Annotated in this window: 55 protein-coding genes and 1 tRNA gene (1 of these 56 running past the window's edge); 34 read left to right on the top strand and 22 right to left on the bottom strand. The window is 72.4% G+C overall.

What is annotated here, in order from left to right; translation table 11 throughout:
- A protein-coding gene (locus DEJ35_RS06870; protein ID WP_111123001.1) for a hypothetical protein crosses the window boundary here: on the top strand, window positions 1-895 show its 3' portion. 488 nt of this gene lie to the left of the window's left edge; the window shows 895 of its 1,383 coding nt (coding positions 489-1,383); its start codon lies beyond the left edge, outside the window; it ends in the stop codon at window positions 893-895.
- A 54-nt stretch (window positions 896-949) separates the two neighbouring features.
- Here DEJ35_RS06870 and DEJ35_RS06865 read toward each other — a convergent pair whose 3' ends face one another.
- Window positions 950-1,156 (bottom strand): hypothetical protein, encoded by a 207-nt coding sequence (locus tag DEJ35_RS06865; RefSeq protein WP_110859934.1) that lies wholly within the window; start codon window positions 1,154-1,156, stop codon window positions 950-952.
- Between the two features lie 133 nt (window positions 1,157-1,289).
- Between DEJ35_RS06865 and DEJ35_RS06860 the strand changes: the two genes are divergently transcribed.
- Window positions 1,290-1,361, top strand: a tRNA-Gly gene (locus DEJ35_RS06860).
- Between the two features lie 319 nt (window positions 1,362-1,680).
- Here DEJ35_RS06860 and DEJ35_RS06855 read toward each other — a convergent pair.
- The 3 genes from DEJ35_RS06855 to DEJ35_RS06845 are packed head-to-tail and all read right to left on the bottom strand — an operon-like array spanning window position 1,681 to window position 3,331.
- Window positions 1,681-1,950 (bottom strand): DUF6510 family protein, encoded by a 270-nt coding sequence (locus DEJ35_RS06855; protein WP_110859936.1) that lies wholly within the window; start codon window positions 1,948-1,950, stop codon window positions 1,681-1,683.
- Window positions 1,950-2,741: a ferredoxin reductase gene (locus DEJ35_RS06850; protein WP_111123000.1), complete on the bottom strand. Its 792-nt coding sequence runs from the start codon at window positions 2,739-2,741 to the stop codon at window positions 1,950-1,952. Before DEJ35_RS06850 ends, DEJ35_RS06855 begins: the two co-directional genes overlap by 1 nt.
- Window positions 2,738-3,331: a molybdopterin-dependent oxidoreductase gene (locus tag DEJ35_RS06845; protein WP_111192383.1), complete on the bottom strand. Its 594-nt coding sequence runs from the start codon at window positions 3,329-3,331 to the stop codon at window positions 2,738-2,740. Before DEJ35_RS06845 ends, DEJ35_RS06850 begins: the two co-directional genes overlap by 4 nt.
- Window positions 3,332-3,566: 235 nt before the next feature.
- Between DEJ35_RS06845 and DEJ35_RS06840 the strand changes: the two genes are divergently transcribed.
- From DEJ35_RS06840 to DEJ35_RS06805, 8 genes are all read left to right on the top strand, one after another.
- The gene (locus DEJ35_RS06840; RefSeq protein ID WP_111192381.1) at window positions 3,567-5,168 is read left to right on the top strand and encodes an ABC transporter substrate-binding protein; all 1,602 of its coding nucleotides are present in this window, start codon (window positions 3,567-3,569) and stop codon (window positions 5,166-5,168) included.
- Entirely contained in the window at window positions 5,165-6,193 is a 1,029-nt protein-coding gene (locus tag DEJ35_RS06835; RefSeq protein WP_110859944.1) for an ABC transporter permease, read from the top strand. The genes DEJ35_RS06840 and DEJ35_RS06835 overlap by 4 nt, the downstream gene beginning before the upstream one ends.
- Complete coding sequence (locus DEJ35_RS06830) at window positions 6,190-7,077, top strand: ABC transporter permease (RefSeq protein WP_110859946.1); 888 nt, start codon at window positions 6,190-6,192, stop codon at window positions 7,075-7,077. The genes DEJ35_RS06835 and DEJ35_RS06830 overlap by 4 nt, the downstream gene beginning before the upstream one ends.
- Entirely contained in the window at window positions 7,074-8,861 is a 1,788-nt protein-coding gene (locus DEJ35_RS06825) for an ABC transporter ATP-binding protein (protein WP_111090843.1), read from the top strand. Before DEJ35_RS06830 ends, DEJ35_RS06825 begins: the two co-directional genes overlap by 4 nt.
- The gene (locus tag DEJ35_RS06820; protein WP_111192379.1) at window positions 8,858-10,954 is read left to right on the top strand and encodes a CocE/NonD family hydrolase; all 2,097 of its coding nucleotides are present in this window, start codon (window positions 8,858-8,860) and stop codon (window positions 10,952-10,954) included. Before DEJ35_RS06825 ends, DEJ35_RS06820 begins: the two co-directional genes overlap by 4 nt.
- Entirely contained in the window at window positions 10,951-11,637 is a 687-nt protein-coding gene (locus DEJ35_RS06815; protein ID WP_111192377.1) for a TetR/AcrR family transcriptional regulator, read from the top strand. The genes DEJ35_RS06820 and DEJ35_RS06815 overlap by 4 nt, the downstream gene beginning before the upstream one ends.
- A 29-nt stretch (window positions 11,638-11,666) precedes the next feature.
- Window positions 11,667-12,089: an SIP domain-containing protein gene (locus DEJ35_RS06810; protein WP_111192375.1), complete on the top strand. Its 423-nt coding sequence runs from the start codon at window positions 11,667-11,669 to the stop codon at window positions 12,087-12,089.
- 123 nt (window positions 12,090-12,212) lie between these two features.
- Window positions 12,213-12,716, top strand: a complete 504-nt coding sequence (locus DEJ35_RS06805) for a Dps family protein (RefSeq protein WP_071244661.1) — start codon at window positions 12,213-12,215, stop codon at window positions 12,714-12,716.
- An 86-nt stretch (window positions 12,717-12,802) separates the two neighbouring features.
- Here the strand turns inward: DEJ35_RS06805 and DEJ35_RS06800 are convergent, their stop codons facing one another.
- From DEJ35_RS06800 to DEJ35_RS06775, 6 genes are all read right to left on the bottom strand, one after another.
- A complete protein-coding gene (locus tag DEJ35_RS06800) occupies window positions 12,803-13,465 on the bottom strand; it encodes a response regulator transcription factor (RefSeq protein WP_111192373.1) in 663 nt (220 codons plus the stop codon).
- Entirely contained in the window at window positions 13,462-14,700 is a 1,239-nt protein-coding gene (locus tag DEJ35_RS06795; RefSeq protein WP_111192371.1) for a sensor histidine kinase, read from the bottom strand. The genes DEJ35_RS06800 and DEJ35_RS06795 overlap by 4 nt, the downstream gene beginning before the upstream one ends.
- Window positions 14,697-15,425, bottom strand: coding sequence for a DedA family protein (locus DEJ35_RS06790; RefSeq protein WP_111192458.1), 729 nt, complete (start codon window positions 15,423-15,425; stop codon window positions 14,697-14,699). The genes DEJ35_RS06795 and DEJ35_RS06790 overlap by 4 nt, the downstream gene beginning before the upstream one ends.
- A 93-nt stretch (window positions 15,426-15,518) precedes the next feature.
- Window positions 15,519-16,403 carry a glycosyltransferase family 2 protein gene (locus DEJ35_RS06785; RefSeq protein WP_111192369.1) on the bottom strand — a complete coding sequence of 295 codons (885 nt, stop codon included), beginning with the start codon at window positions 16,401-16,403 and terminating at the stop codon, window positions 15,519-15,521.
- Complete coding sequence (rfaE2, locus tag DEJ35_RS06780) at window positions 16,400-17,893, bottom strand: D-glycero-beta-D-manno-heptose 1-phosphate adenylyltransferase (protein ID WP_110859961.1); 1,494 nt, start codon at window positions 17,891-17,893, stop codon at window positions 16,400-16,402. Before rfaE2 ends, DEJ35_RS06785 begins: the two co-directional genes overlap by 4 nt.
- Window positions 17,890-19,368: an aldehyde dehydrogenase gene (locus DEJ35_RS06775; RefSeq protein WP_110859963.1), complete on the bottom strand. Its 1,479-nt coding sequence runs from the start codon at window positions 19,366-19,368 to the stop codon at window positions 17,890-17,892. The genes rfaE2 and DEJ35_RS06775 overlap by 4 nt, the downstream gene beginning before the upstream one ends.
- Window positions 19,369-19,502: 134 nt before the next feature.
- Between DEJ35_RS06775 and DEJ35_RS06770 the strand changes: the two genes are divergently transcribed.
- Window positions 19,503-20,627 (top strand): glycosyltransferase family 9 protein, encoded by a 1,125-nt coding sequence (locus DEJ35_RS06770; protein WP_110859965.1) that lies wholly within the window; start codon window positions 19,503-19,505, stop codon window positions 20,625-20,627.
- 223 nt (window positions 20,628-20,850) lie between these two features.
- Here the strand turns inward: DEJ35_RS06770 and DEJ35_RS06765 are convergent, their stop codons facing one another.
- The 7 genes from DEJ35_RS06765 to DEJ35_RS06735 form a co-directional block, all read right to left on the bottom strand.
- Window positions 20,851-21,555, bottom strand: coding sequence for an SDR family oxidoreductase (locus DEJ35_RS06765; protein ID WP_110859967.1), 705 nt, complete (start codon window positions 21,553-21,555; stop codon window positions 20,851-20,853).
- A gap of 62 nt (window positions 21,556-21,617) precedes the next feature.
- Window positions 21,618-23,051, bottom strand: coding sequence for a PfkB family carbohydrate kinase (locus tag DEJ35_RS06760; protein ID WP_258378442.1), 1,434 nt, complete (start codon window positions 23,049-23,051; stop codon window positions 21,618-21,620).
- On the bottom strand, window positions 23,048-23,671 hold the full coding sequence (locus tag DEJ35_RS06755) for an SIS domain-containing protein (RefSeq protein WP_110859969.1): 624 nt from the start codon (window positions 23,669-23,671) through the stop codon (window positions 23,048-23,050). The genes DEJ35_RS06760 and DEJ35_RS06755 overlap by 4 nt, the downstream gene beginning before the upstream one ends.
- Complete coding sequence (locus tag DEJ35_RS06750; RefSeq protein WP_111192367.1) at window positions 23,668-24,996, bottom strand: glycosyltransferase; 1,329 nt, start codon at window positions 24,994-24,996, stop codon at window positions 23,668-23,670. Before DEJ35_RS06750 ends, DEJ35_RS06755 begins: the two co-directional genes overlap by 4 nt.
- Window positions 24,993-25,994: a glycosyltransferase gene (locus DEJ35_RS06745; RefSeq protein ID WP_110859974.1), complete on the bottom strand. Its 1,002-nt coding sequence runs from the start codon at window positions 25,992-25,994 to the stop codon at window positions 24,993-24,995. The genes DEJ35_RS06750 and DEJ35_RS06745 overlap by 4 nt, the downstream gene beginning before the upstream one ends.
- Window positions 25,995-26,081: 87 nt before the next feature.
- Window positions 26,082-27,161, bottom strand: a complete 1,080-nt coding sequence (locus DEJ35_RS06740; RefSeq protein WP_111192365.1) for a glycosyltransferase family 9 protein — start codon at window positions 27,159-27,161, stop codon at window positions 26,082-26,084.
- Window positions 27,158-27,715, bottom strand: a complete 558-nt coding sequence (locus DEJ35_RS06735) for an HAD-IIIA family hydrolase (RefSeq protein ID WP_111192363.1) — start codon at window positions 27,713-27,715, stop codon at window positions 27,158-27,160. The genes DEJ35_RS06740 and DEJ35_RS06735 overlap by 4 nt, the downstream gene beginning before the upstream one ends.
- A 100-nt stretch (window positions 27,716-27,815) precedes the next feature.
- Between DEJ35_RS06735 and DEJ35_RS06730 the strand changes: the two genes are divergently transcribed.
- The 3 genes from DEJ35_RS06730 to DEJ35_RS06720 all read left to right on the top strand — a co-directional run bounded on the left by DEJ35_RS06730 (window position 27,816) and on the right by DEJ35_RS06720 (window position 30,348).
- Entirely contained in the window at window positions 27,816-28,799 is a 984-nt protein-coding gene (locus DEJ35_RS06730) for a glycosyltransferase family 9 protein (protein ID WP_111192361.1), read from the top strand.
- A gap of 50 nt (window positions 28,800-28,849) precedes the next feature.
- The gene (locus DEJ35_RS06725) at window positions 28,850-29,206 is read left to right on the top strand and encodes a PRC-barrel domain-containing protein (RefSeq protein ID WP_110859982.1); all 357 of its coding nucleotides are present in this window, start codon (window positions 28,850-28,852) and stop codon (window positions 29,204-29,206) included.
- Window positions 29,207-29,367: 161 nt separating this feature from the next.
- Window positions 29,368-30,348, top strand: a complete 981-nt coding sequence (locus DEJ35_RS06720) for an SGNH/GDSL hydrolase family protein (RefSeq protein ID WP_146244763.1) — start codon at window positions 29,368-29,370, stop codon at window positions 30,346-30,348.
- Here DEJ35_RS06720 and DEJ35_RS06715 read toward each other — a convergent pair.
- Entirely contained in the window at window positions 30,305-31,174 is an 870-nt protein-coding gene (locus DEJ35_RS06715; RefSeq protein WP_111192357.1) for a universal stress protein, read from the bottom strand. The genes DEJ35_RS06720 and DEJ35_RS06715 overlap by 44 nt on opposite strands.
- Before the next feature lie 176 nt (window positions 31,175-31,350).
- Here DEJ35_RS06715 and DEJ35_RS06710 point away from each other — a divergent pair, with 176 nt between their 5' ends.
- Together DEJ35_RS06710 and DEJ35_RS06705 are read left to right on the top strand one after the other, a co-directional pair.
- Window positions 31,351-31,830, top strand: a complete 480-nt coding sequence (locus DEJ35_RS06710) for an NUDIX domain-containing protein (protein WP_110859988.1) — start codon at window positions 31,351-31,353, stop codon at window positions 31,828-31,830.
- Between the two features lie 208 nt (window positions 31,831-32,038).
- Window positions 32,039-34,120, top strand: coding sequence for a collagen binding domain-containing protein (locus tag DEJ35_RS06705; RefSeq protein WP_111192355.1), 2,082 nt, complete (start codon window positions 32,039-32,041; stop codon window positions 34,118-34,120).
- 518 nt (window positions 34,121-34,638) lie between these two features.
- On the opposite strand, the gene DEJ35_RS06700 is transcribed toward DEJ35_RS06705, so the two are convergent.
- Together DEJ35_RS06700 and DEJ35_RS06695 are read right to left on the bottom strand one after the other, a co-directional pair.
- Window positions 34,639-36,000 carry an MFS transporter gene (locus DEJ35_RS06700; protein ID WP_146238519.1) on the bottom strand — a complete coding sequence of 454 codons (1,362 nt, stop codon included), beginning with the start codon at window positions 35,998-36,000 and terminating at the stop codon, window positions 34,639-34,641.
- A 242-nt stretch (window positions 36,001-36,242) separates the two neighbouring features.
- Window positions 36,243-36,893 (bottom strand): hypothetical protein, encoded by a 651-nt coding sequence (locus tag DEJ35_RS06695; RefSeq protein ID WP_146244762.1) that lies wholly within the window; start codon window positions 36,891-36,893, stop codon window positions 36,243-36,245.
- Between the two features lie 357 nt (window positions 36,894-37,250).
- Here DEJ35_RS06695 and DEJ35_RS06690 point away from each other — a divergent pair, with 357 nt between their 5' ends.
- Window positions 37,251-37,466 (top strand): hypothetical protein, encoded by a 216-nt coding sequence (locus DEJ35_RS06690; protein WP_027465592.1) that lies wholly within the window; start codon window positions 37,251-37,253, stop codon window positions 37,464-37,466.
- On the opposite strand, the gene DEJ35_RS06685 is transcribed toward DEJ35_RS06690, so the two are convergent.
- Both DEJ35_RS06685 and DEJ35_RS06680 read right to left on the bottom strand, forming a co-directional pair.
- A complete protein-coding gene (locus DEJ35_RS06685; RefSeq protein WP_111192348.1) occupies window positions 37,463-38,200 on the bottom strand; it encodes a membrane protein insertase YidC in 738 nt (245 codons plus the stop codon). The two genes, DEJ35_RS06690 and DEJ35_RS06685, sit on opposite strands and share 4 nt — an antisense overlap.
- A gap of 61 nt (window positions 38,201-38,261) precedes the next feature.
- Complete coding sequence (locus DEJ35_RS06680) at window positions 38,262-38,555, bottom strand: hypothetical protein (protein WP_111192345.1); 294 nt, start codon at window positions 38,553-38,555, stop codon at window positions 38,262-38,264.
- 66 nt (window positions 38,556-38,621) lie between these two features.
- Between DEJ35_RS06680 and ybaK the strand changes: the two genes are divergently transcribed.
- From ybaK to DEJ35_RS06595, 17 genes are all read left to right on the top strand, one after another.
- Window positions 38,622-39,107 carry a Cys-tRNA(Pro) deacylase gene (gene ybaK, locus DEJ35_RS06675; RefSeq protein WP_110860000.1) on the top strand — a complete coding sequence of 162 codons (486 nt, stop codon included), beginning with the start codon at window positions 38,622-38,624 and terminating at the stop codon, window positions 39,105-39,107.
- Between the two features lie 96 nt (window positions 39,108-39,203).
- Window positions 39,204-41,810, top strand: a complete 2,607-nt coding sequence (locus DEJ35_RS06670; protein WP_111192342.1) for an ATP-dependent Clp protease ATP-binding subunit — start codon at window positions 39,204-39,206, stop codon at window positions 41,808-41,810.
- Between the two features lie 615 nt (window positions 41,811-42,425).
- Window positions 42,426-42,659, top strand: coding sequence for a hypothetical protein (locus tag DEJ35_RS06665; RefSeq protein ID WP_146238520.1), 234 nt, complete (start codon window positions 42,426-42,428; stop codon window positions 42,657-42,659).
- 176 nt (window positions 42,660-42,835) lie between these two features.
- Window positions 42,836-43,378, top strand: coding sequence for an adenine phosphoribosyltransferase (locus DEJ35_RS06660; protein ID WP_110860004.1), 543 nt, complete (start codon window positions 42,836-42,838; stop codon window positions 43,376-43,378).
- A 94-nt stretch (window positions 43,379-43,472) separates the two neighbouring features.
- Entirely contained in the window at window positions 43,473-45,494 is a 2,022-nt protein-coding gene (thrS, locus tag DEJ35_RS06655) for a threonine--tRNA ligase (RefSeq protein WP_111192339.1), read from the top strand.
- Window positions 45,494-46,147, top strand: coding sequence for an HIT domain-containing protein (locus tag DEJ35_RS06650; protein WP_258370335.1), 654 nt, complete (start codon window positions 45,494-45,496; stop codon window positions 46,145-46,147). Before thrS ends, DEJ35_RS06650 begins: the two co-directional genes overlap by 1 nt.
- Before the next feature lie 13 nt (window positions 46,148-46,160).
- Window positions 46,161-47,081, top strand: coding sequence for a pyridoxal 5'-phosphate synthase lyase subunit PdxS (pdxS, locus tag DEJ35_RS06645; protein WP_027465600.1), 921 nt, complete (start codon window positions 46,161-46,163; stop codon window positions 47,079-47,081).
- Window positions 47,071-47,682, top strand: coding sequence for a pyridoxal 5'-phosphate synthase glutaminase subunit PdxT (pdxT, locus tag DEJ35_RS06640; protein WP_110860008.1), 612 nt, complete (start codon window positions 47,071-47,073; stop codon window positions 47,680-47,682). The genes pdxS and pdxT overlap by 11 nt, the downstream gene beginning before the upstream one ends.
- A 119-nt stretch (window positions 47,683-47,801) precedes the next feature.
- Window positions 47,802-48,569 (top strand): YebC/PmpR family DNA-binding transcriptional regulator, encoded by a 768-nt coding sequence (locus DEJ35_RS06635; RefSeq protein ID WP_017887357.1) that lies wholly within the window; start codon window positions 47,802-47,804, stop codon window positions 48,567-48,569.
- Between the two features lie 2 nt (window positions 48,570-48,571).
- A complete protein-coding gene (gene ruvC / locus DEJ35_RS06630) occupies window positions 48,572-49,219 on the top strand; it encodes a crossover junction endodeoxyribonuclease RuvC (RefSeq protein ID WP_035808297.1) in 648 nt (215 codons plus the stop codon).
- Complete coding sequence (gene ruvA / locus DEJ35_RS06625) at window positions 49,216-49,836, top strand: Holliday junction branch migration protein RuvA (RefSeq protein WP_027465602.1); 621 nt, start codon at window positions 49,216-49,218, stop codon at window positions 49,834-49,836. Before ruvC ends, ruvA begins: the two co-directional genes overlap by 4 nt.
- The gene (gene ruvB / locus DEJ35_RS06620) at window positions 49,833-50,876 is read left to right on the top strand and encodes a Holliday junction branch migration DNA helicase RuvB (RefSeq protein WP_111090832.1); all 1,044 of its coding nucleotides are present in this window, start codon (window positions 49,833-49,835) and stop codon (window positions 50,874-50,876) included. The genes ruvA and ruvB overlap by 4 nt, the downstream gene beginning before the upstream one ends.
- A gap of 90 nt (window positions 50,877-50,966) precedes the next feature.
- Window positions 50,967-51,368 carry a preprotein translocase subunit YajC gene (yajC, locus tag DEJ35_RS06615; protein WP_111192337.1) on the top strand — a complete coding sequence of 134 codons (402 nt, stop codon included), beginning with the start codon at window positions 50,967-50,969 and terminating at the stop codon, window positions 51,366-51,368.
- A 91-nt stretch (window positions 51,369-51,459) separates the two neighbouring features.
- Window positions 51,460-53,211, top strand: coding sequence for a protein translocase subunit SecD (gene secD / locus DEJ35_RS06610; protein WP_110860016.1), 1,752 nt, complete (start codon window positions 51,460-51,462; stop codon window positions 53,209-53,211).
- A complete protein-coding gene (secF, locus tag DEJ35_RS06605; RefSeq protein WP_111192334.1) occupies window positions 53,211-54,215 on the top strand; it encodes a protein translocase subunit SecF in 1,005 nt (334 codons plus the stop codon). The genes secD and secF overlap by 1 nt, the downstream gene beginning before the upstream one ends.
- Complete coding sequence (locus tag DEJ35_RS06600; protein ID WP_071403840.1) at window positions 54,215-54,562, top strand: rhodanese-like domain-containing protein; 348 nt, start codon at window positions 54,215-54,217, stop codon at window positions 54,560-54,562. The genes secF and DEJ35_RS06600 overlap by 1 nt, the downstream gene beginning before the upstream one ends.
- A 69-nt stretch (window positions 54,563-54,631) precedes the next feature.
- Entirely contained in the window at window positions 54,632-56,956 is a 2,325-nt protein-coding gene (locus DEJ35_RS06595) for a bifunctional (p)ppGpp synthetase/guanosine-3',5'-bis(diphosphate) 3'-pyrophosphohydrolase (RefSeq protein WP_231495664.1), read from the top strand.
- The last annotated feature ends 205 nt before the right edge of the window (window positions 56,957-57,161 follow it).

The raw sequence follows: 57,161 nt of genomic DNA, 5'->3' as shown, positions 1-57,161 counted from the left end.
GGACCCGACGGTGTGGGACGTGCCGTTCGGCGAGGACGACCGGTCAGTCGGCGCGTTCGTGCAGTGGGCCGACACCGCGGTGCTCACGTCGATGAACGCTGCGCCGGACGACCTGGAACGCCTGTCGCTCGTGCCGCCGGCCGGTGGCATCGTGATGGGGTCCCGGTCGGACGAGGTGCACCTCGGCGATGCGATCGACCACGCGATGACGCAGCCGGCGATCGCGGTGCCGTTCGACCTGCCGCCGAAGCTCCCCGCCAGCATCTGGGCCGCCGCGCCCGAGGACGTCCACGGCGTGCACCCGGACGAGACCACCGGGTCGATCACGGTCGAGACGCACGACGAACAGCTCGAGGTCGTCGGGTCACCGGGGACCGCACCGCAGCTCGTGGGGATCTCGGCCTCGGCCGACGCCGCGACCCAGGAGTGGCTCCGCACCGTGCACCAGCGCTGGTGGCAGTACGAGCCGGACCTGCACGCCCGCATCCACGACGTCGTCGACGAGTACCTGTCCACCGGGCACATCGAGTCGGCGTCGGACGAGCTCGCCGGTCACCTGCACGCACCCGACCTGCCGCCGTACCGGACGGAGTGGCCGGGCACCGGCACCGTCCTGCTCGAGGAGCTCGGTGAGGACACCGAGCCCATCGTCTTCGACGCCGTGCTCGAGGACGGCACCCGGCACGAGCACATCGGCGTGGTCGTCGTGCACGAGTCCGGACACGTCCGCGCGTTCCTGCACGACGAGTGGGAGCCCGGGTTCCCGGCCGCGCAGGCCGCGGTCGCGCACCTCATCAGCCTGGGTGCCGGCGAGTTCTTCGCGGACGCCCTGCACGACGAGCTGTCAGCGGGTGTCGAGCACGCGATCCTGACGGGTGACGTCCGCGGCCACTGACGGCCCGGCGCACCCGGCACACCCGGATCGGTCAGCCCAGCCGGACCCGCCGGTTCAGACCGGGCGGTAGATCGCGATCGGCGGGGTGTCGTCGTCGCCCGCGTCGTGGGCGTCGCCCGTCGCGAGCCAGGTGCGGCCCTCGTGCTCGATCGTGGTCGGCAGGTCGCCGTGCACCAGGATCCGGATCGCGGGGGCGTCGCCGTCGACCAGGTCGACGCCGTGGGCCTCGGCCCCGCCGGGATTGTCGTGCACGTAGCTCATGGTCCGATCGAACTCCGTCGACCTGACGGACGGCCCGCGCCGCGCCGGACACGCCCGGAACCGGACCGGAACCGGTGATGCCGCCCGTCATCGGGTAGAGTCGTCTCCGCACGGCCGGCACGGCGTGTGGAATGCGGATGTGGCGCAGTGGTAGCGCATCACCTTGCCAAGGTGAGGGTCGCGAGTTCGAATCTCGTCATCCGCTCGGGTCTCACACGACCAAGAACACGAGAACGAAGCAACGAAGCACCACCGGAACCCCCGATCGCTCGCCAGAGCGGCGGGGGTTCCGTCGTTCCCGGGCGGCCTGACGACGAAGGGGTGGGGCCCCGGCGGGCGCAGGCTTCGGGTACCCGCGCCCACCGGGCGCGGAGGCGACCCTGCCCCCACTGGTACGCGCCGGGTGGGTGGCCCGGTGCAGTTCCGAGGATGTATCCGGAGCCGTCCCCCGTTCGGGTGGGAACCGGATCCAGGGTTGCGGGAACCCGCAAGGAACCCGCACGACCCGCCGCTCGAGCCTTGTGTTACTCGATGCCGTCCGGTACTGCCGCCGACATCGTGCGTGCGCCGGGCAACCCCACCCACCGCCGGGCTCCGGACTCGACGACCGTGACGAGCACCGTGTCGCACCCGCGGCAGCGTGCCACCGACCCCATCGCGGTGCGGTAGACGGTGGTCTGCCCGAGCACCCCGAGCGAACCGCACCCGGCGCAGCGCAGAGTGACGCCGGTCGGCTCCGGACCGAGGCTGTCGGCCAGCGTCCCGGCCAGCGCGTTGCCGTCCACGACGACCATCAGTTGCCCCCGAACCGTTCTGCGCGGACGTCACTCGTGTCGTGCCCGAGCTCGGTGAGCCAGCGCAGCACCTGCTCGACGAACGGCGTCGACCCGCACACGTAGACCAGGGCACCCGCGTCCGGCGGGAACACCGCGGCAGCCAGCGCGTCCCGCGTCAGCCGGCCGGCCGGCACGGACGAGCCTGGAGGCGCGGTGCGGCTGTACACGTGGGTCACCTCGAGCGGTGCCCGGCTCGCGAGCGCCTGGTCGAGTTCCGCACGGAAGAACACGTCGTCCGGTGTGCGGACGGCCGCGAGGAGCCGGAAGGGTGCTGGGTCGTCCGCCTCGGCGTGGGCGGTCACCATCGCGACGAGCGGCACGATGCCGGAGCCGCCGGCGATGAGCTGGACCGGACGGCTGGACTCGCCCGGCCGCCAGACGAACCAGCCGCCCAGGGGGCCGTGGACCTCGAGCGCGTCGCCGACCTCGACGGCGTCGACGAGGAACGGCGAGACCTCGCCGCCGTCCACCCGGTCGACCGCGAGCACGACGTCGGTCGCGGGGCCGGCCGATGCGATGGAGTACGAGCGCTGTGCCTGGTAGCCGTCCTCGGCGGTCAGCCGCAGGTCCAGGTGCTGCCCGGGGTCGTTGCCCGGCCAGGTGGGGACGTCGAGGACGATCCGGCGCGCGTTCGTCGTCTCGCGGCCGACGGACGCGACGGTGGCGGCGTGCCAGGCCGGTCGCCTGCGCGTGGCGGGACGAGCGACGGGGGTGATCCGTGCCTCCAGGCCGGTGTCGGGGAGCGTCACCAGTACCGCTCTTCCTTCCACGGGTCGCCGTGCAGGTTGTAGCCCGCGTTCTCCCAGAAGCCGGGCTCGTCGTCGGACTGCATGACGATGCCGCGCACCCACTTGGCGCTCTTCCAGAAGTACAGGTGGGGCACCAGCAGGCGGGCGGGCCCGCCGTGCTCGGGCGTCAGGGGCTCGCCGTCGGCCTCGAACGCGATCCAGGACTTGCCGTCGAGCAGCTCGTCGAGCGGGACGTTGGTCGTGTAGCCGCCGTAGCTGTGCACCATGCAGTAGTCGAGTTCGGTCTCGACGTCCTCGAACAGGCGGTCGAGCGGGACACCCCGCCAGGGCATGCCGAGCTTGGTCCAGTGCGTGACGCAGTGGATGTCGACGGTGACGTCCTCGACGCCGAGCGCGCGCACCTCGTCCCAGGTCCACTGGTGCAGGCCGGACTCGGTGCGGATCGAGAAGGCCCAGTCGGTCGGCTCGATGTCGGGCGTCGCTCCGGCGGACAGGACGGGCCAGTCGCGGACCAGGGTCTGACCGGGCGGGATGCGGGTGTCGTCGCGGTCGTCGCGTCGACCGCCGAACCCGCGGGTGAACGTGGCCATGGTCCTCCTCGGGGACGTCGGTGCGTTCCCGATCATGCCGCGAACCGGGCGCGCCCGTGTAACGGGTTGGTAAACGTTCGACGCGTGGACGGAACGGTCGTGCGCGGCGGCGGATCCGCGCGGGCTCGCCGATCCGATTGAACGCGGTGGTGACCCGCGCGCCGGGAGCGGGCTTGGGGGATCGGCCGGGGACCTCTATCGTTCACCGGAACGATTACAGGAGGGGTCACCCCGAATGCAGCCCATCGTCCCCGAACACCGAGGCGCCCACGGTCCGAGCCGTCGAGCGCTCATCACCGGCGCCGCCGGCCTGGCCGGCCTCGGCCTGCTCACGCTCGCCGGATGCAGCTCCGGCGCGTCCGCCGGCACCCCCACGATCCCCGAGGCCGCGGCCACCGGCGTCGCCCGTCGCGGTGGTCGCCTACGCATCGCACGGCCCGCGGCGTCCGCCGCCGAGACCCTCGACTCCGCGAGCTCGCTGTCGGCCTACGAGTACCTCGGCGCGCTGTACAACCGGCTCGTCAAGCTCGACCAGCAGGGCACCCCGGTGCCGGACCTGGCCGAGGAGTGGTCCGCGAACACCGACGGCACCGAGTGGACCTTCGCGCTCCGCCGGGGGGTGACCTTCCACGACGGGTCCCGGTTCACCGCCGACGACGCCGTCGCGAGCATCCGACACATCCTCGACGAGAGGACCGGCAGCCCGCAGGCCGGCGTGCTCGGCGAGGTCATGGACGCCGACTCGATGCGCGCCGTCGACCCGTACACGCTGCGCTTCTCGCTGACGAAGCCGAACGCCGAGTTCCCGTCGCTGCTCACCGCCTACCAGTGCTACATCGTGCCGGCCGACGCCATCGCCGACATCGGCCGCACCGGGATCGGGACGGGGCCGTTCCGGTTGTCGTCGTTCACCCCCGCCGGTGCCGGCAGCGTCGAGGCGTTCCCGGACCACTTCGCCGGCCGCCCGGCGCTCGACGGCATCGACTTCTACTCGATCCAGGACACCACCGCGCGGGTGAACGCCCTGCTCGCCGGGCAGATCGACCTGATCTCGCAGACGAACCTGGACTTCGCGACGGCCCGGGTGGTCTCGGCGTCCGACCGCGCCACCGTCGCCCGGTCGAAGAACGCCCAGTGGTACACGATCCCGATGCTCGCCACGAGCGACGAGTTCAGCGACCCGCGGGTGCGCCAGGCGATGAAGCTCGCCTACGACCCCCGGAAGATCGTCGACACCGCGCTGCAGGGCACCGGTTCGGCAGGCTGGGACAACCCCGTGCCGCCGCAGCTCGCCGCGTTCGTCGACGACCACCGCGAGTACGACCCGGACAAGGCCCGGGCGCTGCTCAAGCAGGCCGGGCGTGAGGACTTCCGCGCCGCGATCTACACGTCGAGCTACGAGTCGGTGTTCACCCCGATGGCCGTCGCCTACCGCGACGCCGTCGCCGACGCGGGGATCCGTCTGACTGTCCGCAACGCGAGCTCGGACTCGTACTACACGCAGATCTGGATGCAGAAGCCGCTCATGGTGAGCTACTGGTTCACGGGGCGGCCGATCGACCAGCTGCTCAACCAGATCTTCCGCTCGGGGTCGTCGTACAACGAGAGCGCCTGGTCGAACGAGACCTTCGACGGGCTGCTCGACGACGCCCGCGCCGAGATGGACGACGCCAAGCGGCTCACCCTGTACCAGGACGCCCAGCGGCTCGTCGTCGAGGACGGCGCCGACATGACGCCGATGTTCGGCGACCGGCTCGTGGGGTTGTCCCGCGACGTCGTGAACTACTCGGAGTACGGCTTCGAGTTCGACTACCTGCGGATCGGACTGCGCCGATGACGACCACGAACACGCCGTCGGACGTCCTCGTCCCCGTCCTCCGCCGGGTCGGCATCGCCGTGCTGACCGTGGTGCTCGCCTCGCTCTTCGTGTTCCTCGCGGTGCAGGCGCTCCCCGGCGACGTCGCCCAGCAGCTGCTCGGGCAGAACGCCACCCCCGACGCCGTCAAGCAGCTGCGCGAGACCCTCGGCCTCGACCAGAACGTCTGGCTCCGCTACCTGCAGTGGCTCGGCGGCGCGGTGCACGGCGACTTCGGCACCTCGCTCGTCAGCGGCGAACCGGTCGCCCCGACGCTGTTCACGGCCTTCCGGAACAGCATGCTCGTCGCCGTGCCCGCGATGCTCGTCGGCGTCACGGTGTCCCTGACGCTCGGGGTCGTCGCCGGTGTCCGCCGCGGCCGTCCGAGCGACAGGGTCATCTCGATCGTCAGCCTGGTCGTGATGAGCGTGCCGGAGTTCATGGTCGCCACCGTCCTGGTGCTGCTGTTCGCGATCGGCCTGCCGGTCTTCCCCGCCGTCGTGCTGCGGGGGAGCGACGCCCCCGTCGCCGAGCTGCTGCCCACCATCTGGTTGCCGATCATCGTGCTGACCCTCGCGATGGCCGCCTACATCGTGCGGACGGCCCGCTCGTCGACCATCGACGTGATGGCGTCGGAGTTCGTCACGACGGCCGAGCTCAAGGGCCTGACGATGCGCCGGGTGGTCTGGAAGCACGCGGTCCCGAGCGCCCTGCTCCCGACGCTGAACGTCGTCGCGCTCAACGTCGCGTGGCTGCTCGGCGGTGTCGTGGTGGTCGAGAACGTCTTCAACTACCCGGGGATGGGCAAGCTCATGCTCGAGTCGGTGTTCAACCGCGACCTGCCCACCATCGAGGCGATCGCCCTGCTGAGCGCCCTGATCTACGTCGTGTGCAACCTGGCCGCCGACCTCGTCGCGCTCGCACTCGACCCGAAGCTGCGGACCCGCCAGCGACGACCGCGCACGCGCACCCGCGGCGCCCGCAGCACCAGGAAGGCCGCCGCATGACCGCCACCGCACCCCGCCGCAGCGCCCGACGCGACGTGCTCGCCGGCGCGCTCGCACCCCTGCGCGGGTCGACGGCGCTGAGCATCGGCCTCGGCCTCATCGCCCTGCACGTCGTCCTCGCCCTGCTCGCGCCGGTCATCGCCGGTCACGACCCGGTCGCCACGAACGCCGGCGACGTGCTCGCCGGTCCGACGTGGACGCACTGGCTCGGCACCGACCAGTACGGCCGTGACGTGCTCTCCCGCACCCTGAACGGCGGTCGCTACGCGCTGTCCGTGACCTTCCTCGCCACCACGATCGCCGTCGCGGTCGGCACCGTGCTCGGCTGCGTCACGGCCTACGCCGACAACTGGTTCGACGAGGTCGTCATGCGCGTCGTCGACGCCCTGCTCAGCGTGCCGTCGATCCTGGCGCTCCTGGTCGTCGTGACGGTCTTCGACGCCGGCCTCTGGGTCATCGTCCTCGCCGTCACGGTCGTCTACGCCCCCGCGGTGACCCGGGTCGTCCGCGGCGCCGCCCGCACCGTGATCACCCAGGACTACGTCACCGCGGCCCGCGCCCGGGGGGAGCGGCCGCTGTCGATCGTGTTCCGCGAGATCCTGCCGAACGTGCTGGACGTCGTGCTCGTCGAGTACGCGATGCGGGCCTCGTGGATCGTGCTGCTCGTCGCGTCGCTGTCCTTCCTGGGCTTCGGCGCGAATCCACCGACCCCGGACTGGGGCCTGATGGTGCAGGAGAACCGCACCGCGCTCACCGTGGTGCCGCTCGGCACGCTCGCCCCGATCGTGGCACTCGCCACGCTGGTGATCGGACTGAACCTCGCGGCCGACGGGCTGAGCAAGTCGCTCGGCGTCGACCGTGCGAAGCAGGGAGTCAGCGCATGACCCGCACCGACACCGGCACGACGTCCGCCGCGACGACGACCGTGCCCGACGCGACCGTCCGCGTCGACGACCTGTCCATCTCGTACGCCGCCGGCAAGCGACGCGTCCCCGTCGTCCGGGGTGTCTCGTTCACGATCGAGGCCGGTCGCACCCTCGGCCTGGTCGGCGAGTCCGGCAGCGGCAAGTCCACCATCGCGCGGACGCTCCTGGCACACCTGCGCGCCGGGTCGGCGATCGACGCCGGGACGGTCCGTGTCGACGGGGCCGACGTCTTCGCCCTGTCGCCGGCCGGCCGCCGGGCGCTCCGCGGCGGCACCGCCTCGGTCGTCGCCCAGAACGCCGGGCAGGCACTCACCCCGTCGATGCGCGTCGGTGAGCAGATCCGCGAGGCCCTCCGCGCCCACGGCGAGCCCGACGGCCCCGAACGGGTCGCCGAGCTGGTCCGGCTGGTCCGGCTGCCGGACCCCGACGCGATCGTCCGCCGGTACCCGCACCAGTTGTCCGGCGGGCAGCAGCAGCGCATCGCCATCGCGATGGCCGTCGCCGCCCGGCCGCGCGTGCTCGTCCTCGACGAACCGACCACCGCCCTGGACGTCGTCACGCAGGCCGCGGTCCTCGACCTGGTCGCCGACCTCGGTCGGCAGCTCGGCATGGCCGTCCTGCTCGTCAGCCACGACCTCGGGGTGGTGTCCGCCATGGCGGACGAGATCGCCGTGATGCGCGACGGCGAGGTCGTCGAGCACGCCGCCACGGCGGCGCTCTTCGCCGCTCCGCAGCACGAGTACACGCGTGCCCTGCTGGCCGCGGTGCCGGACGGACGACGGCCTGGAGGGAGGGATCGCGACGCCCTGGACCCGTCCGTCCCCGGGACGGTCGGCTCCACGGCCACCCGCACCGCACCTCCCGAGCGCGCCGCCCGCCCCGTGGTGACCGCGGACGACCTGGTGATCCGTTACGGCCGCGGTCTGCCGGCCGCCGTCGACGGCGTCTCGTTCACGATCGCCGCGCACGAGACGCTCGCCGTCGTGGGCGAGTCCGGCAGCGGCAAGTCGACGCTCGCGACGGCGCTGGCCGGACTGGTGCCGGCCGAGTCGGGGACGTTCACGTACGACGACGGCACGACCCGCGGCGACCTGCGCGAGCCGATCGCCGGACGGGCGCCCGACCTGCGGCGCGCCGTGCAGCTCGTCTTCCAGAACGCGGACACGTCGCTCAACCCGCGGCGCACCGTGGGCGCGGCCGTCGCGCGGCCGCTGCGGTTGTTCAGCGGCTCGTCCTCGCGGGAGCGCGTGGGTGCCCTGCTCAGCCAGGTCGGGCTCGGGCCGGAGTTCGCCGACCGACTGCCCGCGCAGCTGTCCGGTGGGCAGCGCCAGCGCGTCGGGATCGCCCGCGCACTGGCCGCGGAGCCGTCGCTCGTGATCGCCGACGAGATCACCACCGCGCTCGACGTGCAGGTGCAGGCGGGGATCCTCGCGCTGCTCGCCGACCTGCAGCGCGAGCGGGGCCTCGCCTGCCTGTTCATCAGCCACGACCTCGCCGTGGTCCGGGGCGTGGCCGACCGGGTCGCGGTGATGACCGGTGGCCGCATCGTCGAGATCGGACCGACCGAGCGGGTGTTCACCGGCCCGAACCACCCGTACACGTCGACGCTGCTCGCGGCGACGCTCGAACCCGGCAGCACGACCCTGCCCGACGTCGGTGACGGGGTGCCGCGCTGGCGGCACACCGACGGCTGGACCGACCACGGCGACGGACACCGCACCCGCAACTGGGAGGACGCATGACGACCGACGACGGCACCGACCACGGCACCGCCGCCGCCACCTTCACCGCCATCGGCGACCCCGGCTCGCTGCCCGCGGGCGTGACGGTCCGCGACGAGTGGATCCCGATGCCCGACGGCGTGCGGCTGCACGCCCGGATCTGGGCACCGTCGCAGTCGCCGACGCAGCCGGGTGGGCCGGGCGGTCCGACGCCGGTGCTGCTCGAGTACCTGCCGTACCGGCTCGACGACTGGACCGCACCGCGCGACTCGGAGCGGCACCCCTGGTACGCCCAGCACGGGTACGCCTCGGTGCGGGTCGACATCCGCGGCACCGGGTCGTCCGACGGGTTCTTCGACGACGAGTACAGCGAGCAGGAGCTGCTCGACGGCGAGGCCGTGATCGCCTGGCTCGCCGAGCAACCGTGGTCGACGGGCGCCGTCGGCATGTTCGGCATCTCGTGGGGCGGCTTCAACGCGCTGCAGCTCGCGGCCCGGGCACCCGTCGCGCTCAAGGCCATCGTGACGGTGTGCTCGACGGACGACCGGTACGACAACGACGTGCACTACGTCGGCGGCGCCGTGCTCGGCATCGACATGGCGGCCTGGGGCGCGACCATGTTCGCCTTCAACTCCCGGCCGCCCCGGCCCGAGGTCGTCGGCGCCGGGTGGATCGACCGCTGGCGGGAACGCCTCGAGGCGAACCGCCCGCTGACGCCGGTGTGGCTGGCGCACCAGGAACGCGACGACTACTGGCGGCACGGCAGCGCCGCCGAGGACTACGACGGCATCCGCGCCGCGGTGCTCGCCGTCGGCGGCTGGGCGGACCCCTACCGGGACGCCGTGCTCCGGCTCGTCGACCACGTCGGCGCCCCCGTGAAGGGCATCATCGGCCCGTGGTCGCACCAGTACCCGGACCGCGGGCTCGCGCCGGGGCCGTCGATCGGGTTCCTGCAGGAGACCCTGCGGTGGTGGGACCGCTGGCTGCGCGGGGTCGACACCGGCGTCGACGACGACCCCGCACTGCGGGCCTGGATCAACGAGGGCGAAGCCCCCGCGCCGTACTACGCCGATCGTCGCGGTCGCTGGATCGGTGCCGAGGCGTGGCCCTCCGCCGCGACCCACGAGCGCGTCCTGCCCCTCGCCGCACTGCGGGGCGGTGACCTCGGACCGGTCGTCGTGCGGTCGCCGCAGCACACCGGGGTGGACGCCGGGCGTTTCTTCCCGTTCGGCAACGCCACCGACCTGCCGCCGGACCAGCGCGCCGAGGACGGCCGTTCGGTCACCTTCGACCTGCCCGTCGGCAAGGCGTTCGACCTGCTCGGCAACGTGCTCGTGCGGTTGTCCGTCACGAGCGACCAACCCCGGGCCACCCTGACCGTCCGGCTCTGCGACGTCGCACCGGACGGCTCGTCGACGCTCGTCACGCGCGGGGTGCTGAACGCCGCCAAGCGCGACGGGATGGACCGCGACGACGTGCTCGTGCCCGGGACGCCTGCCGACCTGCCCGTGCGCCTGGTCTCGACCGGACACCGGTTCGCCGCCGGACACCGGCTGCGCATCGCGGTCTCGTCGTCCTACTGGCCGTGGGTGTGGCCGCACGGTGTCGAGGCCACCGTGACGATCGACCCGACCGCCTCGAGCGTCACCCTGCCCACCTGGACCCGGTCGACCGACGACGGGGTGGCCTTCGCCGGGCCCGAACGGTCCGAGCCCCTCGTGATCGAACCCGTGGCGCCGGCCGACCCACTGCCGCAGCGCACGGTGACGCACGACGTCGAGACGGGGGAGTGGACGCTCGACGTCGACCCCGGGTACGGCGGCGGGCGCGTCTACCCGGACGGCCTCGTGTTCACCGAGGACGCCCGCGAGACGTACCGGATCCGCTCCGACGACCCGACCAGCGCACGGGCGAGTTCCCGCTGGGCGATCGGGCTGACGAAGCCGGAGTGGGCCGCGCGCCTCGAGACGACGTCCGAGGTCAGCGCCGACGCCGACACCTTCCACGTCGTCAACACCGTGCGCGCCTGGGCCCGCGACGGCGGACCCGACGAACCCGAGGTGCTCGTCACCGAGCGGACCTTCGTCGACGACGTCCCGCGGACCTCGGCGTGACCGCGGCGGCACGCGTCCGGCAGCGCCCGGAGGTCCGACGCGCGATGATCGTCGAGGCCGCCCGCGCGGTGATCGTCCGGAACGGCGTCGGTGCCACCGGACTGCGCGACATCGCGGCCGAGGCCGGCGTCTCCGTCGGCACCGTGACCTACCACTTCGGCAGCGTCGCGGAGATCCTCAACGAGGTCGTCGTGCTCGAGACCGAGCGCTTCTACGGCGCCATCGTCGCGGCCGTCGACGCCGAACCCGACGTGCTGGTGGGGCTGCGGATGCTCGTGGCCCCGCTGTTCGGCGACACCGAGCAGGTCCGGCAGCACTGGCGGATCTGGTCCGACTACTGGACCGCGGTGGTCCGTCGGCCCGAGGTCGCCGCCGAGTACGCCGAACGCATCCGCGTCTGGGAGGCGTGCCTGGTGCGGGTGATCCGGCGCGGGGTGGACGCCGGGGTGTTCGGGGCCACCGCGGACGGGGCCGGCGAACGGGACGGGCACGGGGACACGGTGGACGCCGACACCGTCGCGCTGCAGCTCGCCGCGTACAGCGACGGCGTCGCGACACAGATCGCCCAGGGCGTCCCGGGGCTGACGAACACGGTCGCCCTGTCGTGGATGTGGCGGTTCCTGTCGCACGAACTCGGTGTGCCCGCTGTGGACATCGCCGGAACCGGTCGTTCCCCCTTGTGATGAGGTAAGGCTTCCCTTACCGTTGCCACATGGCACGGACCCGGCGACAGCCCAGCGAACGCATCCTCATCGCGGGCGGTGCCGAGGACCTCGTCGAGATCCACCGCCAGCTCGAGGAACTCCCCGAGAACGCGTACGGGCAGGTCTTCGTCGAGGTCGCCCTCGACGAGCAGATCCGCATCCTGCCGGCCCCGCCGCGCGTCACCGTGACCTGGCTGGTCCGGAGCGCCCGCAGCTCGGCCGTCGCCCCGCTGGTCTTCGCGGACCACGGCGAAGCCCTCGCCCACGCCCTGACCGGGTGGGCCGCCGAGTGGTGCGTGACGGGCTGCGAGCCCCGCACCTCGGTGTGGATCGGGTGTGCGGACAGCCCGTGGATCGAGCGCGCACGGTCCATGGTGCAGCTCGGACTCACCGACGCCGGCCAGCAGATCCAGGTCGAGTACGGCGGGTAAGGGCAGCCTGCTCTTCCTTGCGGCATGCAAAAGAGGCGGGCATGGTTGTGACCATCGGCAGCACCGCGTCGGTCCGGACAGGGCCAGGCACGCGGGTGTAGCCACGACGGAGGAGGAAACGACATGACCACGCAGAGCAGCACCACCACCCCCAGCACCACGTCCCCGTTCTCGACCACGCCGGAGCTCGCAGCCGGGGTCGCCCAGTTCCTCGCCCCCGTCGTCATCGACCTCGAGGCGCTCGTCGTCAACGGCAAGCAGGCCCACTGGCACGTCCGTGGCCGCAACTTCGTCGGCGTGCACGAACTCCTCGACGAGATCGTCGAGCACGCGCAGGACTACGCGGACAAGGCTGCGGAGCGCATCGTCGCCCTCGGCCTGCCGGTCGACTCGCGCATCGCGACCGTCGCCGCGAACACCACCCTGCCGCCGCTGTCGCAGGGCTTCCAGAACTCGGACGTCACCATCACCGAGGTGATCGCCCAGATCGACGCCGCGCTGCTGCAGGTCCGCCGTGCGGTCGACGGCCTCGACGAGGTCGACCTCAACAGCCAGGACGTCGCGATCGAGATCGAGCGTGCGCTGACCAAGGACCGCTGGTTCCTGCAGGCGCACCTCGCCGCCTGAGTCGCGACCACACCTCTGGCGGGAGGCCCGGTGCCAGCTGGCACCGGGCCTCCCGTCCGTCTGTGGTCGCGTCTCGGGCCCGCACCTCACGCGGACGGCATGACCAGCCCACTCTCGTAGGCCAGCACGACGGCGTGCACCCGGTCCCGCAGCTGCAGTTTCGCCAGGACGCGGCCGACGTGGGTCTTCACGGTCTGCTCCGCGATGAACAGCTCCGCCGCGATCTCCCCGTTCGACCGCCCCCGCGCCATCAGCAGGAACACGTCACGCTCCCGGTCGGTCAGCACGTCGAGCACCTCGGTCCGCGGGGCCGCCGGTTGCGGGCCGGCGACGAAGGCCTCGACGAGGTGCCGGGTCACCCTCGGTGCGAGCAGGGAGTCGCCGGCTGCGACGGTCCGGACGGCCTGCACGAGCTCCTCGGCGCTCGCGTCCTTGAGCAGGAACCCGCTCGCCCCGGCACGCAGCGCGTCGAACACGTAGTCGTCGATGTCGAACGTCGTGAGCATCACCACGCGGACGGGCGACTCCGCGGGTGCCGCGGTGATCCGCCGGGTCGCCTCGATCCCGTCGAGCTCCGGCATCCGGACGTCCATCAGGATCACGTCCGGCCGGAGCCGGATCGCCATCACGACCGCTTCGGCACCGTTCGCGGCCTCGCCGACGACCTCGACGTCGTCCTGGGCCTGGAGGATCGCCCGCAGTCCGACACGGAACATCTGCTGGTCGTCCACCACCATCACCCGCGTCATCGGCTTGCCCCGTCGGCCGTCGGCTGCGACGTGGTCGCGGCGGGCTGGGTGGGCAGACGCACGGCGACGCGGAAGCCTCCGTCCGGGTCCGGCCCGTGATCGATCGTGCCGCGGAGCGCGGCGACGCGCTCGCGCATCCCCGCCAGGCCGAAGCCGCCGTCGTCCGGCGGCGCACCGGGCACGCTGCCGACCGGTGGCGCGGTGTTGGCGACCTCGACCGTGAGGGCCGAGCCGTGCCTCCCGACCGTCACGACGGTGGGCGCACCGGGCGCGTGCCGGGCCACGTTGCCGAGCGCCTCCTGCACGACCCGGTACACGGTGAGCTGTGCGAGCCGGTCGACGTCGTCGACGATCCCCTGGTCGAGTCGGAGGTCGACGGGGATGCCGGCCGCCCGGGTGGCGTTCGCCAGCGCGGGCAGGTCGGCGAGCCGCGGCTGCGGTGCGCGCTCGGCGTCGGCGTCGCCACGCAGGGTGCCGAGGAGCTGCCGCATCTCCCGCAGGGCCGTGCGCGAGGTCTCGGCGATGGCCGCGAACTCGGTGCGGGCCTCCGGCGGCAGGTCCGCGACGCGGTACGGGGCGGACTCGGCCTGCATGTGCACGACGGACATGCTGTGGGCGACGACGTCGTGGAGCTCACGGGCGATCCGGGAGCGCTCCTCGACGCTCCGCCGTCGGGCCTGCTCGAGCTCGGTGTCGCGGCGGGCGGCGGCGAGCTCCTCGCGCACGGTCCGGCGCTGCCCGATGACGACCGCCGCGGCAGCCACGACGAGGGTGTCGCCGGCACTCACCACGAAGCTCGTCGCCCAGACGTCGACCTGCCCCCACCGGTCGGGCGTCACGCCGATGAGCAGCAGGGTGAGCAGCGTCGCCGCGACCCAGACCACCGCGGTGAGCCGCCAGGTGGTGCGGACGCCCAGCACGACGAGCAGCGCGCTCAGGCCGATGATGCTCGTGACCGAGACCGGCCAGGGCCCGACGGTGCCGGGTGCCGTCAGGATCCCGAGGCCGGCGAGGGCGGCGAGGTGCGCGACCGACGCCGTGCGGGGGACGAGCGGTGCGAGGCCGACGCTCGCCGACAACACGGCGGTCACGAGCATCGCGAGCGGCACAGGGACGCCGTAGAACACCGCGGTCACGGGTGCCGCGACGGCGAACAGGGACACCACGACGAGGACGAAGCCGATCTGCACGGCAGGCCGGACCCAGGTGGGGCGGGGCTTCGGGACGACGGTCACGGGCGGGCGATCTCTCCGGTTCGGGCGAGGCAGGGTGCGGGGGCGGTGGCGGGCGCGGCATCGGTGCGTTCGGGCGCGGCGTCGGCTCGTGCGGTGTCGGGTGTGGCTGCGGCGCGGGCCTCGCGGGCGTCACGCCTGCGGCTGATGGTACCGAGCACCCGGTCGACCGCGATCCCGAGCCCGGCGGCGACCACCATCGACACCAGGGCCGCGACGATCGGTTCGTGCAGCACGCTCGACGCGGCGAGGGCGATGCCGATCGACACCGCCGACCACGCCAGCCCCGCGATCGCGCTGATCGCGAGGAACCGGCGGTAGGGCAGGCCGGTCGCGCCGGCCGTGGTGTTGACGGCGACACGACCGACCGGGATGAAGCGCCCGGTCAGGATGAGGCTGGCGGACCGGCGCTGCATCTGCCGCTCCGCGAACGCGAAGGCCGCCGCGATCCGTGGTCGCTTCGACCGGGTCAGCCGGGCGAACCCGATCCGGCGCCCGATCCAGTACGCGATCGAGTCGCCGGCGATCGCTCCGAGGGCGGCGACGACGAGCACCACGGCGAGGACGGGCTGTCCGGACGTCGCGGCGATGGCGGCGATCGCGACCAGGGCGGACTCGCTCGGCACCGGCGGGAAGAAGCCGTCCACCAGGCACAGGGCGAAGAGGACGACGTAGACGAGCGGACTCGCGGCCAGCTCGACGACGAGCGGGGTGATCTGGTCGAACACGGGGTGCTCCCTCCCGCCGACGGAACTCGTCGACGGGGACGACGCTACGGAGCCGGCGCGCGGCTGCCATCCCGCGGCGGTCTCGACCACCCCCTACCGCGGTATGACGTTCCCGTCCGCGAACACCACGTCAGGTGCGTCCACCCGGCGGTCGACGACGGTGGTCGGGGCCTCCAGGTGCACGGCTCCCGAGGGCATGATGCCCGCACCGCCGAAGCGTTCCATCACCCGCCACTGCGCGACGACGTCCTCGCCGGCGTGCTCGGGTGGCAGGGTGTCCCAGAACCGGAAGCCCCCGACCTCCTCGAGCGCACGACGGTCGTACAGCGCGCAGGCACCGACCCACGCGACGCGGTAGGGCACCCACTCGCCGGGGTGCAGGTCGAGGTCGGCGGCGACGTGCGTCGGGTTCGCGGCGTTGTGCAGCGACCAGCGGTCGAAGCCGGGGGTCCCGCGGCGCACCACCTCGGGCACGACGGGGCCGTCCCACCGCTCGAACACCGAGGTCTCGTGCGGACGGCGGTCCTGCAGGTAGGACAACCCCTGCACGGCGCTGCCGACGAACCCGCAGCCCAGGGTGCGCAGCGCGTCGAGCATCCGCGCGATCGACCCCGGCTCGAGCCAGACGTCGTCGTCGAGGAACAGCGCCGCGGCTGCCTCGGCGTGGTCGAGCAGGAACTGCCGGTGCTCTGCAAGGCCACGCCGTTCCGGGTGGGTGAGGAGCGTGACGGGCCGGCCCTGCGCCTCCAGGACGCGCAGCATCGCGGCGACCGCCGGGGCGCTGGCGGCGTCCCCGTCCGCGGACTGGTCGCTCAGCACGACGCGCAGGTCGACGTCGGTCTGGGCGGCGAGCCCGGCCAGCGTCGTGGCGAGCTCGGCCGGCCTGCCGACGGTCGGGATGAGCACGTCGACGTCGACCGTGCCCGTGTCCGCTGAATCGGGGGCCTTCGCCCAGGACCCGGACCAGCGGGCGGTCACGGTGCCGGGTCCGGTTCGGACCGCGCAGCGGCTTCGCGGATCCGGCGCACGACGGCGCTGGTGGAGTGCTCGGGCACGTAGTCGACCATGACGACCTCGCCGCCGTAGCCGCGTACGACCTCGGTCTCGGTCAGCATCTCGGGGGAGTAGTCGCCGCCCTTGACGTAGACCTCGGGGCGCAGCCGTTCGATGAGCGGGATGGGGGTGTCCGTCGCGAACACCGTGACCAGGTCGACGCAGGCCAACGCGGCGAGCACGCCGGCGCGGTCCTCGGCCGGGTTGATCGGCCGCTCCGGGCCCTTCAGCCGGCGCACCGAGTCGTCGTCGTTCAGGGCGACGACGAGCAGGTCGCCCAGGTCACGGGCCTGCCGCAGGTAGGTGGTGTGTCCGCGGTGCACGACGTCGAAGCAGCCGTTCGTGAAGACGACGCGGCGGCCGGCCTGCCGTGCGGCCTCGACCGCGGTGGCGAGCTCGTCGTGGTCGACGACGGTCGCCGCCGGAGCGGTCACCGAGTCGAGCAGGGCCGCGGCGGTGCAGACGGACGTGCCGGCCTCGCGGACGACGACGTCGGCAGCGGCCTGGGCGACGGCGACGGCGTCGCGCAGGGGGGCCTGCACGGCGAGGGCGACGGTCGCGGCGGCGCAGAAGGTGTCTCCGGCGCCGGAGGCCTGCTGCTCCGAGGCGGGCGTCGCACGCGTGCGGAACCCCTGGTCGGACCCCGGCTCGAGCAGCACGGTGCCGTCACGGTCGAGCGTGACCACAGCGGCACGGGCACCGCTGCGGGCGAGGACGTCGGCACGGGCTGCGACGACGGTGCCGACGCGGTCGGCGCCGGTACCGAGCTCCGTGCCGAGCAGGGCCGCGGTCTCACCGGCGTTCGGCGTGACGAGGTCGGGGTGCAGCGCGGCCCAGCGGGTCAGGTCGTGCGCGTCGACCACGACGGCGCCGGGACGGTCACGGTCGAGCATCGGCACGACGTCCTCTGCCTGGACACCCAGGCCGTAGTCGCACACGACGGCGGCGTCGGCGCACCGGATGGCGCGGGCCACCGAGCGGGCGAGGCGTTCGCCGTGCTCGGCGGTCGGGGTCGCGGCCAGCTCGTCGACCCGGACCACGACGCGGTCACCGCCGACCACGCGCGACTTCGTCGTGGTGCGGGCCCCGGGGATCTCGACCAGGAACGACGTGTCGACGCCGGCTGCCTCGAGCCGCTGGCGCAGGACGTCACCGGCCTCGTCGTCACCGATGAGCCCCACCATGCGGACCCGGGCGCCGAGGGCGCGGGCGTTCACGGCCGTGTTCGCCGCGCCGCCCGGCACCGCGATGGTCTCGGTGACGCGGACGACGGGGGCCGGGGCCTCGCGGGAGACCCGCTCGGCCTCGCCGACGGTCCAGCGGTCGAGGATGCAGTCGCCGATGACGACGACGAGGGGTTCGCGGTCGTCGATCGTGGCGACGAGGTCACGGACCAGCCGGACGTCGGCGGTCATCGGGAGCCTCCCACGGTGTCAGCGCTGCCGGCGGTGGCGCCGGCGGCGGCTGCGGGGCCGGTGCCATCGCGTTCCGGCTCCACGGTGCGCCGCGGCGGGGCTGCCTCGAGGTGCACCACCGTCGTCGTCGTCATCTCGTCGAGCAGGTGCGGGCCGTACCCGAACCCGGCACCCGAGGCACCGCGGGGCTGGGCACTGCCGCCAGGAGCGCCACCGAACACGGCGTTCACCTTGACGGTGCCGACGGGCAGCTCGGCCGCGGCACGGAGCGCGTGCGCGGTGTCGTTCGTCAGCACGGTGGCGGCGAGGCCGTAGCGGTCGGCCGCGGCGAGCCGGAGGCCCTCCGCGAAGTCCGACACGACGCGCACCGGGGCGATCGGGCCGAAGGTCTCCTCGGTCAGCACGAGCATCTCGTCCGTGCAGTCGGTCAGGACGGTCGCCGGGTAGAACGAGCCGAGACCGCCGGGCGTGACGCCACCGGTCCGGGCGGAGGCACCGCGGGCGATCGCGTCGTCCACGTGGCTCTGCACGAGCTCGCGCAGCCGGTCGTCCACGAGCGGCCCGAACTCGGCCGCGGGTGCGGCCGTGCGGCGCTCCGCCTCGGCGACGAGCGCGGCGACGAAGGGCTCGGCGACGTCCTGGTGGACGTACACCCGCTCGACACTGGTGCAGATCTGGCCGGTGTTCGCGAAGGCACCGAGGGCGACCTGTGCGGCGGCCCACTCCGGGTCGACGTCCGCGTCGACGACGACCGGGTCGTTGCCGCCGTTCTCGCGGATGACGTGGGCGCGGGTGGTCGCGGCCACCTCGCTCAGGCGGTCACCGGTCGCGGTCGAGCCGACGTGCGCGTAGACGTCGATGCCCTCCTGCGCCAGGAGCTGCTCGCCGGTGGTCGCGTCGCCGTCGACGCCGATGAGCACGCCGTCCGGCAGGACCTCGGCGAGGAGCGCGTTGAGTCGGGAGAACGTCGCCGGGCACCGTTCGCTGCCCTTGTGCACGACGGTGTTGCCCGTGACGATCGCTGCGCCGAGGATCCCGCAGGCCACGGCGACCGGGTCGTTCCACGGCGTCAGGGCGAGCACCACGCCACGCGGGTGCGGCACCGACCAGTCGGCGGCACCGAACTGCCCGCGCAGGGCCTCACCCCGGTGCACCGGCCCAAGCTCGGCGTACTGCACGAGCGTGCCGATGCCGGCCTCGACCCCACCGAGTGCGTCGCCGGGCACCTTGCCGGTCTCGCGGGTGTTCAGGTCCGCCAGCTCCTGCGCGTGCGCACGGAGGTGCTCGGCCGCGGCGTGCAGCAGTGCACCGCGCTCGGCCGGTGCGGTCCGGGCCCAGGCGCCGGCAGCGGCACGGGCGCGGGCGACGGCGTTGCGGACGTCGTCCTCGGTCGAGCGGCGCACGGTGGACGCGATCGATCCGTTCACGGGGTCGGTCACCACGAGGTCGTCGGCGGCGGGGGGTGCGATCGTCATGGGGTCCTTCCGGAGGCGGGCGGGGCCTCACACGGTGCTCGTGCTCCGCTGTGTGCGGTCACGGCATCGCGCTTCTCGTCCATCCGGGGGCGCTGCTGGGCGTCCGGACGGGTCCGACCGGTAGACGTGGAGCTGTGCAACAGATCGGTGTGGGCGGAGAACGGTTCGACGGTGTCAGCGAGATCGCGGTGCTCCGCGGCGGGGGACTGGGCGACCTGATGTTCGCCCTCCCGGCGGTCGAGGCCCTGGCCGCCGCGTACCCCGGAGCGAGGATCACGCTGCTCGGGGCACCGTCGGCCCGGCCGGTGCTCGAGGGTCGCACCGAGGCCGTCCACGCCTTCGAGGAGCTCCCCGTCGTGCCCGGCGTCCGGGACTCCGGCGACGGCGCACCGACCGAGCAGGACTTCTTCGACCGGCTGCACGGGCGCTTCGACCTCGCGGTGCAGGTGCACGGCGGCGGTCGCAACTCGAACCCGTTCCTGCTCCGGCTCGGCGCCCGCCACACCGTGGGCACCGCCACCGAGGACGCCGAGGTCCTGGAGCGCTGGGTCCGTTACGTCTACTACCAGCACGAGGTCGTCCGGGCGCTCGAGGTGGCCTCGCTGGCCGGCGCCGAACCGGTCACCCTCGACCCCCGACTGCACGTCTCCGAGGCCGCGCGTGCCGCGGTCCGGCAGCGCCTCGGGGTCCGAGGACGACTCGTCGCGATCCACCCCGGCGCCACCGACCCGCGTCGCCGCTGGAGCCCCTCGCGCTTCGCCGAGGTCGCCCGTGCCCGGCTCGCCGCCGGTGACGACGTGGTGCTCGTGGGTGACGATTCCGACGTCCCGGCGTCATCCGCCATCGTCGCGTCGCTGCCGCAGGAGCTGCAGGAGCGCGTCCACGACCTCACCGCGTCACTGCCCCTGCGTGAACTCCCCGACGTCCTCGCCGCGGCCGACGTCATGGTCGGCGACGACTCCGGTCCACGGCACCTCGCCGTCGCCGTCGGCACCCCGACCGTCGGGGTATTCTGGTTCGGCAACGTGATCAACGCCGGGCCCTTCGACCGCGGTCGGCACCGGGTGCACCTGTCCTTCGTGACGCAGTGCCCGGTCTGCGGCGCGGACGTCACCCAGGTCGGCTGGACCGCCGAACGGTGCGAGCACGACCCGTCCTACGTCGACCAGGTCGAGCCCGAGGCCGTCCTCGCCGACGTCGAGGACCTGCTCCGCACGGTCCGACGCGACGCGCGCCGCGCCGTGGACGCGACCGGCTGACGGACGGGAGGCGCGGTGCCGGCCCGGCACGCGCCTCCAGGCCGCCCGTGCAGCGCCACGAGCGCCCGGTGCGAGGTTCCACACTCCGTGCGACGCTTCGGCCCCCGCACGGAGTGCGGAAGCTCGCACCAGAGCACAGCGCGCGCCACGCACGGCACACGCTGACGGACGGGAGGCGCGGTGCCAGCCGGCACCGCGCCTCCCGTCCGTCAGCGGCGAGCGGCTACGGCCAGCTCGGCTCCGTCGCCGGCATGATCGAGAGCTCACGGATCTCGCAGCCGGCCGGCTGCGAGAGCGCGAAGATGATCGAGTTCGCGACGTACTCCGGCTCGATGAGCTGCGCGTCCGGGCCGGGCTTGTACTGCTCGGTCCGGTCGGCGAAGAAGTTCGTCCGCATCCCGGCGGGGATGATGTTGGTCACGCCGATGCGACCGGCGGTCTCGGCGGCCAGCGCCTGCGAGAACCCGCGGACGCCGAACTTCGACGCCGAGTACGCGGTGCCGTCGCCGACGCCGCGCAGGGCGAGCGACGAGGAGATCGTGACGACGCGGCCGTGCGTGGCCTCGAGGGCGGGCAGGGCGGCGCGCACGGTCGAGGCGGTGCCGATCAGGTTGACGCCGACGATCTGCTCCCACTTGCCGGACGAGATCGCGTCGATCGGGGCGGGGGTGTCGATGCCCGCGGCGGTGACGACGGCGTCGAGGCCACCGTGTCGCTCGGCGGCGTCACGGACCGCCTGCTCGACGGCGTCGGTGTCCGAGACGTCCACGGCGACGGCGTCGACGCCCTCGGGGACGGCGTCGATCCGCAGGTCGAGGACGATCGGGGTGCCGCCGGCCTCGGCGACGGCGGCCACGACGGCGGCGCCGAGTCCGGAGGCGCCGCCGGTGACGAGGACGCGGCCGATGGGGGTGGTGGGGACGGGCATGGATGTCCTTTGCGTAGTGGTGCGGGAAGTGGTCGAGCCGGTGTGGAACGGCGGGCGGACGCTCAGCCGACGCGTTCGATCGCGGCGGCGAGCCGGGTGGTCGAGCGGCCCGGGTGGAACGGCACGGTGACGACGCGGCCACCCCACTCGGCGAGGGTCGCCGTCTCGGGCAGTTCGCTCGCGGTGTAGTCGCCGCCCTTCGCCCAGACGTCCGGGCGGAAGCGGCGAAGGGCCTCGTCGGGGGTGGACTCGTCGAACACCACGACGGCGTCGACGCAGTCGAGTGCCAGGAGCAGCTCGACCCGGTCGTCCTGGGTCATGATGGGCCGGTCGGGGCCCTTCAGTGCGCGGACCGACGAGTCCGAGTTGAGGCACACGACCAGGCAGTCGCCGAGTGCACGGGCGGCCGACAGGGTGCGGGCGTGTCCGGCGTGCAGCAGGTCGAAGCAGCCTCCGGTCGCGACGACGGTGCCGCCGGCGCTGCGGACGTCGTGCACCAGGCGCATGGCGTCCCGGTCGGCCCCGGGGACGGCCAGCGGCGCGGGGCCGTCGTCGGCGAAGAGCGCGGTGACGCCACCGGCGGCCAGGTACTCGGACGCCGCGACCACGCCGGCGGAGACGGCATCGGGGACGTCCGCCCCGGATGCCAGGGCGACGGCGACGCCCGCGGCGAGCCGGTCGCCGGCACCGCAGGGGTCCCCGGCGCTGACGGACGGAGCGGGCACGAAGCGGCTGTCGCCCTGGGCGTCGGCGAGCAGCGCGCCGCGGTCACCCATCGTCACGGCGACGGCACCGGCCTGCCACTGTTCGACGAGACGGGCGGCGGCGACGGTGGCGAAGGGCACACCGTGTCCCTCGACGTCGGTGAAGCGTCGTGCTTCGGCCGCGTTCGGGGTGGCGACGGTGGTGCCGGGGACGGGGGCGGCGCCCTTGGGGTGCGGGTCCCACACCACCGGCAGGTGCTCGGCCGCACGGGTGAGGGCGTCACGGAGTGCCGGGGCAGCGGCGACCCCGCGGCCGTAGTCGGCGACGACGATCGCGTCGACGCCGTCGAATGCGGCGGTCATCGCGTCGGTGGCTCCGGGCACGGGCGGGGTCGCGCAGCCCTCGTCGATCCGGACGAGGGCGTGGTCGACGACGCGCACGCGGGTCTTCACGGGGGTGGGGACTCCGGATGGCCCGGCGACGATCGTGACGTCGGGGAGCAGGTCGCGGACCTCCTGGGCACGGCCGTCGTCGCTCAGGACGGTGACCAGGGTGACGTCGTGGCCGTCGCGGGCGAGCATCGTCGCGACGAGTCCGGCACCACCGGCTCGGCGGTCGTCGGTCGCGACGTCCACCACGGGGACGGGGGCGTCCGGGCTCAGGCGCTCGCTCGTGCCGGACACGTCGACGTCGAGCAGGGTGTCCCCGACGACGGCGATGCGGAAGCGCGGGGCGGCGGCGCGGCCGCCGGCAGCGCCGGAACGCTGAGCGGCGTCAGCAGCCCCGCTCATCGACGGCCCCCGCGACGCAGCGTCGGCTCCATCGCCTTGCACAGCGCGTGCACCAGGACGAGCTGCGCCTCCTGCACGTTGGCGGACGGCCCCTCGATGCAGATCGCGTCGTCGACCAGGTCGGCGAGCGGGTTCGGCCGGGACCCGGTCAGGGCGAGGGAACGGGCACCCACGGCACGAGCGGCCTCGGCGGCCCGCAGCAGGTTCGGGCTCTTGCCGCTCGTCGACAGCAGGACGAGGACGTCGCCGGCCCGGGCGTGGGCCGACACCTGCCGTGCGAACACCTGGTCGTAGCCGTAGTCGTTCCCGATCGCGGTGACGGCCGAGGTCTCGGCGTGCAGCGAGATGGCCGAGTACGCCGGTCGGTCGCCCTCGAAGCGGCCGGTGAGCTCGGACGTCAGGTGCTGCGCCTCGGCGGCCGAGCCGCCGTTGCCCGCGGCGAGCAGCCGACGCCCGGCGACGAGCCGGCCGGCGATGTCGTCCGCCCACTCGGCGATGTGGTCCCTGTGGTCGACGAGGGAGGCGATCACGGGGACCGACGCCGCGACGTGGTCGACGACGACGCGGGCACTGTCGGTGACGGCGCGGTCCTCGAGCCCGGTCTGCTGGTCGATGGTCATCGTGCGGTCCTCTCCGTCGACTGCGCGGCGCGGGTGACCCGGCCGGCGTGGGTGGTGCGCGAGCGGCCGACGGCGGGCCCGGTGGTGCTGGCGGACGACGTCGCGCCGGCGAGCAGGCGCTCGTAGACGCGCTCGCTGTCGGCCGCGACCTTCTGCCACGTGTAGCGGGACTCGGCGCGCTGTCGACCGGCACGGCCGTACGCCTCGCGGCGCTCCGGGTCGTCGAGCAGTGCGCCGACGGCCTCGGCGACCGCGGTCTCGTCGCGCGGCGGCACGTGCAGGCCGGTGGCGTCCTCGACGACGGTGTCGATGAGCCCGCCGACGCTCGACGCGACCACCGGGCGACCGCAGGCCATCGCCTCGAGCGGCACGATGCCGAACGGCTCGTACCAGGGGGCGCAGACGACGACGTCGGCGCTGCGGTAGACGGCGGGCATGTCCTGCTGCCCGAGCTGCCCGCGGAACGTCACGTGGTCGCGCACGCCGAGTGACCGGGCGAGGGCGTCGAGGCGCTGGTACTCGGGGTCGTCCACCAGGTCGGCACCGGCGACACCGGCACCGCCCACGACGACGAGCTCGACGTCCCGGCCCTGTTCGACGAGCGCGGCGAGTGCGGCGATCGTCGTCCCGACGCCCTTCCGCTGCACGAGTCGTGAGGCGGTGAGCACCCGGAGCGGACGGTCGCGCTGTTCGACGGGGCCGTCCGGACGGAAGAGCGACACGTCGACCCCGCACGGCACCACGGAGATGCGGTGCAGCGGGACGCCGAGGGCCTTGAGCTCGAACGCCTCGTCCGAGCACGTCGCGACGACCTGGTCGACGCTCCGGCCGACGGCGGGTTCGACCCACTCGCGCTCGGCCGGGCTGGTGTCCGCGGCACCCTGGTGCCGACGCTTCACGACACCCAGGGCGTGGAAGGTCTGCACCACCGGGATCCGCATCCCACCGGTCCGGGCCTGCACCTGCGTCACCGCGTCGAGGGCGGCGTGACCCGACATCCAGAAGTGCGCGTGCACCACGTCGGGACGGTCGAGGAACCACTCGGCGGCGAGCACCGACGCGAACGTCCCCATGAACGGGAACAGCTCGTCCTTCGGCACCGTACGCGCGGGACCGGCGTCGACGTGCACGACGTCGACCCCGGGACGCAGGGGCACACGGACCGGCTGCGACGCGTCGTCGCGCCGCGTGTAGACGGTCACGTGGTGGCCGCGGTCGGCCAGAGCACCGGACAGTTCGGCGACGTGGACGTTCTGCCCACCGGCGTCGACCCCGCCGAGCACGGCGAGCGGGCTCGCGTGCTCGGACACCATGGCGATCTTCATCGCAGGCTCCCTTCGAGCGCGGCTCCCGCCGCACGGTTCCGTCGCGCACCGCGCGCGACGGCGTCGCCGAGCAGGTCGTCCCAGTCGGCCAGGAACCGACCGAGCGCGTGCCGTGCGAGCACGGCCTCCCGCGCCACGAGCCCCCGTCGACGCGCCTCGTCCGGGTCCTCCAGCAGCAGCCTGGAGGCCCGCACCAGCTCCTCGACGTCCGTCGCGATGGCCCCGGCCTCATCCGGCACCGTGCGGGCCGCGTCCGTCGTCGCGAGCACCAGGACCGGCATGGCCATGTGCATCGACTCGATGAGCGACAGGCCGAGCGAGGTCCAGCGGTTCGGGTGCACGTAGGCCCGCCGTTCGGCGAGCGCAGCGTGCATGGGATCGGCCTTGACGTCGCCCAGCGCGACCACGCGGTCGCCGAAGCCGAGCTCCGGCAGTCGTTCGGAGCCGATGCCCCAGACGTCGACCGGGGCGACCTCGGCGAAGCGGGGGAGCAGGTCGGTGCCGACGACACGGTTGCGCCGGACGGGTTCGTTGATGACGACGCCGAGACGTTCGAGCGCACCGGTGTACAGCGGGCCGGGGTCGACGACGCCGTGCTCGACGACGGTGGTCCGGGTGGTGCCGCAGTCCCACATCAGGGCGTTCCAGTGCGTCACGTGCGCGATCGTCAGGTCGTCGCGGTCGCGCATCGGGTGCAGGCTGTTCGGCACGTCGACCCGGGGGGCGTTGTGCTCCACGAAGACGATCGGTACGTCTCGGCCACCGAGCAGACGGCGGGCTTCCTCGAGCTCCTCGGTGCGCTGCAGGACCACCACGTCGACCTCGGCCTCGGCGACGTCGGCCGGGTCGATCTCGATCGCGGAGTCCGGCCAGTCGCGCCCGCCGCGGCCGAGTCCCCAGGCGTCACGGGCCGGGGTGGTCGGGATGAGGTACTCGTGGGGGCCGCGGACGAAGGCGTCCATCCAGCCGCCGTGCACGTGCCACACGAGGATCCGCATGCAGGGCCTTCCGGTCGGTGTCGATGGGGTCGCTCCCCGCCGCTGCCGGAGCAGCAGGAGAAGGAGCAGGAGAAGCAGTGGCGCACGCTACGCAGCGCCTTCTGAGCCGCCCCGCAGACTTCTCCGATCAGTCCGCGAAACGCGGTGGACGAGCCGTTCGTGGGCCTCCAGGACGTCCGCGATGCGCACTCCGGACAGGCACGGGTGGCCGGGGACCGGGCACTCGCGAGCGCGGCTGAGACGGCACGGTGCGGTTTGGTCGCCGAGCAGTTCGACGAGCGGGGCGTACGGCGCCCACTTCACGGCGGGGACGACGGGCGAGAACAGACTCACGATGGGCGCTCCGACGGCGGCGGCGAGGTGGGCCGGACCGGTGTTCCCGACGACGACGACCTCGGCGCCGGCGAGGACGGCCGCGAGTTCGGCGGGGCTGGTGCGGCCGCCGAGGTCGATGCCGGTGTCGCCCGCCACGGCGGCGGTCAGAGCGCGTTCGCCGGGGGAGCCGGTGACGACGACGGGGACGCCGCGCTCGGCGTAGGCGGCGACCAGCGCGCGGTGGTGGGACTCCGGCCACGACCGCGCCGGGACGCTGGCTCCGGGGTGGACGACGACGTAGCGGTCGAGGCCGGCCACGGGCGGGGGCAGGACGGCGTCGTGACGCACCGCGAGCCTCCCGTCGTCGTCCGGCGGCAGCCGGAACCCGGCCGCCTCGGCGATCCGCAGCGCGCGCTCGGGCTCGGGGAGGTCCTCGGGCAGGTCCTCGCCGGGGCGCAGCCGCACGTCGAGCAGGGACCCGGGGTGGTCGACCGAGGCCCCGGAGACCCGGGGGACCCCGGCCAGGCGCAGGAGCAGCGCGAGGGGCAGGGGCGACTGGTGGAAGGACGTCAGGACGACGGCCTCGTCGGGCTGTTCCTCGGCGACCAGCGCGCGGAACTCGGCGAGCAGGGCGTCGTCGATCGGACGCGCGGTCTCGGTGACCCACGGTGCCGCCCACACCCGCACCCGGTCGATGCCGGGGAGCAGGTCGGCGGCCGGCGCTCCCTGCGGTCCGCACAGCATCGTCACGTGCGCGGCCCCGGCGGCCACCGCGCGCACCGCGGGGCCGGCGACCAGGACGTCGCCGAAGGAGTCGAGCCGGGCGACGAGGACGCGCGGACCGGCGCTCACGCCCGGTCCGCCACGGTGCCGACGTGCTCGAGCACCAGGGTGACGGCCTCGTCCAGGTCCGCGGCGACGGTGTCGGCCTCGTCGACCTCCTCGCGGCGGGTGCGCGGGGTGGGCACGAGGATCCCCTGCGCTCCGGCGTTCCGGGCGGCCTGCACGTCGGCGCCGATGTCACCGACGACGACGATCGACTCCGGCGGGATGCCGAGCCGCTCGGCGGCGTCGAGGACCATCCCGGGCCGGGGCTTCCGGCAGGCGCAGTCGTCACCGGCGTCGTGTGGGCAGACGCACCACACGTCGAACGGGCCGACGAGCTCGTCGACCCGGGCGTTGGTGGCGTCGACCTGTTCGCGCGTGGCCATGCCCTTCGCGATCACCGACTGGTTCGTGACGACGCCGAGCTGCAACCCCGCGGCACGTGCCCGTTCGACGGCGCGGCGGGCACCGGGGACGGGGACGACCAGGTGCGGATCGGCGTTGTACGGGACGTCCACCACGAGGGTGTCGTCGCGGTCGAGGAGCAGGCCGCGGATGACGCGGTCCGGTGCGAGGGCCATGCTCCGTGACTACCGGTCAGCGGCCGGGGACCACCCCAGGAAGAGCCGCGGAGCGCGGTCCCGGCAGGACCGTCAGCGTGTCGGGTCTACCGTCGCGGCGGTGACCGCCCTCGAGAACCTGCCCGACTCCGACGGACGCCCGGAACTGCTCGTCCTCCGGGCCATCAAGCTCGGCGACCTGCTCGTCGCCGTCCCCGCACTGCACGCGCTCCGCCGTGCGTTCCCCGACCACCGCATCACCCTGGCCACCACGGCGTGGCTGGCGCCGGTCGTCGAACTCGTGCCGGCGGTGGACGTCCACCTGGCCCAGCACGGTCTCGACCACCCGATCGCGGTGCCGCACGGTGCCGTGGACGTCGCCGTCAACCTGCACGGAGCCGGCCCGGAGTCATCGGACCTCGTCGCCGCGCTCGCCCCGCGTCGGGTCATCGGGCACGCCGACCCGACCCACGACTACGAGGGCCCGGAGTGGCCGGACGACGTGCACGAGCGCGACCGCTGGGCGGACCTGCTCACGTGGCACGGCATCCCCGCGGACGCGACCGAGGTCCACATCGACCGCCCCGCCGATCCGCCGGTGGTCGCCGACGCGGCCGTCGTGCACGTGGGTGCCTTCCACGGTGCGCGGCACTGGCCGACGGACCGCTTCGCCGACGTGGTGCGCGGGCTCCGGGCGCGCGGTGCCGACGTGGTCCTGACAGGAGGCTCGGACGACGTCGTGCGCGCCCGTGCCGTCGCCGAAGCAGCCGGCCTGGCGCCGGAGGCGGTCCTGGCCGGCACCCTGGACCTGCAGGCCTTCGCCGCGGTGATCGCCGCGGCGCGGCTGGTCGTCACGGTCGACACCGGCGCCGCGCACCTGGCGACCGCCTACGGGGTGCCGTCGGTCGTGCTGTTCGGCCCGGCGCCGCCCGAGGCGTGGGGGCCCCCGGCGACCGGCCCGCACATCGTGCTCACCGACGCCTCGGTCCGTCGCGGCGACGTCTTCGCCGAGGACCCGGACCCGGCGATCCTGGCCGTGACCGCGGACGACGTGCTCGGCGCGGTGGACCGGCTCCGGGTGACCGCTCAGGCGGCCGGGCGGTAGCGTCGAGCGAGAGCCACCCGGACCTGCCGGACGCTCGGAGGGAGTCCTTCGTGTTCGAAGCCGCGAACATCCGTGACTGGATCGGTCTGCCGGTCGTCGACGAGGCCGACGACAAGGTCGGCACGCTCGAGAGCATCTACTACGACACCGCCACGTCCGAGCCGGCGTTCGGCGCCCTGACCACCGGCGTGGTCGGGTTCCAGAAGCTCGTCTTCGTCCCGCTGTTCGGCGCCACCGTCGCTCCGAAGCACCTGCGTGTGACGTTCCCGAAGAAGCTCGTCAAGGACGCTCCGTCGATCTCGACCGACGGCGAGCTCGACGCCGCGACCGAGCCGGAGCTGTTCCAGCACTACGGGCTGGAGTACCGCACCGGCAGCGGTGGCGAACGCCGACTCGGACGCCGCTGAGCCCGTCCCGCCCCACCGACCGACCCGATCCGACCGACCGATCCGCCGCACCCGCCCGGAGGCCGCAACTGCTCCGCACCGCCCGTACGACGCTGCTCGCCGCCCTGGCGGCGGTCGCCGTCGTCGGGCTGGTGGTGGCCGGTGTCGCGGCGCCGGGGCCGGTGGACTCCGCGTCGGCCGCGCCGATGTGGCCCGCCCCGCAGCCCTACCCGGTGCCGGACGCCCCGACCGAGCCGCTCGCCGACCTCCCGCCGGGCAGCGAGTACGTCGCCCTCGGTGACTCGTACTCCGCCGGCTACGGCCTGGGCGACCGGACCCGGCTGCCCACGAGCGCGTGCGTGCAGTCGGCCCGCGACTACCCGCACCGGCTCGCGGCACGGTTCGGCCTCGACCTGACCGACGTCACATGTGCGGGCGCCACCAGCGAGGACGTCACGACCGGACACCAGTTCAAGGGCGTCCCCCCGCAGATCGAGTCGCTGTCGTCGCGCACCCGGCTCGTGACCCTGACGATCGGCGGCAACGACGCGGACCTGTTCGGCACGGCCGCGTCGTGCCTGGCGATCTCGGCCGACGGCCCGGTGTTCTCCGGACGTGACGCGCCGTCGTGCGAGAGCACGCTCGTGCAGGACGGTGAGGACCAGCTCAGCGTGAAGATCCAGTCGCGGGTCGCGCTCGGGATCGCCGACACCCTCGCAGCGGTGCAACGGGCCGCGCCGAACGCCGTCGTCGTGTTCCTCGGGTACCCGGCGATCTTCCCGGACACCGAGCACACCCCGGCGAAGGGCTGCTTCCGCTCGGCGCTCGACCTCGGCACGCTCGCGGGGTCGTTCCCCTCGGACACCTTCCCCTTCTCCGACGACGACGTGGCGTACCTGCACGGCGTGCAGGAGGAGCTCGACGCCGTGTCCGCATCCGCCGCAGGCGCCGCCGGGGTCCGGTTCGTCGACGTCCTCGAACGCACCGAGGCCCACTCGGCCTGCGCCCCGCGGGACGAGCGCTACGTCGCCGGCGTCAGCCTGACCGGCTCGAGCGACCTGCGACGCATCGACCTGAAGGCCGGCGCCCTCCACCCGAACGGCCGCGGTGTCGCGTACCTCACCGACCAGATGGCCGACGCGATCCGGGAACTCGCCGGCTGACCCGTCCGGACCCCGCGCTGTCCGTGTGGGCCGCCGGTGGGACGACGCAGACCGGTGCCGCCGTCTCACGGACGACGTCGTGGAGCAGTGCGCCGGACAGCACCCGCACGTGCCCCCGTCCGAGCACCACGAGCGACGCTCGCCGGGTGCGCGATGCGATGGCGTGCCCCGGGTGTCCCTCCACGAGCAGCGGACGGATCCGCACCGACGGGAACCGCGCGGTCAGGTCCTCGGTGACGCGCTGCAGCAGTTCGGCGTTCCGGGTGCGCCACCGCAGGGGGTCCTCGGCGAAGTCGGTGAGCCCGGTCCGGGTCAGCACCGGCATCTCCCACGCCCGGAGCAGCGTCAGTCGTCGGTGCAGCCGGACCGCCTCGGCGACGGCGATCGAGACGGCCCGTTCGTCGATCGGTTCCTCGACGGCCAGCACCACGTCGCCGTCGATCGGGTGCGGGCCCTCGGGGACGATCACGGTCGGCACGGCCGCGCGGACCGCGACGCGCGCCGGGTCGCCGCCGGCGGTCGAACCCCGTCGGCTCCGGAACGTCCCGATCACCAGGAGGTCACCGCCGTCGGACTCCTCGACCAGGGCACTGGCGAACGGCCCGGCGTGCCGGTGCACCTCGACGGTGGCTCCGGGCAGGGCGGCGCGAGCGGCATCGGCCAGGCGGTCGGCGACCGGTCCGGGTCCCTCGATCGCCGGGTCGGCTCCGATGATCCGGATCCGCTCGATCCCGCTGTCCGCGCGGGCGGCGATCCACCGCAGCGCCTCGTCGTGCGGCATCGCGGCGTCCGCGGCCAGCGTCACCGTCGTCCATCGTTCGTCCATCCCGATCGGCCTCCTCCATCGCAGGTCCTCCGGGGGCGTCACACGGCGCTCCGTGCGCCAAACGGTACTCCCGGCGCGGGCGAGGGGAACCGGCGGTGGAACCGGGCACGTCGGGTGGTGCGCGGCGCGTGTGCGGTGATCCGGGCCTCCCGGCCGGGTCTGCGTAGTCTCGGGGCGTGGTCGTGAGCGCCGGACTGTTGCTGCACCGGACCGGTCCGTCCGGGCCCGAGGTCTTCCTCGCGCACATGGGCGGGCCGTTCTGGCGGAACCGGCCGCGTGCCTGGTCGATCCCGAAGGGGCTGGTCGAGGCGGGCGAGGAGCCGCTCGGCACCGCGCTGCGCGAGTTCGCCGAGGAGATCGGCGTGCCCGCCCCGGTGACCGCCGCTGACCTGACCGACCTGGGGGAGTTCCGCCAGGCGTCGGGCAAGCGGGTGCGGGTCTTCGCGGCACGGGCGTCGGAGTTCTCGGTCGACACCGTGCGGAGCAACACCGTGCGGCTCGAGCTGCCGCGCGGGTCGGGGCGGTTCGTCGAGGTGCCCGAGGTGGACGACGCGCGGTGGGTCGGGCTCGACGAGGCGCGGGAGCTGGTGGTGGCCGGGCAGGTCGCGGCGCTCGACGCCCTGGTCGCGCTGGGTCGCGCTGCTGGCGGTTCCTGACGCGCCGCTCGTGGTCGTCGAGGGGTCACGAACTGTCGTCCGGAGGGCCTCCAGACGACACTTCTCGGCCACCCGGCGATCGGCGCGCGGTATGTCGTGACCACTCGGCGGAGCCCTCTTGCTCGTGTCGGACACCGGACACGAGCCGCGTCCTCCGGATAGCCTGAGTGGGTGTCGGGTTCTCCGGCGCCACATCAGGGGAGTACGCATGCGGCGCTGGCGCGCGGTCACGGCTGGGCTGACGGCCCTCGCACTCGGCGCAGGATTCGCGATCGGCGGCGTGACCAGCGCATCGGCCGAGCCGGTCGGCAACTGGGGGACCTTCACCCTCAGCGGAGCGAGCCGGGCGTACACCGGCACGATGACCCTGGCCGGGTTCCCCGAGACGACCTTCACGTCCGACTCCCGGCAGTCGACCGTCGTCAGCGGGGCATCGACCTGGCAGTCCGCCGGGACACCGTCCGGCGAGGTCTACGGGACGAGCCGCGGCCAGACGTACATGAACCAGCGGCCGAACGTCGACTCGTCCACGTCCGGCGCCTCGACGACGACCTACACGTTCGCGGAGCCGACGCCAGGCGCGCAGAGCTGGTCGTTCGTGCTCGGCGACGTCGACGCCGACCGGGCGACCATCTCGGCCACCGTCTCCGGGGGCGGCGCCGCGACCGCCGAGCAGCTCGGCTACGAGAGCTCCTACAACTCGTGCTCGGCCGCCGTCGCCGGAGGGCCATCGTGCACCGCGGACCCCGACGGCACCACCGGGCAGGACCTGCCCTCGTGGGACCCCACCACCCGGACCCTGACGGGGAACACCGGCGCCGTCGACACCGCCGGCGCCACGGCGTGGTTCACGCCGACCGTCTCGCTCGCCAGCCTGACGATCACGTACCAGCAGCGCAGCGGGTTCCCGGTGTACCAGACCTGGTTCGCCAACCGCACCGCCGCGATCACCGGCACGGCGACCCTCGACGGAGCGCCGATCCCCGGCGCGATCGTCCGCGTCACCGCTCCGCGCGGCACCGTGTACACGACGACGACCAACGCCGACGGCACCTACGCGTTCCCGCAGCTGCCGGTCATCGCGAACTACCGCGTCGAGATCACCCCGCCGGACGGCGCCGAGGGTCCTGACCAGCCCACGAGGGTCTCCCTCGCGCAGGCAGGCTCGCCGGGCGGCGTGGACCAGCAGGCCGACTTCGCGTTCACGTCGCCGGAGGACACCGTGTCGGTCATCGGCACCGTGGTCGACGAAGGCGGCCGACCGGTCTCGAACCTCGAGGTCGTCATCACCGACCCGGTCACCGGGGACGTCCTCGTCGACACCACGACGAACAGCGACGGCGCCTACACCGGCTCGGACCTGCCGGCGGACACCGAGCTCGACGTGTCCGTCGCCGACGAGCCGCCCGTGACCATGACGACCGGCGACGACGACGCGGCACCGGCGGTCCCCGACGAGATCGACGCCCCGGCCGCGGTCGTCGCGACGGTCGCCGGCGTGGTCTCGCTCGACGGTTCACCCGTGCGCGCAGGAGTCGTCGTCGAGCTCGTCGACGACGAGGGCACCCTGGTCGCGGCGACGCAGACCGATGCCGACGGTCGCTACGTCTTCACCACCGCAGCGGGCACGTACACCGTCCGGACCGAACGGCCCGAACCGGGGGCGACCGGGGCGACGTCGAACACCGGTGTGACGGCCGTCGCCGGCGAGCGTGCTTCGTCCGACCTGCCGTTCGCCTCCGCAGCCACCGCCGCCGAGATCACGACCGATCAGCCCGGCACCGTCGTCGACACGAACGGCGAACCCGTTCCCGACGTCGAGGTCGTCGCGGCTCCGACGGACCCGCAGTCCGGCGATCCCGTGTCGGTCGTCACGGACGACGACGGTGCGTTCGACCTGACCGGACTGGAGCCCACGACCGAGTACGCCGTCTCGGTCGACGTCGAGGGGGCCCCGACGGCGACCGTCGTCACCCCGGAGTCGGGGGCTGCGACGCCGCTGGCGTTCGTCGTGCGGGCTGCGGCGAGTCCGGCTCCGGTTCCGGCTCCCGCGCCGTCGCCGTCGCCGAGCGGCGCGCCTTCGGCGACTCCGACCGACCCCGCCGCCGGGTCGGGCTCCGCACCGGTGTCCGGCCAGGGCGAGGCGGGGGACGGTGGACCTCTCGCCTCCACGGGCGCGGACCTCGGCCCGGGGCTCATCGCCGCCGGGGTGCTCGTGCTGCTCGGTGCGGCGCTGCTGACCTACCGCGCGGTGCGCAACCGCCGCCGTACGGACCACCTGCAGGACTGACCGCGCGGCGGGCGCGGCGGGCGCGGGCGGGTTCGCCGAGGTTGCACGACACGCCGCCCACGTACGCCGAGGGGTCACGAACCGTCGCCCGCCGAGCCCGCAGACGACAGTTCAAGCGCCCCCGATGCCCCACCAACGGCAAGTCCTGACCACTCGACGCGCCGACCTCCCGCGTCCGCCGCAGTCGCACAACGCGCCGCCCGGGTCCGCCGAGGGGTCACGAACCGTCGCCCGCCGAGCCCGCAGACGACAGTTCAAGCGCCCCCGACGCTCCGCCAACGGCAAGTCCTGACCACTCGACGCGCCGACCTCCCGCGCCGCCGCAGTCGCACAACACGCCGCCCGGGTACGCCGAGGAGTCACGAACCGTCGCCCGCCGAGCCCGCAGACGACAGTTCAAGCGCCCCCGACGCCCCGCCAACGGCAAGTCCTGACCACTCGACGCGCCGACCTCGCCGACCTCGCCGACCTCGCCGACCGACCACTCGACGCGCCGACCTCGCCGCCCGCGCCGGCCCTCAGCGCGTCCGCGGGCGCCGCACCGAACCCGTGACGACGCCGATCGACCCCGTGACCGTCTGGATCGCCCGCCCGACGACCGGCACCGACGTGGTGACGACCGCGAGCGACGACGTGATGGCCTCGATGGACGATGTCGACAGGTGCTCCTGCGTGTGCGTGTGCACCGGGAACCCGCGGCGCGCCAGCACGACGACCCCGAGCGCCCCGACCAGCACCGCGCCGCCGGCGAACGGCAGGTACTGCAGCCCGACGATCCCGAGTGCCTGCCCGCCGAACGCTGCGCCACCGGCGATGCCGATGTTCGACGCCCCGTTGACCAGTGCGCCTGCGATGTCGGGGGAGACGCCTCCGGCACGGATCGCCGCGGCCATGAAGAGCGTGCCGGTCGTGCCGTTCGCAGCCATCCACACCCCCGCGACGACCATCGTCCCGATCAGGGAGCCGTGCACGAACGGCATCGTCGCGAAGGCCACGGCCATCACGGCGACCGAGGCGATCAGCGTCTGCCGGGGCGCACGGTCCACGAACATGCCGGCGAGCCAGAGCCCGACGACACCGGTGCCACCGAGCACGAGCAGCGCCCCGCTCACCATGCCGGCGTCGAGCCCGGCGTCGATCGCGTACGGCCCGATGTAGGTGTAGACGACGTAGTGCCCGCCGAACAGGAGCATGTCGGCGATCACGACGGACAGCAGGCCGGTGCGCGCCCAGGCCTTCGGCGACCCGATGTGCGGCGACGAGGCACCGCGGACGGCGGGCAGGAACAGCAGGGCGACGACCGCGAGTGCCGCTGCGGCCACACCGACGGAGAACACGGCCTGGCGCCAGCCGATGTGCTGCGCGACCCAGGTCGCGACGGGCACGCCGAGCACGAACCCGAGCGAGCTGCCCGAGTACACGAAGGCGATCGCCCGCCCGGCGAGCCGCGGCGGCACGATCCGGGTGGCGTACGCCGAGGCGACCGAGAAGAACAGTGCGTGCGCGATGCCGCCGACGACACGTCCGGCGCAGACGACCGCGAAGGACGGTGCGAGCGCGACCATCAGGTTCGACACGGTGTAGCCGACGAGCGTGGCGACGAGCACGGTCTTGCGGGGCAGCTTCGCGGTGAACGCGGTGAGCGGCAGCGCGAGGAGTGCGACGGCCGCGGCGTACACGGTGATGACGATGCCCATGGTGGCCTCGGTCACGCCGAGGTCGGCGCTCATCGTGCCGAGCAGCCCGACGGGCATGAGCTCGGTGGTGATGGCGAAGAACGTGGCCAGTCCGAGCACGGCGATGCCGACGATCGACTGGGTGGTGACGGTGATCGGCCGCGTGTGGGTCGACACGGCCGAGGTGGTGGTGTTGGTGGACACGCTGCTGACCTCCTTGCGAGGCACGGTGGAGCGCGCGACGATGCCGATCGTTCTGACGGCGGTGACCGGGAGGGTCTGCTGGGCGCGCTCGCTGGCGGATGTGGATGATGTGGGTACGACTCCACGACGAGTGCGCTGCTCCAGTGTTGCACGACGGAATGGCGCTCGCGAGGGCATCCAGCAAATACATCGGAGCGCTCCAACGAAACACTCAGCTCCGGCCACAGGGACGGCACCGCCGCTCAGTACTCGTTCGTCACCCGGCCCTGGACCCCGCCGCCGCGCAGCTCGATCGTCAGTGTGCCGCTCCTGGACTGCGCGGACATCGACACCGATCCGTGCAGCGCCGCCTGCCGCGGGAAGCACGCCGTCGACGACTCGATGCGGTCCGCCGTCGCCACCAGGCAGATCGTCGACCGGTCCGTCCCGATGCCGGCCCAGACGTTCCAGGGCGTCTCGGCGGTCCCGCCGTCGAGCGCCCGGTTCGTGAAGACCAGTCGCGTCGTGTGGAGACTCACCGGCGCCGCGACCGGCCCCGGCAGCTGGTCGGCGTACGTCTGCGGGACGTCGAGCAGCTGCTCGAGCGTCACCGTCCCCGCCGTCGGCGTGACGCTCGGCGCCGCGGCGACGTCCGGGCGCGCGGTCCCGACGAGTGTCCCGGCCGCGAACGCCACGCCCACCGCCGCAGCCGCACCGCCCGCGATCCACGCGCGTGGACGCTCCGTCCACAGCCAGCGACGCCACCGGGACCGCGCGGTGGGCACGGCCTGGAGGCCCGGCTCACCCCCGCCCTCGACGGTCCCGTCATCGGAGTGGTCACCCGCACCGCCGTCGGTCGCCTTCGACACGTCGGCTGCAGCAGGCAGGGCAGCCCCGCTGACCGGCAAGGACACGGGACCGGCCGCGGGCACCTGCACGGGCACGGACGCGGGCTCTGGACCCGACCGTGTCGCGGACGGGAGGGACGTGGGGGCCGGATCCGTGCCTCCCGGCAGTGGATCCCGCGCCATCGCGACCGCACGCGCGCGGGGTCGCCGTCCGCGTTCCAGGTCCTGCAGGGCGATCCGGGCGCGCGCAGCGTCCGCCGGGCTCGATCCTGCTCCCCAGGCGACGGCCTCGAGCCGTGCCCGTTCCGCTGCCACGTCGTCGTGGGCCATGCGCACTCCCGCTCTGCCGGTCGCGTGGACAGGTCCATCGTGGCACCGCGCAGCCGTGCGCGCGCACCCAGAACGAGGGAGTAGGCGTGGTGCATGAGCACCGACCCCATGCCGCAGCACGACGCCGACGCCGAGACCCTCGAGCCGCTGAGCCACGACACCCAGTCCGGCGAGGCCGACTACGTCGCGACCAGCCCCGGCGGTGCCGGCACGGAACGCCACGTGCCGACCGCCGACGAGGAGCAGGGCCGCGGCACCGAGTACGACCCGGTCGACCAGGGACCGCAGCAGGAGGGCCAGGGCGGCTAGCGGACCACCCGTCGCAGCACGGCGCGTTCGCCGTAGGTCCAGGCCGCACTCGTCACGACGTAGAGCGCGGCGGCGAGCGGTGCGATCGCCGCGAACACGACCGTGATGAACGGCACGTACCGACCCACGGCGGCGGTCGCGGCGGACCCGGGGGCACCCGGTTCCGGTGCCGGTACCGGGTTCCAGTGGGCGTTCGACCGGCGGCTGAGCTCGACGACGACCGCCAGCACCGCCAGCAGGACCAGCACCACCCAGGCGTGCACCCACAGCGGCGACGTGAGCGTGACGACGAGCGAGTGGCCGAGCGGGACCCCGACGAGCGTCGCCTCCAGCAGGGCGTTCGCGGTGCCGTCGATCGAGGCGTGCGTGAACAGGGCGTAGACGAGCGACACCACGGGTGCCTGCGCCAGGACGGGCAGGCAGCCGGCCAGCGGCGAGACCTTCTCGTCGGTGTACAGCTGCTGCACCGCTCGCTGCAGCCGCTGGCTGTCGCGGCCGTGGCGCTTCCGCAGCGCCGCGAGCTGTGGTGCGAGGCGCCGGCGGTCCCGTTCGGCCCGCACCTGCAGCACGGACAGCGGGACGAGCACCAGGCGGACGGCCAGGGTGAGGAGCACGACGGCGATCGCCGCGGCGAACGAGCCGGCGACGGGGGAGAGCGCCGCGGTGAGGGCGGTGACGAGGTCCGCGCCGCCGTGCAGCAGCGGGCCGACGAGGGGCAGGGTGGACAGGTCCATGACGGTTCCGATCGGTGGTGGGTCAGCGGGGTGCGTGAGCGGCCCGACCACCGGTCGGTGGTCAGGCCGGGGTCGCGACCCCCGGTGCCCGTGAGCGGACGTGGCCGTCGGCGTCGGGGTGGCTCCATCCGATCCGGGTGACCAGGTCGGGCACAGCCGACCGGTCCGACACGGCTGCCGATCCGACCCCGAGGACGGCCGCGAGCACCGCGACGAGCAGCCGGGCGACGACGACGGTCACGGCGACCGCGGTCAGCCCGAGTGCCGCCACGGCCAGCAGGGGCAGCACCCCGGCGGCCGGGTCGCCGAGCACCAGCGCGGCGGTGGCGCGGAGCAGCAGCAGGACGGCGGTCATGGTCCGTTCAGCGTAACGCCCGCGTGCCGTCGAGGACCGGAAGGTGCGGCGGGGGAGGATCACGGCATGACCGCAGGTTCGCCGAGCACCCCAGCGACCGTCGCGCTCGAGACGGCCGGGGTCCCGTACACGCCGCACGTGTACGAGCACCACGAGAGCGCCACCAACTTCGGAGAAGAGGCGGCCGCCGCCCTCGGGCTGCGCGAGGAGCAGGTCTTCAAGACCCTGGTCGTCTCCGTCGACGGCACCCTCGCCGTCGCGATCGTGCCGGTGGCGAACCGGCTCGACCTCAAGGCGATCGCCGCCGCGGTCGGGGGCAAGAAGGCGACGCTGGCCGATCCGGCCCTCGCCGAGAAGCGCACGGGCTACGTCGTCGGCGGCATCAGCCCGGTCGGCCAGAAGACCCGGCTCCGCACCGTGCTCGACGAGTCGGCGCTGTCGTACGCGAGCATCTTCGTGTCCGGCGGACGTCGCGGATTCGACATCGAGGTGGCGCCGACGGACCTCGCGCGGATCACCGAGGCGGTCTCCGCAGCCATCGCGCGGACCTGAGTCGAGTCGCCGCAAGTTTCTTCCGGACCCGGGAATGACCCGAGCCCTCCTGCGTTGCATTGAGTCGAAGGCACTCAAGTTCCCCAGGAGGTCCCTTTGCCAGAGACGTTCGGCCCGACCGGTAGCAACGACTCGTTCGACGAGTTCCTCGCCCGCCTGCTCGCGGCACAGCGCACCGGTGACCAACAGCGCGTCCGCGCGTTCGGTCGACCGGTCGACATCACCCGGCTGCTCAGCCGCCGGACCCACGAGCTGCTCCAGCACACCGCCGAGTACGCGGTCGCGCAGGGGCAGCGCGAGATCGACGCACTGCACATCCTGCACGTGCTCGTCCGCACCGAACCGTTCGACGCCGTCGTGCGTTCCGCCGGGGTCGACCCCCAGCGACTCGCCGAGGAGATCGAGCAGCGCCTGCCGATGGCGCACGAGCCGCTGGCCGAGCAGACCGGCCGCCCGGCACTGACCGGCACCGCCCAGCGCATCCTCGTCGAGGCGACGCAGGCCGCGCGGGGCTTCGGCAGCACCTACACCGACCCCGAGCACGTCTTCTTCGCGCTCGTGATGGACCAGGAGACCGTGACCGGTCAGCTGCTCGCCAGCGCCGGGATCACCCCGCAGGTCATGCAGGACTACGCCCAGCAGGCCGCGGCAGCAGCACGAGAGGGGCGCCCCATGCCCGGAACACCCGACGCCGTCGGCGCCGATCAGGCCACCGACAGCGACACCCCGACGCTCGACCAGTTCGGCACCGACCTCACCCAGCGCGCCCGTGACGGGCACGTCGACCCGGTGATCGGCCGCGCCGACGAGATCGAGCAGACCGTCGAGATCCTGCTCCGTCGCACCAAGAACAACCCGGTGCTGATCGGTGAGCCCGGCGTCGGCAAGACCGCGATCGTCGAGGGCCTCGCCCAGCGCATCGTCGACGGTGACGTCCCCGCCCTGCTGCAGGGCAAGCGGGTCGTCGCGCTCGACCTGCCCGGCATGCTCTCCGGCACCCGCTACCGCGGCGACTTCGAGGAGCGCCTCACCAAGGCGATGGACGAGATCGCGGCGCACGCCGACGAGCTCATCGTCTTCGTCGACGAGCTCCACACCGTCGTCGGCGCCGGTGGCGGCGGCGAGGGCGGCTCGATGGACGCCGGCAACATCCTCAAGCCCCGGCTCGCCCGTGGCGACCTGCACCTGGTCGGCGCGACCACGCTCAACGAGTACCGCCGGATCGAGAAGGACGCCGCGCTCGAGCGCCGGTTCCAGCCCGTCACGGTGGGGGAGCCGAACGTCGAGGACGCCGTCGCGATCCTGACCGGCCTCGCCCCGCGCTACGAGGAGCACCACGGCGTCGTCTACACGCCCGAGGCACTCCGCGCGGCGGTCGAACTCTCGCACCGCTACGTGACCGACCGGCACCTGCCGGACAAGGCCATCGACCTCATCGACCAGGCCGGTGCACGCCGCCGCCTCGCCCTCTCGGGCGACGTCGACGTCGAGGCACTGCGTGCGCAGGTCGCCGACCTGACGGCCCGCAAGGACCGCGCGGTCGCCGAGGAGCACTACGAGGAAGCGTCCGACCTGCGTGACGAGATCGTCGGACTGGAGGCCCGGATCACCGCCGCCTCGTCGGCGGACGCGAGCCGCGCCTCCCGTCCGGAGTCCGCGGACACCTCGATCACGGAAGGTGACATCGCCGCCGTGGTCTCACGTGCCACCGGGATCCCGGTGACCCGCCTCGGCTCGGCCGACAAGACGCGGCTCGCCGCACTCGAGTCCGAGCTGCACGACCGCGTCGTCGGCCAGGACGACGCCGTGCGGGCGATCGCGAAGGCGGTGCGGCGCAGCCGGACCGGCATGGGTGACCCGCGCCGTCCGGTCGGCAGCTTCCTGTTCCTCGGCCCGACGGGCGTCGGCAAGACCGAACTCGCGAAGGCCCTGGCGTCGTCGCTGTTCGCTGACGAGTCCGCCATGCTCCGCTTCGACATGAGCGAGTTCGGCGAACGCCACACCGTCTCCCGTCTGGTCGGTGCCCCTCCCGGGTACGTCGGCTACGACGAGGCCGGCCAGCTCACGGAGCGTGTCCGCCGCAACCCGTACTCGGTGATCCTGCTCGACGAGGTCGAGAAGGCCCACCCGGACGTCTTCAACCTGCTGCTGCAGGTCCTCGACGACGGCCGGCTCACCGACGGGCAGGGGCGGACGGTCGACTTCCGGAACACCGTCGTCATCATGACGTCGAACATCGGCTCGGAGTTCCTGGCCTCCCGCTCGGGAGCGCTCGGATTCTCCCCGGTCGGTGCGACGGACGGATACGCCGAGGACGACCTGCGGGCCCGCGTGATGGGCAAGCTGCGCGAGGCGATGCGTCCCGAGTTCATCAACCGCATCGACGAAATCGTGCTGTTCCGCAAGCTCGACCGGTCGCAGATCACGTCGATCGTGTCCCTGCTGCTGCAGGACACGGCGCTCCGGCTGGTCGCACAGGACATGCTCCTGTCGGTGTCCGACGCGGCGGTCGACTGGCTCGCCGAGCACGGGTACGAGCCGGAGTACGGCGCCCGCCCGCTCCGTCGGCTCATCCAGCGCGAGGTCGACGACCGCATCGCGACCCTCGTGGTCGAGGGCGGGGTCACCGCGGGTGACACCGTGCGGATCGACGTCGAGGGCGACTCCCTGACGGCGAGCGTCGCGGAGCACGCGGCGGTCTAGTCCGGTCGCACGCGCACACGAAGGCCCGGTACCGATTCGGTACCGGGCCTTCGGCGTGCACGGACCGCCACGGTGTTCGGGAATGCAATTCCGGACGTTTTCCGGAAAAGGGGTTGCGCTCCGAATTGCGGTGCCGATAGTGTTCACTCGTCGCGAACGGTCGAACATTCGACCCGGACGACTCCGCCAGCTCGAGACCGAAAGGGGGCCGACCCATGATGATCACAACGACCACTCCGTTCCGTGGAATCCGTGGACGCGTCGGTACCCCGTTCCGCGTCCGCTGACCCGGGGCGTCCCACTCTCCTGACACCTGTGCCTCCGGGCACCGTGCGCTGAGCCGATCAGGCTCGCGCAGCACCGGTTCGTTCGTCTGCTGAACGGCTCGACGGCCCGTTGATGCGTGCCGTCCGATCTGCGCGGACGACGCCGGAAGAATGTCGGTGGACAGTGCGACGCTCTCGGGGTCGACGAGCATTCCGCGATCGTTGTCCGAACATTTCCGGACCATCCCGGAGTGCATTCTCACGCATTCAATTCCTGCTGCCCGCAACCCGGGCGGATTCGTCATGCCCGACACCCGGGCAGCTCTGCCGTGCCCTGAAGGGGAACACCGTGTCCACGAAGACCACCACCCGTCCACCCGATACCCGCGCGGTGCGCCGCCGGGTCTCACTCGCCGACCGCATCGCACTCCGAGTCGGGATGTCGCTGATCATCTGGAGCCGACGCACCCGCAAGGAGCGGCCCGAGGTCGACCTCGCCACGCTGGCCCGCCTCGAGCGCGAACGCCAGCAGCGCGAAGCCGACTGGATCACCCAGGGCGCCGCCATGCGGATGTGGCGCTGACCGGCGGCGCGCCGGTGCCTGCGCCGGCCGCGCCGCACGCACGCTCGGTGCGAGGTTCCGTCCACCGTGACCGCCCCTCGGGGTGGCACCACGTCCGGAACCTCGCACCATGCCGGGCACCCCTCGCACCGTGCGGGGCGTCCGGACGCACTCCGGGCCTCCCGTACCGTTGGCGGGTGACCGAAACCGCAGCTGCACTCGTCGAACGCCTCACCGCCCTCGTGCCGGACTTCCCGAAGCCGGGGGTGCTCTTCCGTGACGTGACGCCGGTGTTCTCCGACGCCGTCGCGTTCGGGCGCGTGTGCGAAGCACTCGCGGCACCGTTCGCGGTCGGAGCCGGGTTCGACGCCGTCGCCGGCATCGAGGCCCGCGGCTTCGCGCTGGCCGGGGGCATCGCCGCCCAGCACCAGGTCGGTGTGCTCACCGTGCGCAAGGCGGGCAAGCTCCCCGGCGAGGTCCTCAGCGAGCAGTACGCGCTGGAGTACGGCGAGGCCGAACTCGAACTTCGCCCGGGCCAGCTGCCCGCGGGCACGCGGGTGCTCGTCGTCGACGACGTCCTGGCCACCGGGGGCACCGGAGCCGCCACCATCACGCTGCTCGAACGGGCCGGGTACCAGGCGATCGGCTTCGCCGCCCTGCTCGAGCTCGACGGCCTGGACGGGCGCGAGCGTCTCGAGCCGCGGCTGCCCGTCGCGACGCTCGGCGCCGTGCCGGCCTGAGCGCGGGCGACCGCACGGTCCCCGCGGGCGTCCGCACGCGAGCACGTCTCGCACTAGTCTTGACGCACCATTTCGATCGAGGAGTCCCATCATCGTGACCGAGTCAGTCGCACCCGCGCCCGCCGAGCTTCCCCAGGCACCCGAGCCCCGGACCGCGACGACGACCACGACCGGCACCGAGCTCTTCGACGGTGAGCGCGGCGTCGTCGCGATCCGCGTCGACGGTGTCCTGAAGGACCTCGCAGCGGACGTGCAGGCCGGCGAGACCGCCGAGGCCGTCACCCTGCAGGAGCAGGACGGGCTCGACATCCTCCGGCACTCGGCCGCCCACGTGCTCGCGCAGGCCGTGCAGCAGATCAACCCGGACGCCAAGCTCGGCATCGGGCCGCCCGTCACCGACGGCTTCTACTACGACTTCGACGTCGCCGAGCCCTTCACCCCCGAAGACCTCAAGGCGATCGAGAAGGGCATGGACCGCATCGTCAAGCAGGCCCAGCGCTTCCGTCGCGTGGTCGTCACCGACGAGCAGGCACGCGAGCTGATGGCGGGGGAGCCCTACAAGCAGGAGCTCATCGGCCTCAAGGGTGCGGCGACCGACGGTGACTCCGGCGAGAGCGTCGAGGTCGGTGCCGGCGAGCTCACCGTGTACGAGAACGTCGACCCGAAGTCGGGCGAGGTGCTCTGGCAGGACCTCTGCCGCGGCCCGCACGTCCCGCACACCCGGTGGATCGGCAACGCCGCCAAGCTCATGCGCGTCGCCGCTGCGTACTGGCGCGGCTCCGAGAAGAACCCGCAGCTGCAGCGCATCTACGGCACCGCCTGGCCCGACAAGGACCAGCTCAAGGCGTACCTGGTGCGCCTCGAGGAAGCCGCCAAGCGCGACCACCGCAAGCTCGGCGCCGAACTCGACCTGTTCTCGTTCCCCGACGAGATCGGTTCCGGCCTGGCGATCTTCCACCCGAAGGGCGGCATCATCCGCCGCGAGATGGAGGACTACTCGCGCCGTCGGCACGAGGAGAACGGCTACTCCTTCGTCTACACGCCCCACATCACCAAGGGCGACCTGTTCGAGACCTCCGGGCACCTCGGCTGGTACAAGGACGGCATGTTCCCGGCCATGCACATGGACGAGGCGAAGGACGAGGACGGCAACGTCACGCGTCAGGGTGCCGACTACTACCTCAAGCCGATGAACTGCCCGATGCACATCCTGGCGTACCGGTCGCAGCCCCGCTCCTACCGTGACCTGCCGCTCCGGATGTTCGAGTTCGGCACGGTCTACCGCAACGAGAAGTCGGGCGTCATCCACGGCCTCACCCGCGTGCGCGGCATGACCCAGGACGACGCACACATCTTCACCACGCAGGAGAAGATGAAGGAGGAGCTGACCACGACCCTCGAGTTCGTGCTCTCGCTCCTGCGCGACTACGGCCTCGACGACTTCTACCTCGAGCTCTCCACCAAGGACCCGGAGAAGTACGTCGGCGACGACGAGGTCTGGGACGTCGCGACGAACACCCTGCGGGAGGTCGCCGAGGAGTCCGGCCTCGAACTCGTGCCCGACCCCGCCGGCGCCGCGTTCTACGGCCCGAAGATCTCGGTGCAGGCCCGCGACGCCATCGGTCGCACCTGGCAGATGTCGACCGTGCAGCTCGACTTCAACCTGCCGGAGCGCTTCGGCATCGACTACACCGCGGCCGACGGCTCCCGCCAGCGTCCGGTGATGATCCACCGCGCGCTGTTCGGCTCGATCGAGCGTTTCTTCGGGGTGCTCACCGAGCACTACGCGGGTGCGTTCCCGGTGTGGCTGTCGCCCGTCCAGGTCGTCGGCATCCCGGTCGCGGCCGAGTACGGCGACTACCTCGACGAGGTCATCGCGAAGCTCCGAGCGAACGGCGTGCGCGCCGAGGTCGACCACTCGGACGACCGCATGCAGAAGAAGATCCGCACGCACACCAAGGCGAAGGTGCCGTTCCAGCTCATCGCCGGTGGCGACGACCGCGACGCCGGCGCCGTCAGCTTCCGCTTCCGCGACGGCCGCCAGGACAACGCGGTGCCCGTCGACGAGGCCGTGGACCGCATCCTCACCGCGATCCGCGAGCGCGCGCAGGTCTGATGGCACAGTCGGGAGGCCCGGAGCAGGCCGCGGGGACCGGTCACGTCGACGACGTGGCCGGTCCCACCGCCCCCGCGGGCACCGAGGGCGCGGACACCGATCCGCTGGTGATCCGCGACGCGGCCACCGGTGCAGCCGTCCCGGACGCGTTCCAGCGGCTCTGGAACCCGCACCGGATGGCCTACATCGACGCGGGCCGCGAAGGCCGGGGTCGCGGGCACGACGACGACTGCCCGTTCTGCGAAGCCCCGCGGATGTCCGACGAGGACGCCCTGATCGTGGCCCGGGGCGAGCACGCCTACGTGCTGCTCAACCTGTTCCCGTACAACAACGGGCACCTGCTCGTCTGCCCGTACCGGCACGTCCCGCTGTACGACGAGGCCACGCCGGACGAACTGCGCGAGATCGGCGAGCTGACGCAGACCGCGATGCGGGTGCTGCGCGAGGTCTCGCACTGCGACGGCTTCAACATCGGCATGAACCAGGGCGAGGTCGCCGGTGCCGGAGTGGCCGCACACCTGCACCAGCACATCGTTCCGCGGTGGCAGTCGGACGCGAACTTCTTCCCGATCATCGCCCGCACGAAGTCGATGTCGCAGTTGCTCGGCGAGACGCGTCGACTCGTCGCCGACGGGTGGCCCCGGGCGCACTAGACTGGTCGGCATCATGAGCGACAGCACCAGCACCTCCGGCACCCCTGGCACCTCGATCACCGGCTCCGACCGCGTCAAGCGCGGCCTCGCCGAGATGCTCAAGGGCGGCGTGATCATGGACGTCGTCGACGCCGAGCAGGCCCGCATCGCGGAAGAAGCCGGCGCGACCGCCGTCATGGCCCTCGAGCGCGTCCCCGCCGACATCCGTGCGCAGGGCGGCGTCGCCCGCATGTCCGACCCCTCGATGATCGAGGAGATCATCGCCGCGGTGTCGATCCCCGTCATGGCGAAGGCCCGCATCGGTCACTTCGTCGAGGCGCAGGTGCTGCAGGAGCTCGGTGTCGACTACATCGACGAGTCCGAGGTGCTGTCGCCGGCCGACTACGTGAACCACATCGACAAGTGGAAGTTCACCACCCCCTTCGTCTGCGGTGCCACCAACCTGGGCGAGGCGCTCCGTCGCATCACCGAGGGCGCGGCCATGATCCGCTCCAAGGGCGAGGCCGGCACGGGTGACGTGTCCGAGGCCACCAAGCACATCCGCACCATCACCAAGGAGATCGCGGCGCTCCGCAACCTGCGTGACGACGAGCTCTACGTCGCCGCCAAGGAGCTCCAGGCCCCGATCGACGTCGTGCAGGAAGTCGCCCGCACCGGCAAGCTCCCCGTCGTCCTCTTCACCGCCGGTGGTGTCGCCACCCCGGCCGACGCCGCGATGATGATGCAGCTCGGCGCCGACGGTGTCTTCGTCGGGTCCGGCATCTTCAAGTCCGGCGACCCGGCGGCCCGTGCCGCCGCGATCGTCAAGGCGACGACGTTCCACGACGACCCCAGGGTCATCGCCGAGGTCTCCCGTGGTCTGGGCGAGGCGATGGTCGGCATCAACGTCGCCGACGTCCCCGCACCGCACCGCCTCGCCGAGCGTGGCTGGTAGTCCGACGACCGGCGCTCGGCCCCGCATCGGGGTCCTGGCGCTGCAGGGTGACTTCCGCGAGCACATCGCCTCGCTGACCGAGCTCGGCGCCGACGTGGTGCCGCTCCGTCGGGCAGAGGAGATCGAGACCCTCGACGGTGTCGTGATCCCCGGGGGCGAGTCGAGCGTGATGGACAAGCTGTCCCGCGCGTTCGGCGTCGCCGATCCCCTCGCCGACGCGATCCGCGGTGGCCTGCCCACCTACGGCACCTGCGCCGGCATGATCATGCTGTCGTCGCGGATCACCGACGGCATCAGCGGTCAGCGGACCCTCGACGTGCTCGACACCACCGTGCGCCGCAACGCGTTCGGTGCGCAGAACGACTCGTTCGAGATCGACATCCCGATGCCCGACCTCGGTGAGGCCCCGGTGCACGCGGTGTTCATCCGGGCCCCCGTGGTGGAGCAGCGCGGCGACGACGTCCACGTCCTCGGCGTACTGCCCGACGGGCAGGTCGTGGCGGTGCAGCAGGGCAACGTCATCGCCAGCGCGTTCCATCCCGAGGTCGCCGGCGAGGACCGCTTCCACCGCCGGTTCCTCGACCTGGTGCGCAGCGCCTGAGGCGTGACCGCCCGCCCGCCGCACCGGCGGGACGGAAGCCGCGCCGCGCCTCCAGGCCGGTGTTCGGCCCACAGGGCCGCTAAACTGAGCGGGACTTTCCGCAATACGCAAGGAGAACCGTGTCCGGGCATTCCAAGTGGGCAACGACCAAGCACAAGAAGGCGGTCATCGACCAGCGCCGTGCCAAGTCGTTCGCCAAGCTGATCAAGAACATCGAGGTCGCCGCGAAGATGGGCGGTGCCGACATGTCCGGCAACCCGACCCTGGTCGACGCCGTGCAGAAGGCGAAGAAGACCTCGGTCCCCAACGACAACATCGACCGCGCCGTCAAGCGCGGTGCGGGTCTCACGGGCGAGACCATCGAGTACACGACGATCATGTACGAGGGCTACGGCCCCAACGGCGTCGCGATGCTCATCGAGTGCCTCACGGACAACAAGAACCGTGCTGCGGCCGAGGTCCGGACCGCGATGTCGCGCAACGGCGGCACCATGGCCGACCCGGGCAGCGTCGCCTACAACTTCTCGCGCAAGGGCGTCATCTCGGTCACGAAGACGGACGGCCTCGACGAGGACACCGTGATGACCGCGGTGCTGGACGCCGGGGTCGAGGACGTCATCGACCAGGGTGGCGGCTTCGAGATCATCACCGAGGCGAGCGACCTGGTCGCCGCCCGCACCGCCCTGCAGGACGCCGGCATCGACTACGACTCCGCCGACGCCGAGTTCGTCCCGGGCCTCAAGGTGCCGGTCGACGCCGAGACCGCCCGCAAGGTGTTCCGCCTGATCGACGCGCTCGAGGACTCGGACGACGTGCAGAACGTCTACTCGAACTTCGACATCCCCGCGGACGTCCAGGCCGAGCTCGACGAGGACGAGGGCGAGTAACCGTGCTCCGTGTGCTCGGGGTGGACCCCGGGCTCACCCGGTGCGGCGTCGGCGTCGTCGAGGTCGCACCGAACCGGCGCGCACGACTCGTCCACGTGACGGTCGTGCGCACCCCGCCGGACATGCCGCTCGAGCAGCGGCTGCTCCGCATCGCGGACGGCATCGCCGCCGAGATCGACGAGCACCACCCCGATGCGGTCGCCGTCGAGCGGGTGTTCGCGCAGGCGAACGTCCGCACCGTGATGGGCACCGCGCAGGCGGCCGGCCTGGCGCTGCACGCCGCGGCCGCCCGCGGCCTGCCCGTCGGGCTGCACACGCCGTCCGAGGTCAAGGCCGCCGTCACCGGCTACGGCAACGCCGACAAGCGTCAGGTGCAGACCATGATCGCGCGCGTGCTCGGGCTCGACGAGGCCCCGAAGCCGGCCGACGCCGCCGACGCGCTCGCGTTGGCCGTGTGCCATGCCTGGAGGCTCGGATCACCCGACGCCGCCGGCTCGCGTGCCACGAACCTCACCCCCGCACAGCGCGCCTGGCGGGACGCCCAGGGCGGCACCGTCGACTCGCCGCTGGCCCGCGCGGCCGCCGCCGCGGCCCGCCCGCAGCGTGGCAGGTCGGCGTCGTCGGTGGGCGGCCCTAGGCTCGGAGCATGATCGCGAGTCTCCGGGGCACCTGCATCGACATCGCCGGCTCGGCCGTGGTGATCGAGGTCGGGGGAGTCGGGTACGCCGTCACCGTGACCCCCGCACACGCGCTCACGATGCGCCACGGGTCCGAGGTGTTCGTGCGGACCGCCATGATCGTGCGCGAGGACGAGCACCTGCTCTTCGGCTTCGAGTCGACCGACGCGCTGCAGGTGTTCGACCTGCTCCGTGGGGTCTCCGGTGTCGGTCCGAAGTCCGCGATGGGCGTCCTGGCCCACATGGACCCGGCGCAGATCGCGAACGCCGTCGCGAACGAGGACGACGGCGCGTTCCGCAAGGTCTCCGGCATCGGCCCGAAGACCGCCAAGCTCATCATCGTCGCGCTCTCCGGCAAGCTCGTGGCCTTCGAGCAGGCTGCCGTGGTCGCCGCCGCACGGGGGACCGCAGTCCACCCCGCCGCGGTCGACGTCGTCTCGGCGCTCATCGGCCTCGGCTGGCGCGAAGACGCGGCACAGACCGCGGTCGACGACGCCGTCGCCAACGAGCCCGGTGCCGCCGCGATGGGTACCCAGGCCCTGCTCCGCGCCGCCCTCGGTGCGCTCCGACCCGCGGCAGCCGGCCGGTGAGCGGCATCACGTCCGCCGGCGCCGAGTCGCAGGAAGAACTCGCGTTCGAAGGCGCGCTCCGTCCCCGCTCGCTCGACGAGTTCGTCGGGCAGCGCAAGGTCCGTGGGCAGCTCGACCTGCTCCTCAAGGCCGCGGGCATGCAGGAGCGCACGCCCGACCACATCCTGATGGCGGGTCCTCCCGGCCTCGGCAAGACCACGCTCGCGATGATCGTCGCGCACGAGACCGGGCGACCGCTGCGCATGTCGAGCGGCCCGGCGATCCAGCACGCCGGAGACCTCGCCGCCGTGCTGTCGTCGCTGGTGCCGGGCGAAGTGCTGTTCATCGACGAGATCCACCGCATGGCCCGCTCGGCGGAAGAGATGCTCTACCTGGCGATGGAGGACTTCCGCATCGACGTGATGGTGGGCAAGGGTGCCGGTGCGACGAGCATTCCCCTCGACCTCGCACCGTTCACGCTCGTCGGCGCCACCACCCGGGCCGGCCTGCTGCCGAACCCGCTGCGCGACCGCTTCGGGTTCACCGCCCACCTCGAGTTCTACGAGAAGGACGAGCTCGAGCAGGTCCTGATCCGAGCGGCCCACCTGCTCGAACTCGACATCGACCGGACCGCCCTGCGCGAGATCGCCGGACGCTCCCGTGGCACCCCGCGCATCGCGAACCGCCTGCTCCGCCGGGTGCGCGACTACGCCCTCGTGCACCGCACCACCGACGGCATGGCCGCGGTCCAGGGTGCGCTCGACCTGTACGACGTCGACGAACTCGGCCTCGACCGCCTCGACCGTGCCGTCGTCGAGACCATGCTGACGCGGTTCGACGGGGGTCCGGTCGGCCTGAACACCCTGGCCGTCTCCGTCGGCGAGGAATCCGAGACGATCGAGTCGGTCGTCGAACCGTTCCTCGTCCGCGTCGGACTCGTGACCCGCACCCCCCGCGGGCGCATCGCGACACCGCGGGCCTGGCGACACCTCGGCCTCACCCCGGGGCAGGGCGACGGCGGGCAGCCCGGGCTCTTCGACGACCCGGAATCCACCGTCTGACCGCCGATCAGTCGGGTGACATGCCACGGACACCGGCGTGCCCTAGACTGCTACGGCCCGAAACCGAGCAACCAGAGAAGGCAACGCATCATGGGTCAAGAAGTCATCCTCATCGTCATCGTCGTGGCGTTCGCGGCCTTCATGTTCTACAACAGCCGCAAGCGCAAGAAGCAGCAGGCCGAACTCGTGGACAAGATGGTCCCGGGCGCGAAGGTCATGCTGTCCTTCGGCCTCTACGGCACGCTCCTCTCCGTGAACGAGGAGAAGGTCACCGCTGACGTCGAGATCGCACCGGGGACCATCGTCACCGTGCACCGTCAGACCCTGTCGCGCGTCGTCGACGACAACGCGTCCGACGTCGAGACCACCACGTCCACCGAGGACGAGCCGAAGCCGGTGGCCGAGCTCAACGGTGAGCCGGTCTACGGCGAGCGGGTCGACACCGACCGTGTCGACGAGACCGACGCCACGAAGCGCAAGTCCGACGACTGACGCCCTCGGCCGCCGGGTCGTCTGACCCGGCGGCCTCCCTCTGCCGTCGCACGGTGTGCCGACGGTCCTGAACAGAAAGACGAGACGACCGGTGGCACGATCGACACCCGTCAAGAAGGCGCTGCGCTCGCTCACCTGGTTGGTGATCCTGATGGCGATCCTCGCCGGCGTGAACACCGCCGCGTCGATCCTCGCCGGCTCTTCGAAGGACGACACCGACAAGTGGTACCAGGGCGCGAGCTGGGTCCCCGAGCTGGCTCTGGACCTGCAGGGCGGCACGCAGCTGACCCTGGCGGCGCAGAACACCGAGGGCGACTCCGTCACCTCGCAGCAGCTGCAGCAGGCGGTGAACATCATCCGCCAGCGCATCGACGCCACCGGTGTCTCCGAGTCGGAGATCAACACCCAGGGCGCGAACAACATCGTCGTCTCGATCCCGGGTCGCCCCGACAAGGCCACGATCGACCGCATCGAGGCAGCGGCCAAGCTGACCTTCCGTCCGGTGCTCTTCACCGAGGCCGCGACGAACTCCGCCGTCGGTGACGACGGCAAGGGCACCGCATCGGCCACGCCGTACTCGCCGCCGGCCTCGCTCGCCGCGACGCCGAGCGCGAAGCCGACCAACGCGAGCGACCTGAACTGGGTCACGCCGAAGCTGCAGGACCTGTACACCAACTACAACTGTGCGGCTCCGGACGACGTCACCACGGCGCCCGACGACGAGCCCCTGGTCACCTGTGACCAGGACGGCGCGGGGAAGTACATCCTCGGACCGGTCGAGGTCTCCGGCGCCGACATCAGCAACGCCACCTCGGGTCTCGCCACCGACTCGCAGGGCACGTCGACGGGGCAGTGGGCCGTCAACCTGACGTTCAACGGCGAGGGCTCGAAGGACTTCCGCACCGTCACGAACCGTCTCGTCTCGCTCCAGCAGCCGCAGAACCAGTTCGCGATCGTGCTCGACGGTTCGGTCATCACCGCGCCGACGACGAACTCCGCGATCACGAACGGCAAGGCGCAGATCACCGGGTCGTTCACGGCCGAGTCGTCGAAGACCCTGGCCGACCAGCTGAAGTACGGTGCGCTGCCGATCAACTTCCAGGTGCAGTCGAACGAGAACATCTCGGCGACGCTCGGCACCGCGCAGCTCATCGGTGGCCTCGTCGCCGGTCTGATCGGTCTGATCCTGGTGATCATCTACTCGGTCATCCAGTACCGGGCCCTGGCGTTCGTCACCGTGCTGTCGCTCGGGATCGCCGCGGTGCTCACCTACCTGGTGATCGCGATCATGTCGTGGCGTGTCGACTACCGCCTCTCGTTGGCGGGTGTGGCGGGTCTGATCGTCGCGATCGGCATCACGGCGGACTCGTTCATCGTCTACTTCGAGCGCATCCGTGACGAACTCCGCGACGGCCGTGCCCTCGAGAGCGCGGTCGAGTCCGGCTGGAAGCGTGCACTCCGCACGATCCTGGCGTCCGACGCGGTGAACTTCCTCGCCGCCGTCACGCTCTACGTGCTCGCGGTCGCCGACGTGAAGGGCTTCGCGTTCACGCTGCTCCTCACGACCCTCATCGACATCGTGGTGGTCGCGCTCTTCACCCACCCGATGATGCAGCTCATCGCCCGCAGCCGGTTCTTCGGCGAGGGCCACCGGTTCAGTGGTCTCGACCCGGCAGCTCTCGGTGCCGTCTACCGGGGGCGCGCACAGTTCCGCGCACCCGTCGTGGACGGCAAGCGCCAGCGCAGTGCCGGTGAGGCACAGCGCCGACAGACGATCGCGGAGCGGAAGGCCCAGCAGGCCTCCGGCGACAACGGCTCGACGCCGGACGGGAAGGACGACTGATGGCCAGCTTCAGCCAGTTCGGCAGCGACCTGTACACGGGGAAGCGGTCGTACGACATCATCGGGCGCCGGAAGACCTGGTACCTCATCGCCCTCGCGATGATCGTGATCTCGCTCGTCACCCCGTGGCTCCGTGGCGGGTACCAGCTCGGCATCGAGTTCACCGGCGGCTCGGAGTTCACGATCTCCGACGTCAAGACGCTCGACCAGAACCTCGCCACCGAGACCGTCGAGGACGTCGTCCCGGAGTCGATCCCGCGCGTCTCGCAACTCGGCACGCACGGCATCCGCGTGCAGACGGGGCAGCTCACCGACCGGCAGACGACCGAGGTGCAGGACGCCCTGGCGAAGGCCTACGACGTCCCGGAGAGCCAGGTCGCCGCGACCTTCATCGGCGCGACGTGGGGTGCCGACGTGCTCGCGCAGGCCATCCGTGGTCTCGTGATCTTCCTCGCCCTCGCCGCGGTCTTCATGACGCTGTACTTCCGCACCTGGAAGATGTCGCTGTCCGCGATGGCGGCGCTGCTGCACGACCTGCTCATCACCGCGGGCGTGTACGGCATCGTCGGGCTCGAGGTCACGCCCGCGGCGGTGATCGGGTTCCTGACGATCCTCGGGTACTCGCTCTACGACACCGTGGTGGTCTTCGACAAGGTGCGCGAGAACACCGCGCAGGAATCGATCCGGACGTTCAAGCAGTCGGTCAACCTCGCGGTGAACCAGACCCTCGTCCGATCGATCAACACCTCGGTCGTGGCGCTGCTGCCGGTCGCGGCGATCCTCTTCATCGGGTCGTACGTGCTCGGCGCCGGTACCCTTCGCGACATCTCGCTCGCGCTGTTCATCGGCATCATCGTCGGCACCTACTCGACGATCTTCATCGCATCGCCGATGTACGCGCAGCTGCGCGAGAACGAACCGAAGATCAAGGAGTCGGACGCCAAGAAGACCCAGGCGGCCGAGAAGCGCCGGCGTGAGGTCGACCCGGCAGAGGCGAACGTCTGATGCCCATCGAGATCCAGGAGATCGACGTCGCCGAGGCCCAGCGCCGCATCGACGCCGGAGCCCGGCTGTTCGACGTCCGCGAGCAGGGGGAGTGGGACGAGGTCCACGCTCCCCAGGCCACGCTCGTGCCGATGTCGGAGTTCGTGGACCGCTGGCAGGAGATCGACGGCGGCGACCAGCCGGCCATCATCGTCTGCCACTCCGGCGGTCGGTCGTCGCGCATCGTCGCGGCGCTCGAGCAGTCGGGCGTGCCGGCCGTCAACCTCTCCGGCGGCATGCTCGCCTGGGAGCAGGCGGGGGCGCCGGTGGAGCGCGACGCCCAGGGCGAACCGCGTCACGGGCACTGACCGGGGACGCGTAGTCTTGTCGGATCGAGCTCGGATCGAGCTCTCGGACCGAGTCCTGGGAGGCGCATCATGACGGACACCCGCGAAGAGCCGTCCGCGCCGAGCCGCCCGGGTTCCGCCCCGCGGCCCTCGAGCCCGATCGGTCCGAACACCACCGGCAACCTCGGTTCCCTCCGCTCGCTGCTGCCGCGCCTGTTCTCGCGCGCCCAGCCGGCCGGCGCGGTGGACACGCTGATCCGCACGGTCCGCTCGCACCACCCCAAGGCCGATGTGACACTCATCGAGCGTGCGTACTCGGTCGCCGAACGCGCGCACGACGGTCAGAAGCGCAAGTCCGGTGAGCCGTACATCACGCACCCCGTCGCGGTCGCGCAGATCCTGGCCGACCTCGGCATCGGCACGATCACCATCGCGGCCGCGCTCCTGCACGACACGGTGGAGGACACCGACTACCAGCTCGACCAGCTGCGGGCCGACTTCGGCGACGAGATCGCGATGCTCGTCGACGGCGTCACCAAGCTCGACAAGGTCAAGTACGGCGACAGCGCGCAGGCCGAGACCGTCCGCAAGATGGTCATCGCCATGTCGAAGGACATCCGCGTCCTCGTCATCAAGCTCGCCGACCGCCTGCACAACGCCCGCACGTGGGGCTTCGTCGAGTCGGCCTCCGCCACGCGCAAGGCGAAGGAGACGCTCGAGATCTACGCGCCGCTCGCGCACCGGCTCGGCATCCAGATGATCAAGCTCGAGCTCGAGGACCTGTCGTTCGCGGTCCTGCACCCGAAGCTCTACGTCGAGATCGACAGCCTGGTCAAGGAACGCCAGCCGAAGCGCGAGCAGTTCGTCCAGAACGTCATCGGCACCCTGAAGAAGGACCTGAAGGCCGCCAAGGTCCGCGGCGACGTCATGGGCCGGCCGAAGCAGTACTACTCGATCTACCAGAAGATGATCGTGCGGGGTCGTGAGTTCGACGAGATCTACGACCTCGTCGGCATCCGCGTGCTCGTGCCGACCGTGCGCGACTGCTACGCCATGCTCGGCTCGGTGCACGCCCGCTGGACCCCGCTGCCCGGTCGCTTCAAGGACTACATCGCGACCCCCAAGTTCAACCTGTACCAGTCGTTGCACACCACGGTGCTCGGACCGCAGGGTCGTGCGGTCGAGATCCAGATCCGTACGCACGAGATGCACCAGCGCGCCGAGTTCGGTGTCGCCGCCCACTGGAAGTACAAGCAGCGCGCTGCCGGCCGTGACGCCGGTACCTCGTCGACCACGGACGACCAGGACATGGCGTGGCTCGCCCACATCACCGACTGGCAGGCCGAGACCAGCGACCCGGGCGAGTTCCTCGACTCCCTTCGCTACGAGATCGGTGCCAAGGAGACCTACGTCTTCACGCCGCAGGGCAAGGTCATCGGCCTCCCCGCCGGAGCCACCCCGGTCGACTTCGCCTACGCGGTGCACACCGAGATCGGCCACCGCACGATGGGTGCGAAGGTCAACGGCCGCCTCGTCCCGCTCGAGAGCCAGCTGTCCAGCGGCGACGTCGTCGAGATCTTCACGTCGAAGAACCCCGACTCCGGCCCCTCGCAGGACTGGCTGCAGTTCGTCCGCAGCCCCCGCGCACGCAACAAGATCAAGCAGTGGTTCACCAAGGAGCGCCGCGAAGAGGCGATCGAGCAGGGTCGCGACGCCATCGCCCGAGCGATGCGCAAGCAGAACCTGCCGCTCCAGCGCATCATGAGCCAGGACAGCATCGCCGAGGTCGCCTCGTCGATGCGGTACGAGGACGTCTCCGCCCTGTACGCCGCCATCGGCGAAGGCCACGTCTCGACGCAGTCGGTGATCGAGAAGGTCCTCGGCAACGTCCAGACCGAGACCGAGACGGACGAGCCCGAACTCGCGTTCCCGCGCCAGGTCACCAGTCGTCAGCTGCGCACGAGCGACAGCGGCGTCTTGGTCCGCGGTGCGCCCGACATCCTCGTGAAGCTCGCGAAGTGCTGCACACCGGTGCCGGGCGACCAGATCGTGGGCTTCATCACCCGTGGCCAGGGCGTCTCGGTGCACCAGTCGTCGTGCACCAACGTGAAGTCGCTCATGAACGAACCCGACCGGATGATCGAGGTCGAGTGGGCTCCGTCGTCGAAGTCGGTGTTCCTGGTGCAGATCCAGATCGAGGCGCTCGATCGGTCGGGCCTGCTCAGCGACGTCACCCGGGTGCTGACCGACCACCACGTGAACATCCTGTCCGCGACGGTGTCGACCTCGTCCGACCGTCTCGCACTGAGCCGGTTCGTGTTCGAGATGGGCGACACCATCCACCTCGACCGCGTGCTGAACGCGGTGCGACGCATCGACGCCGTCTACGACGTCTACCGCGTCAGCGCCGGCTAGCGGCAGGGCCCCGCGCGGCCCGTCCGTCGCCCGTCGCCCGTCGACCGGTCACGGCTCGTCGCACGGGCGCCGTCGACCGGTCACGAACCGTCGACTGCGGCCCTGCCAACCGACAGTTCGCGACCACTCGGCGACCGCGAGCGGGGTGCCCTGACCGCTCGCACGCTCCGACCGGAGGCCCGTAGCAGCCCCACCCGGCGCCTCC

The organism is Curtobacterium sp. MCPF17_051 (genome assembly GCF_003234595.1).
GTDB classification, from domain to species: domain Bacteria; phylum Actinomycetota; class Actinomycetes; order Actinomycetales; family Microbacteriaceae; genus Curtobacterium; species Curtobacterium flaccumfaciens.
The sequence above is the reverse complement of the archived record's forward strand: the minus strand, read 5'-3'. Positions and strand labels throughout refer to the sequence as shown.

Coding starts and splice junctions, on each gene's coding strand:
- DEJ35_RS06865 (WP_110859934.1), bottom strand. CDS start 1,156: ATGAGCTACGTGCACGACAATCCCGGCGGGGCCGAGGCCCACGGCGTC.
- DEJ35_RS06855 (WP_110859936.1), bottom strand. CDS start 1,950: ATGGTCGTCGTGGACGGCAACGCGCTGGCCGGGACGCTGGCCGACAGC.
- DEJ35_RS06845 (WP_111192383.1), bottom strand. CDS start 3,331: ATGGCCACGTTCACCCGCGGGTTCGGCGGTCGACGCGACGACCGCGAC.
- DEJ35_RS06840 (WP_111192381.1), top strand. CDS start 3,567: ATGCAGCCCATCGTCCCCGAACACCGAGGCGCCCACGGTCCGAGCCGT.
- DEJ35_RS06835 (WP_110859944.1), top strand. CDS start 5,165: ATGACGACCACGAACACGCCGTCGGACGTCCTCGTCCCCGTCCTCCGC.
- DEJ35_RS06830 (WP_110859946.1), top strand. CDS start 6,190: ATGACCGCCACCGCACCCCGCCGCAGCGCCCGACGCGACGTGCTCGCC.
- DEJ35_RS06825 (WP_111090843.1), top strand. CDS start 7,074: ATGACCCGCACCGACACCGGCACGACGTCCGCCGCGACGACGACCGTG.
- DEJ35_RS06820 (WP_111192379.1), top strand. CDS start 8,858: ATGACGACCGACGACGGCACCGACCACGGCACCGCCGCCGCCACCTTC.
- DEJ35_RS06810 (WP_111192375.1), top strand. CDS start 11,667: ATGGCACGGACCCGGCGACAGCCCAGCGAACGCATCCTCATCGCGGGC.
- DEJ35_RS06805 (WP_071244661.1), top strand. CDS start 12,213: ATGACCACGCAGAGCAGCACCACCACCCCCAGCACCACGTCCCCGTTC.
- DEJ35_RS06800 (WP_111192373.1), bottom strand. CDS start 13,465: ATGACGCGGGTGATGGTGGTGGACGACCAGCAGATGTTCCGTGTCGGA.
- rfaE2 (WP_110859961.1), bottom strand. CDS start 17,893: ATGACCGCCGACGTCCGGCTGGTCCGTGACCTCGTCGCCACGATCGAC.
- DEJ35_RS06775 (WP_110859963.1), bottom strand. CDS start 19,368: ATGACGATCGCACCCCCCGCCGCCGACGACCTCGTGGTGACCGACCCC.
- DEJ35_RS06765 (WP_110859967.1), bottom strand. CDS start 21,555: ATGCCCGTCCCCACCACCCCCATCGGCCGCGTCCTCGTCACCGGCGGC.
- DEJ35_RS06760 (WP_258378442.1), bottom strand. CDS start 23,051: ATGAGCGGGGCTGCTGACGCCGCTCAGCGTTCCGGCGCTGCCGGCGGC.
- DEJ35_RS06755 (WP_110859969.1), bottom strand. CDS start 23,671: ATGACCATCGACCAGCAGACCGGGCTCGAGGACCGCGCCGTCACCGAC.
- DEJ35_RS06750 (WP_111192367.1), bottom strand. CDS start 24,996: ATGAAGATCGCCATGGTGTCCGAGCACGCGAGCCCGCTCGCCGTGCTC.
- DEJ35_RS06745 (WP_110859974.1), bottom strand. CDS start 25,994: ATGCGGATCCTCGTGTGGCACGTGCACGGCGGCTGGATGGACGCCTTC.
- DEJ35_RS06735 (WP_111192363.1), bottom strand. CDS start 27,715: ATGGCCCTCGCACCGGACCGCGTCATCCGCGGCCTGCTCCTCGACCGC.
- DEJ35_RS06715 (WP_111192357.1), bottom strand. CDS start 31,174: ATGGACGAACGATGGACGACGGTGACGCTGGCCGCGGACGCCGCGATG.
- DEJ35_RS06705 (WP_111192355.1), top strand. CDS start 32,039: ATGCGGCGCTGGCGCGCGGTCACGGCTGGGCTGACGGCCCTCGCACTC.
- DEJ35_RS06690 (WP_027465592.1), top strand. CDS start 37,251: ATGAGCACCGACCCCATGCCGCAGCACGACGCCGACGCCGAGACCCTC.
- DEJ35_RS06685 (WP_111192348.1), bottom strand. CDS start 38,200: ATGGACCTGTCCACCCTGCCCCTCGTCGGCCCGCTGCTGCACGGCGGC.
- DEJ35_RS06680 (WP_111192345.1), bottom strand. CDS start 38,555: ATGACCGCCGTCCTGCTGCTGCTCCGCGCCACCGCCGCGCTGGTGCTC.
- ybaK (WP_110860000.1), top strand. CDS start 38,622: ATGACCGCAGGTTCGCCGAGCACCCCAGCGACCGTCGCGCTCGAGACG.
- DEJ35_RS06650 (WP_258370335.1), top strand. CDS start 45,494: ATGGCACAGTCGGGAGGCCCGGAGCAGGCCGCGGGGACCGGTCACGTC.
- pdxS (WP_027465600.1), top strand. CDS start 46,161: ATGAGCGACAGCACCAGCACCTCCGGCACCCCTGGCACCTCGATCACC.
- ruvA (WP_027465602.1), top strand. CDS start 49,216: ATGATCGCGAGTCTCCGGGGCACCTGCATCGACATCGCCGGCTCGGCC.
- yajC (WP_111192337.1), top strand. CDS start 50,967: ATGGGTCAAGAAGTCATCCTCATCGTCATCGTCGTGGCGTTCGCGGCC.
- secF (WP_111192334.1), top strand. CDS start 53,211: ATGGCCAGCTTCAGCCAGTTCGGCAGCGACCTGTACACGGGGAAGCGG.
- DEJ35_RS06600 (WP_071403840.1), top strand. CDS start 54,215: ATGCCCATCGAGATCCAGGAGATCGACGTCGCCGAGGCCCAGCGCCGC.
- DEJ35_RS06595 (WP_231495664.1), top strand. CDS start 54,632: ATGACGGACACCCGCGAAGAGCCGTCCGCGCCGAGCCGCCCGGGTTCC.